The sequence below is a fragment of the Candidatus Deferrimicrobiaceae bacterium genome (assembly GCA_036504035.1).
GTDB lineage: Bacteria > Desulfobacterota > Deferrimicrobia > Deferrimicrobiales > Deferrimicrobiaceae > JANXPS01.
In genome coordinates this window covers 1-57671 of the sequence record DASXVV010000012.1, presented here as the reverse complement: position 1 = coordinate 57671, position 57671 = coordinate 1, and the positions used below count along the sequence as shown (strand labels likewise).

Here is a 57671-nt window from a genome sequence, read left to right as displayed (position 1 = left end):
TCAACGGAAAGGGAGACGAGATCGCAACGGTCGGGCGACCGCCGGGCACTTACGACGAGCGGGAGATGACCGAATCCGACCTGCCGACCGCCAAGGGCATCCAGTACAATCCCGTCGACGGCAAGCTCTACGTCGTCCTCGGGGTCACCGCCCAGATCAAGGTGATCGACCCGAAAAAGGCGGCCGTCGTGGCTACGTTCGGCGGGCTTGGCACGACCAACGCGAAATTCCAGGGAATCGGCGGGCTGGCATTCCGCAAGAACGGCAACATCCTGGTCCTCGATCACCTGATGCAGGCCATCAAGGAGTTCGACCCCGCGTATAAATACGTCGCCACCTACGTCGACGTGATCGAGCGCGACACGATGAAGCTGTCGAGCAACCTGCTGTCCAACTTCGCGTTCGACGAAAACGACCTTCGCTTCTACATCACCAGCGTCATGGGAAACCGGGTCTACAAGTTCGATATTTTGCCCACCAGCCGGCCGGCGGCGATCCAGCCCGGAATGCCCGTCCCGAAGCCGGGGAAGAAGTAGCCCCGCGCCTTTCTACCCCACCTCGACCTTCGCCGAGGGATCGAACGGGCTCGTCCGCAGCGCCAGCGAAAACAGGTACGGGTAGTCCCCCTTCAGGTGCTTCATATAGGCCAGCCAGTCCGAGGCCATCCGCGAATAGGCCCGGTTGATGTCGTTGGCCAGGTGCGCCGCATCGGCCCCCTCCGGGCGATAGCCCGGCGCGCGGTGCGCGAGCTCCTCGACCAGGTGGAAGACGGCCCAGAGCAGGTCCGTGAAGGTGTCGTGCTCGAGCAGGTTGGGATTGGTGAGCAGGCCCAGCAGGAAAGCCCGCTCCTCGAGCAGGAACGCACGCAGGCGGTCCATGTCGGATCGGGAACAATCGATGCGGTAAGGGTGCCTCCCGAGCGCTGCCGCCAGCCGGGCGAAGTCGTCCTCGTCCCATGTGCGCCCATCCGCCAGCGATCCCCGTAGCGATTCCGCGTCGAGGTCGAATTCCGAGAACAGCTCGAGGAGCCGGGTGCCCACCTCGGTGTAAAAAACCCCGATCACCATGTTGAGCTTCTTGAGGAGCGCCGCCTTCTCCCGCTTGCGCATCAGCGTGTCGAGCATGAGCGTGGCGACCAGCACATAAACGGGCAGGAACGCCAGGTTCGAGATCAGCCCTCGCCAGACCCCTTCTAAATCCCCGAACATCTCGTATTGGAGGAAATAGAGCAGCGCGGCAGCGGCGGCCAGCGCCACCCCCAGCACCAGCGTCCAGCGGCGCCCGTCGGTCATATCGCGTCCTTTCCGGCGCCGGGGAGATCCGGCGCGCCGAGCGTGATGCGGTACCAGGCGATCCCGAGGAATTCCTTGCACGCCGCGGCGATGCACCGCATGGCGGAGGCCGACGGAAGACATTCCTGCCAGACATAGGTGCGCCCCGGGTGCGTGCGGAACTGCGCCGGGAAGGGGATCACGGCCACCCCCTTCTTTTCGAACAGGAAGGCGGCGCGCCTCATGTGGTAGGCGGAAGTGACCAGGAGCGCCCGCCGGTACCCTTTCGCCTCCATGAGCTTCCGAACCGAGGCCGCATTCCCGAGGGTGTCGCGGCTGTCGGATTCGACCGTCACTTTCTCGGGCGGGACCCCAAGGTTGACCAGGAAACGTTTCATCACCGGGGCCTCGAGGGCCCGTCCCGGGACCAGGGTCCCTCCCGACACGATGACCTGCAGCTTGAGCTTTCGCTGCAGGCGCACCCCGGTGACGATCCGCGCCATCGTGTCGTCAGTCGGCGCCCCGACCCCGGACAGGTCGGGCACCCCTTCGTCGAGACCGCCGCCGAGCACGACGATGACGTCGCCCCGGGGATTCGCGGGGATGGAAAGGCCGCCCTCGAGCCGCTCGAGCAGACGATCTCCCAGCGGGGCGAGGGAGCAGGCCCAAAGCAGGAGGGCAAAGCCGGCGCACGCCGCGGCGCCCCCCTTTCCCGCACGTTGCAGGCGGCGCGCCGCGAACAGGAGGAGGGCCACCAGGAGTCCGGGCGGCACCAGGAACTGGGTGAGGGCAAACTTGATCACGGGAAGGGCTCTCCGGTCGATCGGGATGTCAACGGTATGACTTGCGCCGGAACAGGTCTGACTTGAGGGAGGAGACGCGATCGAGGAACAGGAGGCCGTCGAGGTGGTCGAGCTCGTGCTGGAGGACGACCGCCTCGAAACCGAGCGCCTCGAGGATGACCTGCTCTCCGTGCCGGTCGAAGGCGTCGACGAGCACCCACTGGGCGCGCACGACGTTGGCGGTGTAGTCGGGGACGCTCATGCATCCCTCGCGGACGACCTGGCTTCCCCCCATCGCTAGAATCTCGGGGTTGACGAGCTCGAGCAGCCCGTGGTTTTCCTGCTTCCCCCCCTTCTTGTGCTGCGAGACGTCGACGATCACGACGCGCTCGGTCCAGCCCACCTGCGGGGCGGCGATGCCGACGCCGCCCGGCATCGCGCGCATCGTCTCGACCAGGTCGTCGACGCGAAGCGACAGCTCGGGCGTGAAGCGCTCGACTTTGCGGGCGACCTCCTTGAGCACCGGGTCCGGGAATATCAGGATGGGGAGGATCGCCATCTCGCGCGCTTTGCCGCCCCTATAGTTCCAGCGTTTCGATCGGACGGATCGAGATGGAGACGTGCAGCTCCCTGCGCAGCGATTCGAGCTCGGCTTCGAGCCCCTTCATGTCGAAGTCGTCGGGGATGTCGGCCTCGATGACCATGACGTAGACCGGGCGATCCTTCGCGCCCACGACCTGCGTCTTGAGGTCGGTCACGTTCACGCGGCGGTCCGCCAGAGCCTGCGTCACCCGGTAGACGATGCCCGGGCGATCGGAACCGTAGACAGAGAGAATGTGCGGCGTGCCCTTGGGCTCCTTGTCCCGGGAGAGATCCTCGGCGCTCACCGGATGAACCGCGACCATGAGCCCGAGGGAGGCGCGGATCCCGTCGAAAGCCCGGTCGAGCGCTTCGGGGGAAGTCATCCCGGGGTGTCCGACGACGAGGAGCATGGCGAACTGCCCCGAAAGGATCGTGTTGCTGGAATCCTCGACGTTGCAGCCCAGCTCGAACAGGACCCGGCTGATGCCGGCCACGATCCCGGGCCGATCGCGGCCCACCACGCTCACCGAAAAGAAGCCCATCGCCCCCTCCTACCGTGTTTTTCCGATGATAGCATGCGGAGATCAGCGCTCGAGCGGCGAGAGGAACCGGACGGCGTCGCGGATCAGGATGCGCTTGCCCTCGACGTCGATCGCGCCGTCGTCCTGCAGTTTCTTGAGCGTGCGGGAAAAAGTCTCCGGGACCGTCCCCAGCCGCGCGGAGAGAAGCGACTTGCTGAAGGAGAGCTCGTAGACTGCGCCGTCGGCCACCGGGATGCCCCGCGATCGCAGCTCTTCTGATACGAACCAGGTGAAGCGCGTCTCGACGTCCTTGAGCGCCAGGTCGTCGACCATGTCGGTCATCCGGCGCAGCCATTTGGAAAGGGACGCCAGCATCCGGATGGCGAGGCGCGGGCTTTTTTCGAGCAGCGAGATGATTCCGAGCCGTGGCAGGAAGACCAGCGTCACGTCGGTGACCGCCGATGCGTGCGCGGGATAGGCGCCCCCCTCGAAGATGACCCCCTCGGCGAACGATTGGCCCGTCTCGAGCAGGTGGAGCACCTGTTCCTTCCCCTCGGCGGACATCTTGAAGACCTTCGCCTTGCCCGCCGCCACCACGTAAAACCCGTCGGCGCGGTCTCCTTCCCGGAAGATCGTCTCGTTGCGATCGAAGCGGCGCAGCGAGGCGACGGCGGCCACCTGGGCGAGGTCGTCTGGCGGGAGGCCCGAAAAGAGCGGCGCGGCGCGAAGCGCCCGGGGAAGATCGGTCATCGAATGCGTCATGCTGGTATTTTGTCACCGACTGGAGGCGCGTCAATGACAAACGTGGGATTCATCGGGCTCGGGATCATGGGCGAGGCGATGTGCAGGAACTTGATTCGCAAGGGGCATGCCGCGGTCGTCTTCAACCGGACCCCGGGAAAAACCGCTGCGCTGGAAGCGGAAGGGGCCCGTTCCGCGACCTCCCCGGCCGACGTCGCCCTCCGGTCGGACGTCGTGATCACCATGCTGGCGGACCCCGACGCCGTCCGCCGGATCTACGACGGGCCCGGCGGAATCGCCTCGGTCTCGCTGGCAGAGAAAGTGTGCATCGACATGAGCACGGTCTCGCCCGAATGCTCCCGCCAGACGGCGGCCTCAGTCGCGGGTGCGGGGGGCGACTTCCTCGAGGCGCCGGTGCTCGGCAGCAAGAAGCCCGCGACCGACGGCACGCTCACCATCCTGACCGGGGGGGACGAGGCGCTCGCGGAAATGCTTCGGCCGCTCCTGCTCGCCATGGGGTCGAAGGTCGTGCACATGGGCGGGATCGGGGCCGCGGCGCACATGAAGCTGATCGTCAACCAGATGATGGGGACGATCCTGTGCGTCTTCGGGGAAGCGGCGCTGACCGGGCTCGCGGCCGGGCTGCAGGCGGAGAAGATCATCGAGGTCGTGATGGCGTCCGGGGCGGCCTCGCCGGTCGTCGGCCTTAAAGGGCCCGACATGCTGGGCGCCCGGAGGTTCGAGACGCACTTCCCTCTGCGGCACGCACTGAAGGATATGAAGCTCGCGGTGCTTGCAGGGGATGCGATGGGGGTGCCGACCCCGGTGACGGCCGCGGTGCAACAGCTTTTCGCCGTCGCCCGCGAGCGGGGATTCGGGGATCAGGACTTCTCGGCGGTGGTGCGGGGATTGACGGGGAACTAGCGGAAAGGACAGGATGCGGGGAGGGAGGCGGCGCCCCCTCCCCCGGCGTTACTTCACCTTATACGAAAATTTCACGGTCGCGGTCTGCTTTCCCGAGACAAAGTCGATCTGGAATGCGTAGCTTCCCGCCTTGGACATCGCGATGTCGGCGCTGTAAGGCCCGCCGATCTGCTTGAGGTCGGTCTTGACCTTCTTCTTGTCGGGCCCGACCATCGTCACGGTCCCTTTCCCGGAGGAAAGGCTCTTCCCGGTCGCGGGGTCCATGATCGAGAGCGAAAGGAAATGGGAGGTCGGAGTCCCTTCGGACTTTCCCGACGACTTCATCTTGGCCACCTGCTCGCGCCGGTCGAGAATCTTGATCTGGCAGCGCCAGGGGCCGAATTCTCCGCCGTGGACTCGCTCGCCCAATGCGTCCATGGTCTGGTGCCCCCTGTCGGGAGCGACATTGTCGGACTGGATCGCCTTGAGGTCGATGAGCGTCTTGTCCTTCTTTTGCGCCGCTGTCGCGACGCCTGCCGACAGCAGGCACGCCAGTGCCAGCGTGATGGCCGTTCCCTTCTTCATGCGTCGGTCTCCCTTCGGGAATATCTTTGAGAAGGATACACGCCCCCGCCCCGGTTTGCCAACTACTTCACCCCGGGCTTCGGGGAGACTACGTTTTCGCGACCGAAGGGCGGGCGTCGAGCGTCTCTCGAACTTTCCGGGCAAGCGCATCCTGGGTGAAGGGCTTCTGGAGAAATGCCACGCCCGGGTCGATTACGCCGTGGTGAACGATCGCGTTGTCGGTATAGCCGGAGATATACATGACGCGAAGGGCGGGAAAACGGGAAAGCAGCCGCTCCGAAAGCTGCCGGCCGCTCATCCCCGGCATGACGACGTCGGTGACGAGCAGGTGAACCGGCTCGGTGCCGACAGCCATCAGTTCAAGCGCCTCGCCGCCGCCGGACGCCTCGATCACCTTGTACCCGTAGCGTCGAAGCATCCGGGCCGCAAGCTCCCGGACCGTCCTTTCGTCCTCGACCAGCAGCAACGTCTCGCCTCCACCCGTCGTCGTCCCGGAGGTCGCGGGCACATCGACTTTCATGCGAAGCACGTCGCCGGACAGGCGCGGAAGGTAGACCTTGAACGAAGTGCCTTTGCCCGGCTCGCTGTAGGCCGTGACGTGCCCTCCGCTCTGGCTGACGATCCCGAACACGGTCGCCAGCCCCAGGCCGGTCCCCTTTCCCTTTTCCTTGGTCGTGAAAAACGGGTCGAAGATGTGGGGAAGGACCTTGGGATCGATGCCGCAGCCCGTGTCGCTGACGGCCAGCATCACGTACGGCCCCGGTTTCGCGCCGAGCCGATGACCGACGTATTCCTCGTCGAGGTCCACGTTCGCGGTCTCGAGCGTGAGATGGCCGCCTTCCGGCATCGCATCCCGGGAGTTGACGACGAGGTTGACGAGCACCTGCTCCACGTGATGGGGATCCGCCATCGTCATCCCTAGCCCCGGGGCGAGCGAACTTTCGAGGACGATGTCCTCCCCGATCAGCCGCCGGAGCATCGGATCCATCTCTCCGACGACCCGGTTGAGGTCGAGCACCCGGGGTGCAAGGATCTGGCGGCGGCTGAAGGAGAGCAGTTGGCTGGTCAGGGCGGCCGCCCGCTCGGCGGCTTTCCGGATCTCTTCCAGCCCGTGCCGGTGCGGGTCGTGCTCGGCCAGGTCGTCGAGCATCATCTCGCTGTAGCCGGTGATCGCGGTGAGCAGGTTGTTGAAGTCGTGCGCCACGCCTCCGGCCAGGCGGCCGATCGCCTCCATCTTTTGGGACTGCCGGAGCTGCGCCTCGGTCTTCCGAAGCGCCTCTTCGGCGTGGCGACGATCGGCGATCATCCGGTTGAATGCGGCGGCCAGGTCGAGGACTTCCCGCCCTCCCCCGTTCGGATGGACCTCCCCCTCGTGCGCCCCCTCCTCGCCGAATGCGCGCATCGATTCCGAAAGCTCCGCGAGGGGCGCCACGATCCGGCGGCCGATCAGGACCGCCACGAAGAGACTGAGCGCCATGACGGCCAGGACGATGCCCACCACGCGGTCGCGGACGGCGCGAAGCCGCGCCTGGATCGGCTTCTCGCTGAGACCGACGTGGACCGCTCCTCGGAGCCCGGGCACGAGCGGCTGACGGGATAAGAGGATGGGGCCGAGACCGGTGGAAAGGCGGATGAAGGCGCGCCCGCCCCCGGTCACGGGCGCAGACGGCAGCAGCCCCCGCGGGAAGCCGCCCTCGAACGTGTGGGCGACGATTTCCCCGTCGAACCCGGTGACGTAGGCAAACAGGACGTCGGGCGACCGCGTGGTCGTATCGACCAGCGCCTCGTGGACAGGAACCACATCCCCCTCGATGACCTGCACCGCAACGCGGTCGGCGATCGCCTGCGCGGTGACCATCCCCCGCGCCTCGATCTCCCGGTTGAGCGATTCGACCATGACGGCGCGGGTCGCAAGGAGCGAAAGGAGGCCGATGGCAGAAGCCACGAAGAACACCAGAGCGAGCAGCCGCGTGGTCAGCCTCATCGTTTCGCCCCGCCCGGCGTCGGGTCGAGCAGGCCGAATGCACGCGCCCATTTCCTGAGCCCGGCGTAGTCGGATTCCGAGGCACGGACGAACCCGCCGGCCATTTCGGTCCGGTCCCAATGATAGAGGCCTGCCGCATCCCGGCCGTTCGGCTGGAAGTCGAGGAGGGCGGCAGTCACGCGCTCCCGGACATCCTCGGGGACTTCCCGGGCCGAGACGATCCCGGAGGACGGAAAGTCGGGAGAGACTTCCAGGATTCGGAGCATGCCGTCTTTTTCGAAACGCCGGGCAAGGAGATCTTGCAGCCCCCCCGCGTCGAATCGGCCGGCCGCGACGGCGGCCGCGCAGTTGCGATGCGAGCCCGTGTACTCGTAGCGGGACAGGTCGCGCAGGACGACTCCCTCCCCGCCCAGCAGGATCCGGGGGATCAGGTGTCCCTGGGTCGAGTTGAAGGCGCCGAAGGCGAAGGACTTGCCGCGAAGGTCCCCGATCTTCCGGACGGAACTTCGGAGGGGTGTCACGATCGCCGACCGGTAATCCGTCTTGCCGGCGGCATCGCGCCCGCGAACCAGCGGAATCGCGCCGTATCGCGCCTGCATCCGCAGGAATGTGCCGGCCCCGACCGCGGCGAATTGAACCCGTCCGCCGCCGATCCCGTCGACGATGTTCCCGTTCCTGGGGAGAAAGCGCAGCTCGAATCGACGACCGGTCGCCTTGGAGAGCCATGCAAGGAAAGATGCATACTGGCGAGCATCTTCCTGGACGTTGTTGCGCGGCTCGAATCCGAACCGGAGGACGCCCGGTTCGGGTGAAACCGTCGTTTCCCGCAACGCCCGCTCGTCGACCCGGTCGGACAGGTCGACCGCGGTCCGCTCCCCGCCCCCGCACGCGGTCAGGGTGCCGGCAAGGCAAAGGGCCAGCACCAGAATGATCCGGGACGATGTCTTAACGGCGGCTCGCATCAGTGTCCCAATCATAAGCCCGCAGGAGGGATGCTGCCACCCCCGGAATCCATCCCGGCAAATTGCTTCATAGTATAAATTCCTGCAAAAACAAGCCGGTTCGGTCATGGGGTCCGCGGACGCCCTACAACGAGGACGGCGATGTCAAGCCGGTGGCGCAGCTCGTCGATGGTGGCGCCGTGCACCACGTCGGCGAGCCCGTGATGACCGTGGGCGCCTACGACCAGCAGGTCGATCTCCTGCGCCCGGACGATCTCGGGCAGCGCCCGCACCGGGCTGCCGTAACCGAGCACGGTCTCGGCATCGACGTCGAACTTCCCGAGCGCAACGGCATGGCGCTGCAGCCGGGCGAGGTCCTCGACGCTTTCCCGGTCGGCCGCATCGAGACCCAACGCGCGTGACGCGGCGCTCTCGACGACGTGGATCAGCACGAGCCGACATCCCGCCGCCGACGCCATCGCAGCCGCCCGCGCCAACACCTCGGGATCGGCCGTCCCGAAATCGAGCGCGGCGCCGATCTTCCGGAACTGCGGCGCCGGCTCCAGCGGTTCCCCGCCCGCTTCCCCGTGGACGCCGCCCGCGGCCGGTTTTCCCTTGCGTCGCCGCTTCTCGATCAGCGGCTCCCCGAGAAGGAAGAGGAGCAAGGCGCCGAGCGCGATGACGACCGGCAATGCCGCGTAACGCGCTGCGGCCGCGCCGGGGCCGCTTCCCGCCAACCAGCCCGACATCGTGTCGGAAAGCAGCTTGGCGTTGAGCACGGCGATCAGCCCCGCAACCGCCCAGGCAAGCGCCTTCTCCCAGGGAGGGATGACGAACGCCCCCATCAGCTTCCGGTCGCTCACCATCCGGATGAGCGGGACCACGGCGAAGGGAAGCTGGAGGCTCAGGATCACCTGGCTGAGCACCATCAGCCGCCCGGTCGCCTGCTCGCCCATGAGTACGATGACCGCGACGGCGGGAATGATCGCGATCGCGCGCGTCACCAGGCGGCGAAGCCAGGGACGCATGCGGACGTCGAGAAACCCTTCCATGACGATCTGGCCGGCCAGCGTCCCGGTGATGGTGGAGCTCTGCCCCGCGCAGATCAGCGCAAGGGCGAACAGGATCGGCGCGACGCCGTTGCCGACGAGCGGCGCCAGCAGCCGATATGCGTCCTGGATTTCGGCCACGGCAAAGTGCCCGTTCCGGTAGAACACGGCCGCCGCCATCACGAGGATCGCCGCGTTGATGAAGAACGCGATATTGAGCGCCACGACGGAATCGATCACGTTGAAGCCGAGCGCCTGGCGCAGCCCCCGCGCGGTCTTGACCACCTTGCGCGACTGCACCAGCGCGGAATGGAGGTAGAGGTTGTGCGGCATCACGGTGGCGCCGATGATGCCGACGGCGAAGTAGAGCGCATCGGCATCGGGAAGGCCGGGCAGGAACCCCCGCGCGATGCCCGGCAGGTCGGGCTTCGCGATCACGATCTCGAACAGGAAGCAGCCGCCGATCGTCGCGATCATCACGAGGATGAACGCCTCCATCCGTCGCATTCCCTTCTGGTGCAGGAAGAGCAGCAGGAAGGTGTCGAATGCGGTGAGCAGCACCCCGACGACGAGCGGCAACCCGAACAGCAATTGGAGCCCAACCGCGGAACCGACCACCTCGGCAAGATCGCACGCCGCGATGGCCGCCTCGCACAAAAGCCAGAGGACGATGTTGACCGGGCGGGCGTAGCGGCGGCGGCACGCCTGCGCCAAGTCCTGCCCCGCGACCATCCCGAGCCGCGCGGAGAGCCCCTGGAGCAGCACCGCCATGGCGTTGGACATGAGCAGCACCCAAAGCAGCGCGTAGCCGTAGCGGGAACCGGCAGCGATGTCGGTGGCCCAGTTGCCCGGGTCCATGTACCCGACGGAGACGAGATAGGCGGGACCGGCGAAGGCGAGCAGCCGCCGAAGGCCCCCCTGCCGTTGGGGGATGACGACCGACTCGTGCACCTCGGAGAGCGACTTGTCAGTCACCGTCGTCGGCCTGGGTCGCCGGAAGCTGCAGCGTGAAAGCCACGCCGCCGGCGGGGAGGTTGGCGACGGAAAGCTCGCCGTCGTGCTGGTCGGCGATACGCGAGCAGATCGAGAGGCCGAGCCCCGTTCCTTCGTCGCGCGTCGTGTAGAACGGGTCGAAGATGCGCTCGAGCGCGTCTTCGGGGATCGGGGGGCCCGTGTTGGCCACCCGGACGAAGACGTGGTCGGCCTCCCCGTGTCTCAGGCGGCCGATCGCCAGCGAGAGCGTCCCGCTTCCGGCGGGCGTCATCGCCTGGATCCCGTTGAGCGCGACGTTGAGCAGCAACTGGAGGAGCTGGTCGGGATCGCCCGAGACGATCGGAGCGGGATCGGCGAGGCACGGCGACTGCGAGACCGTGACGCCGTGGCGGCGCGCCTGCGGCTCGACCAGCGCGACGACCCGCGAGACGACTTCGCGCAGGTCGGTCGGGCGCCGGTCGGGCGTCATCGGCCGGGCGAACCGCAGGAACCGCTCGGCCACCTGCGACAGCCGGTCGATCTCGGCCATGTGAAGATCGAGCATCCGGCGCTCGGGCGTTTCCTCGGGGACCACGTCGCGCAGGATCTCGGCGGTCCCCTTCATCGCGTGCAGCGGGTTCTTGATCTCGTGGGCGATGCCGGCGGTCATCTCGCCGAGCGCCCCCAGCTTTCCGGCCCGGATGAGCTGCTGTTCGACCCGGCGCTGCTCCTCGAGCGCCTGCGACAGCTCTGCGGCCAGCCGCTGCGCTTTATCGCGCTCCCGCCGTTCCCGGTCGACCAGGAGGCCGGCGACCAACGCGATGGCGTTGTACAGGAAGATCTCGAGCCCCTTCTCGAGCGCGCCGCCGGGGTCCCGGGCGACGAGGCTGCCGAAGGCGTGCGGCAGATAGACGAGCGAGGCGAAGACCGACAGCGCGATGGCGCCCCGGGATCCGGCGATGAAGGCGGCGAACAGGATCGGCAGGTAGTAGAGGCGCCGGAGGACGTCGTGGACCCAGGGATACTCGGGCCCGGTCGCATAGTGGCAGACGGTGATGGCGAGACAGGGCAGCCAGGCGGCCAGCAGAATGCGGGGCGAGAACAGCGGCCGGAGGTCGTCGGCCAACCCGGGATGCGGGCCGCCGGACCGCTGAGGGTCAGACATCCCCGTTCCGCCGGATGCCGTGCTTTTCGATGCGGTAGACGAGAACGTGACGCGGAACCCGCAGGAACGCCGCCGTCCGGGTGATGTTGCCGCCGTTGAACCGGAGCGCCCGTTCGATGACCCGCGTCTCGAGGTCGACGAGCGACAGGCCGCCCGGCGGCAACGGCGGCCATTCGTCGCCGACGGCTTCCGCTTCGGCCGCGCCCGCGGCCAAGGCGCCCGATGGAAGGGGCGGAAGGTCGTCGAGCGACAGCTCGTCGCCTCGGCACAGGATGGCCATTCGCTCGCACGCGTTCTTGAGCTCGCGCACGTTGCCCGGCCAAGACCGCCGCGCGAGTTCGGCCAGCACGGCCGGCGGCGCCGAAAAGTCACGCTCGGCCTTGAACGCGGCCAGAAAATGCTCGACCAACGGCGGGATGTCTTCGGGCCGTTCCCGCAACGGCGGCACCCGCAGTGCGACGACGTTGAGCCGGTAATAGAGGTCTTCGCGGAAAGCCCCTTCGCGGATCTGCTGCTCGAGATCGCGATTGGTGGCGGCCACGATGCGGACATCGACGGCGACCGGCACGTCGGAACCGACGACGTCGACCATCTTTTCCTGGAGCGCCCGCAGCAGCTTCCCCTGGAGCGGCAGCGGGATCTCGCTCACCTCGTCGAGGAACAGCGTGCCCTTCTCGGCCTGCCGAAAGCGCCCGGGCCGGCTGCGCACGGCGCCCGTGAACGCCCCGCGCGCATGCCCGAACAGCTCGGACTCGAGCAGCTCGCCCGGAACCGCCGCGCAGTTGACCGCCACGAACGGCCCCTGGGCCCGCGGCGACCGGACATGGATGCGGCGCGCCACCGCCTCCTTGCCCGTGCCGCTTTCGCCCGTGACGAGCACCGTCGCCTCGGAACGCGCCACGCGATCGACCATCTCGATGAGCCGGGCCATCGCGGGCGATGCGGAGACGATCTCGCGCTCGACCCCGGAGGCGCGGATCCGGAGCGCGCGCACCTCGTCGGTCAGCCGCCGGCGCTCGAGCGCCTTGCCGACCGAGAGCAGCAGCTGGTCGCGGTGGAACGGCTTGCCGATGAAGTCGTACGCCCCCTCGCGCATCGCCTCGACGGCCGTCTCGACGTTGCCGAAGGCCGTGATCACGAGCACCGGCACCTCGGGCGCCCGCCCGCGGACGGCCCGCAGCACCTCGAGCCCCGTGACGCCCGGCATCTTCAGGTCGGTGACGACCAGGTCGAACGACTCGGGCGAGAACGCCGCAAGCCCCTCGCTCCCGTCGGCAGCGGCGCGCACCTCGTAGCCCGCCTTGCGCAGGTTGAAGAGCGCGACCTCCCGCCCTGCGAGGTCGTCGTCGATGAAGAGGATCCGCCCTGCCACCTCAGCCCGCCTTTCCGGCTATTCGACCGGAATGACCTCGCTGACGAGCCCCCGGAAGTCGCCTTCCTTGTAGCCGATCGCCTTGTCTTCCGGGTACTTTTCGTCGAGCACATGGCGAACGTCCTGCGGAATCGCCTTCGCATCGCCATGGCACCGGAGACAGGAGGATCCGACCATGATCGGCTTGACGTAGCGGAAGACCGGCTTTCCGCCAATCGCCTCGCGCCGGAGCTCGTCGGTAGGCATGCTGCCCTCCTTCGCGAAGCGCTCGAACCGTGCCAGCGCCTCCTGCTCGAAGGCATCGGGCGTGTTCCGCTGATTGCGGAGCCGGGAGGAAATCCGTTTCACCTTGACGCCGGTCGTGGTCTCGATCTCCTTGCCGACCGTCAGCGCCTGGTAGTAGCACTGGGGCAGCGCCTCGGCCACGCCTTTCTCCTGGATGTTCGACGCCAGCTGATCGCGAAGCGTATCGCTCAACACGTTGGCGACGCGGCGCCCCTTGGCCAGCGCCTCTTCCTCGGTGGTCGCCGCCCCCACGGCCCCGCCGAACACGAACGACATCGCTGCGACGACCGTGACAACCCTCTGTACGGACATGCGCCCTCCCCCGCCGGCTCGTGCCGGCATTCATTTGTGGACTGTATACGCGCATTCTAGCGCATTTTCGGCCATTTCCCGAGACCACGCACGCATTGCTGTGCTATTTTCCAATGGATATCCCGAATCGGAGGATCCACCTTGAAAAAACGGTTGCCCACGTGGAAAGGCATCCTCCTCTTCCTTTCCATCCTGGGCCCGGGGATCATCACGGCATCGGTCGACAACGACGCCGGCGGAATCACCACCTATTCGATCGCCGGCGCCCACTTCGGATACGATCTCCTCTGGACGCTGATCCCCATCACCATCGCCCTGGTCGTCGTCCAGGAGATGGTGGCCCGCATGGGCGTCGTCACCGGCAAGACGCTTTCCGACCTGATCCGCGAGAAGTTCGGCGTCAAGCCGACCTTCCTGCTGTTGCTCGCACTCATCGTCGCCAATTTCGGGAACGTCGTCGCCGAGTTCGCCGGGTGGGCCTCCGCCTGGGAGATCGCCGGCGTCCCACCTGCCCTCTCCGTTCCTGTCGGTGCGGCCGCCGTCTGGTTCCTCGTCGTCAAGGGCTCCTACCGGATCGTCGAAAAGATCTTCCTGATCGCCTGCCTCATCTTCCTCACCTACCCGATCGCGGCGGTGATGGGCAAGCCCGACTGGATGAAGGTCGGCGTCAACCTGATTCGCCCCGTAGCCCGCTTCGACGGCGCCTACCTGACCATGCTGATCGGCATGGTCGGGACCACCATCGCCCCGTGGATGCAGTTCTACCTGCAGTCCGCGGTCGTCGAGAAGCGCGTCCAGGTCGAGAACTATCCCCTCACGCGGATCGACGTGATCTTCGGCTGCTTCGTCACCGACGCGGTGGCGCTCGCGATTATCGTGGCGTGCGGCGCGACGCTCTATGTCCAGGGCATCACGATCGAGACGGCCGGCGATGCCGCCCGGGCGCTCGCCCCGCTCGCCGGGGATTACGCCTCGCACCTCTTCGCCATCGGCCTGGCCAACGCGTCGCTGTTCGCGGCGTCGATCCTGCCGCTGGCGACGGCCTACTCCGTGTGCGAAGGGATGGGCTGGGAATCGGGGATCGACAAGAACTTCCGGACGGCGCCGCAGTTCTTCTGGCTCTACACCGGACTGATCGTGCTCGGGGCGCTCTGCGTCATGGTTCCCGGCGCCCCTCTCGTCGTCATCATGTACGCCTCGCAGGTCGTCAACGGCATGCTGCTGCCGGCGGTCCTCATCTTCATGCTCAAGCTGATCAACGACCCGGAACTGATGGGAATCTACGTCAACTCGAGGGGATTCAACCTCATCGCCTGGGCAACCACCTGGATCATGATTGTCCTGACCGTCCTGCTCGTCGTCGTCACGATCTTCCCGGGGCTGCCCGGGCTTGTGGGGTTATAACGCCGCCATGCCGCACAACTTGAAAAGCTTCTGTCTCGTCACCGTGTTCTCGCTGATCCCGGAGGAAGCGGAGGCGATCGCCGAATCGGTCCGCGCCTTCGGGGCCGATTGCCGCGTCGCCTGCACGGCGGCCCAACTGCGGGAAGTCCTGATCGAGAACGGATGCAACGGTCTCCTCTACAGCATCCCGTCCACGATCCGCATCGACGCCGCCGGCAAGGCACTGCTCCGGACGCTGGAGCAGGTCTACCCGGTCGCCCGAGCCAAGTGGAAGGACTCCGACCGATCGCTCTCCGTCATGGGCACCCACGGGCCGGTGGTGCGGACGCTGCCGGATTTCCTGGCCGCCTGCGCCGCCTTCCCCGCCCGCCGGATCCGCCGGTACGAGCGGAGTGACAAGACGCTGAACGTGCTGCTTTTCTCCGACACCGGGATGGAAGACGCCGAGCAGACGTTCTCGCTCAACCTCTCCATCGGCGGCGCCCGCCTGCATTCGTCCCTGGAATGGCACGTCGGCGACACGCTCTACCTGTCGTTTCTGGAGCTGCCCTGGCAGGATCCCGTCCGGGCCGAGGTCCGGCATGTCATCCCGTGGGGCGTCCCGTATCACGCCCGCAGCATCGGCGTGCAGTTCGACGGAATGACGCCGGAGCACGCCGACAACCTGAGCTTCCTCCTGTTCGGGAAAAAGGCCTGACGCCGCTAGCCGCGACTACATCTTCCTTCGACGTTTCCGGGAGGCGGGGGGCAGCAGCAGGTCGACGACGTCGTCGACCGTGATGACGCCGAGCAGGCAGTTCTCGTCGTCGACGACCGGCAGCGCCAGCAGGTTGTATTTCGAGATCAGCTCGGCCACCGACTGGTGGTCGGATTCAGCGCGCACCGTGATCAGCTTCCGGTGCATCACCTCGTCGAGCCGCTTCGACGGATCGGCCAGGATCGCGTCCTTGAGGCTCACCACCCCCAGCAGCTTCTCGTCCTGGATGACGTACATGTAATAGACCGCCTCGATCTCGTGCGCGTATTCCCGGAAGCGGTCCATCGCGCCGCCCACGGTGGTCTCGGGCGGGAATTCGAGATACTCGTTGGTCATCAGGCCGCCCGCGGTGTCGTCCTCGTGGTGCAGGAGCTCGTGGACGTCCTGCGCCTCGTCCTTCTCCATCAGCCCCAGGATCTCCTGCGCCTTTTCGGCGGAGAGGTCGGCGATGACGTCGGCCGCCTCGTCGGGAGGCATCCGCTCGATGACGTCGGCCGCCTGCTCGCGGTCCATGTCGGCGATGATGTCGGCCTGCACCTCGGGCTCGAGCTCGTGCAGCGCCTCGGCCGCCGTCTCGAGGTCGAGCTTCTCGAAGAACTCGGTGCGCTCGTCGGGCGCCAGGTCGGAGATGATCTGGGCGATATCGGATGGGTGCAGGTCGGACATCGCGTCGCGCGTGACCGACAGCGTCAGCCGGTCGAGCTTCGACTCGAGCGGCTGGATCACCGACCAGGGAATGAGCTGGTGGCGCAGCGGATGGCGGATCGCCCGGAAGAAGCCGTCGCCCCGCCGCTCGATGCCCAGCCGCCGGAGGATGCCCCGCATGCCGACATCGACGTCGGTCAGAAGAGCGTTCCCGCCTTCCTCGGTCAGCTTGACGTCGTTGACCCGGACGACCTTGGCGCCGTTGATGTCGACGATCTGCTTGTCGAGGATGTCCTTGGCGATCAGCAGCCGGTCGGGCGAGGGAACATATTCGGGAAGATCGACCTCGGTCTTGCGCGACGAGATGATGCGCCGGTTGAAGATGGCCAGCTCCTCCCATGGAAGGAAGCGCTGCGTCTTGTTTCGCTCGAGGACGAGACCGACCGCGCGCGGAAACGGCCCCCCGCCCTCGACAGCGATGTCGCGAACTTTGCCCACCTCGTCGCCCGCCGGATCGAGCACCGACTTTCCGAGCACGTCCCCGACGAACACCTCACCGATCAGCGACATGCCGCCCCCCCTGTGCTGCCTGTTTCCTGCATCAGGTCTACTCTACGGAGCCGCTTGAGCGAGGTCAAGGAACGGCGCATCCGGTCGAGGGATGATGCTAGATTGAACAGAGAGAATTCATCCAAGGAGCAGCACCGAACATGAGCCAGCCGAACGCCGGGCCGCAGCCCGGCATCGCGTCGCCGCATCGCGCCAACCCCTATCGCCGCCTGCCGCTGGTCCGCTGGGTCGTCCAGGTCGCCTTCCTGCTTTTCTGCCTGCTGATCGGAATCGGGTTCGCGCGCTTCCAGGCGCAGCTCGTCGCGGGCGGCCCGGTCACTGCGCACCGATCGGGCGCGATCGAGGCGTTCCTGCCCATCAGCGCGCTGATGGGGCTCAAGCGTTTGCTGCTTACCGGGCAATACGACGCCATCCACCCGGCGGGGCTGACGATCTTCATCGCCGCGCTTCTCTCGGCCTTCTTCGCCCGGAAGGTGTTCTGCTCGTGGGTCTGCCCGGTCGGCACGCTTTCGCGCGCAGTCGAGTGGCTGGGGAAGAAGATATTGTGGCGGAAGCGGAAGGCCGAGACGCTCATCCCGACGGGGCTCGACCGGGCGCTCCTGTCGCTCAAATACCTGCTGCTGGCGTTCTTCGGATATATCGTGCTCTGGCAGATGGACGTTCCCGCGATCGAGGCGTTCATGTTCGGGCAGTACAACGTGGCGGTCGACGCCAAGATGCTGCTCTTCTTCACGGAGATGTCGCGCACCGTGGCGGTGACGCTTCTCGCGCTGGCCGCCCTGTCGTTCGTCGTCAAGCACTTCTGGTGCCGATACCTGTGCCCGTACGGCGCGCTGCTCGGCCTGTTCTCGTGGGGGTCGCCGCAGAAGGTCGTCCGCGACGCCTCGACATGCATCGACTGCCGCGCCTGCACGCGCGCCTGCCCGGTCGAGATCCGGGTGCACGAGAAGGACGCGGCGCTGACGCCCGATTGCACCGGCTGTCTCTCGTGCGTCGCAGCCTGTCCGGTGAACGATTGCCTGACGGTAGGTCGAAAGGGTCAGGCCGGCTGGTCGCCCTGGTGGCTGCCCGCCGCGGGGCTCGGCATCATCCTGCTGCTTTGGGCGGTCGCCCGGCTGACCGGCCACTGGAACACTTCCATCCCGCTGCCCGACCTGGCCGACGCCTACCGGCAGGCGAAAACGCTCGCGCATCCCTAGCAGCGCCGGACCACCGGGCTTCAGATCACCTCGTTGTCGGCCGCGGCAGGCACAGCGCCGTCGGGGGCGACGGCCGGCGCTTCCTCCGGCGGGGCAGGCCCCGACGGCGCCACAATCGCGTTGTCGGCCGACAGGCCGGGCGGCAGCGGCTCGACCGGCGGCGGAGCGGCGAGCGTCTGCTCGACCTTGCGCGCCAGGCCCGACAGGTTGGGCCGCTCGGCCATCGCGGCGGCGTACTGCCCGCCCGAGATCATCCGCGCCGCGTACATCCGCCGCACGATCCGGGTCGAGCGCGCCATGACCTTGTCCATCTTCTTGTAGGGGTTGAGCGCCTTCGGGCCCGGCAACATCGCGGCGAAGAAGGCGCACTCGCGCACCGTCAGCGCGGACGCCGGCTTGCCGAAGTAATAACGGGCGCCGTGCCCGATGCCGTAGACCATCGGCCCCAGCTCGACCACGTTCAGGTACAGCTCGAGGACGCGCCCCTTGCTCAGCTCGCTGTCGAGCCGCCGGGCGAGGTAGAGCTCCTTCAGCTTGCGCGTGATCGTCTTCTCCCGCGACAGGAACAGGTTCTTCGCCACCTGCTGCGTGATGGTGCTGCCGCCGCGGGCGAACTTCCCCTTCTTGATGTCGTCCTGGATCGCCTTCTTCATCGCGTCGAAGTCGACCCCCTCGTGCTTGTAGAAGTTGCCGTCCTCGGAGGCGACGACCGCCCGCTTCATCGCAGCCGGAATCGCGCGGGCCGGCGTCCAGTTGCGGTTCTTCGGCCCGACGACGAACGGGTGCTCGTCGCCGTTCCAGTCCTTGACCGTGATCACCATCGAGACGCGCGGGTCCTTGAGGATCGAGACGGACGGCATCAGTGCAAGCGACACGGCGATGTAGCCGAAGTACGCGGCGACGAGGAGAAAACCCCAGAGGAAGAAACGGCGAAGGGAGCGCATCACAGAACCAGGTTACGACCGATTGAAATCATCTTCAAATCCCCTGATGGCCATTAAGACCTCCGCGAAGGAAGGAGGCTCTTCGAAAAACATCTCGGAACGCATCGCTTCGTAATCCTTCCGCCAGCCTCCCAACCGTTCCTCCCTCGGGGAAACCTGCAATGTCCCTTTTCGAAGCGTGCCGTAATCCACACCGGTTCGCTTGAAGAAAATCTCCCGGTGGCGTGCGGCGCGGTCGAACAGATCGAGGTCCCCCATGGCCTCTCTCGCAATCCCGTGGCCAATTAGACACCAGAGGTCGTAATAGTGCCGGGACAATCTCGGCGGAAGCTTTTTGTCGGGGGGAAGAAAATTGGCCTCGTGAAGCAGCATCGCCTTTTCCCAAAAAGTCCGGCGAGCCACCACGGTTTGTATTGAACAGAGGCTGTCGGGCATCACGTCGGGGAAAGCCTTCGCCAGATAGGGTTGGATCGACGGCGACTCGACCGGTTCCGGTTCCGATCGAGCGCCCATTTCTATTTTGACCACCGGCCGTATGTAAGCGATGCTCCCTTCAAACACCGAGGGATAACGGAATAGCAAGGTTTGATCATCGGGATCCTCCGCATCCGGAACCAGTTCCCACTTCAAGTCGGTGGAGAGGACTTCCCTACAACGCCGTTCAAGGTCAGGCAATAATGTTGCGCGAATTCGTCGACTGCATTCGGCGATGAGTTGCTTCCGTTTATTGCGACTGAGTTCCCCGCCGAAGCCGAGAAATTCCCGGTCTATGACCACATCGATATCTTCCGAAAAGCGGGAGATCAACTGCCACCCCTTGGAAAGGGAAGTCCCACCCTTGAAAGTCAGATGCGGGCCCCATTCGGGCAGGCCGAACAGCTCCCTCAAGGTCCAGCAGACCCAGAAATCCTTTTCGATGCTGGCGGGCACCAGACCCAGCCGCTGGAATCCTTCTTCGCAGAGGAGGCGACGCCGCTCCGCCGAAAGGCGGATGAATGAATTCATGCCCTCAGCCCTCATTCCCTTCCGCGACTCGCCGCATCCACGAGGCAACCCACGCAGGCGCATACCGGACATCCCGGACCAGCTGCTTTTTATCCTCGACGGAAAGACGGTTGCGCAATCGCTTGACGATCGAATCATCTACCTGCCGCATGCCAATGTGCCGGAGCGCCTGGATAACCAGACCGCTCACCCGTCCGGCGGTTGCCATCGCTCGGGGGGTCGTCCGCTTTAGCTGGATGATCTGTCTGCCGAGTTGGACCTTCCGGGTCGGCCCGTCCGTAAGGAACACGACTTTCATCGGCACCTGCTCGGATAACCCCAGAAGATTGGCAGCATATCCACCGGATGGCTGCAGTCGAATATTGTCGTGCCCCTTCAACGCCTTGACGAGCGCATCGATCGTGGGCGAAAGTGGGCCAAGTTCCGGATCGATTTTGGGATAATCGTAAAGCCCTCGAGCCACCCGGCGCAATGTTCCTTTTTTCACAAGACGGTGCAACGCCACATCCACCGCCTGACGGCTTCCCAAATCGAGAAAGTCGTTCGGGGTCACCACGCAACCCCTACCGCCCCCATAAATACGATTTAATATTTTGGAATCAATTGATTGCATTAATTACCGACCAGATTATTTGTAAGAAAAAGTAGCATGTTTATCTTACAATTTCCAGCGGGCGGGTTCGGCGGTGGGGACGCATTAAGCCGCAGTCATTTCCGACAAAACGGCATTCAACACCTGAAAACTTCTGGACGAGTTGCCTGTCGGGATCATGTGCGGAGCAATCGTCCGGGCGGCCTCGATCTTGGCAAGGCCTCCCTTGAAATATCCCGCCCGCTGCAGAACCCGCTCGAAGGCTTCCCAAGTTCCGCCTGCGATAGCGTCCGGATCGCGGTATTTCGCCTGCATCGGAATCGTCGCGGGAACTCGTGGATACGCTTTACGGACCGCCTGCCAATCGCCGAAATACCAGGATTCCAGCTCTTCAATGGCAAGACGGTTGACAACGGTCCAAGGCTTTCCCTCCACGCCGATGCGTGTTTTTAAGCCTGAGGCACGGGCCATATCTTCAAGCGTCCGCTTCAACTGCGCGCAATCGTCGTCATCCCGATCAACGACCACGAGAATTCTCCATGAATCCTTGATCCACCTCGAATAGCCAGATAGCCGCGTGGGAAGCCGTGCGAGCAACTCATTTTTGCACTGGTAAGGGTAGATATCGAACGATACCGCCCCGAGAACCTTCGGAAGCAGGGCACGAAGCGCCGCCTCCATCGACGGCTCTTCGACCAGCACCTCGACATGTTCAACGCTCATCGGGAACGCCTCTTGCCCCGAGGCGCACCGGCATTGACCAGGGGATCGCCCACCCCGAAGCGCCCTTCCATCCACAGATGCCCCATCGATGCCCCGGCGGCCATGAATTCGCGAACGCCCTGGATGTCCATTGCGCGAACGGCCTGGGTATACCCCTGCTCATCGCGATAAAGCACCCGAACTTCCTCCGGACGCAACGCATTCAGGAAGAACGGCGAGTGCGTCGTCACGAACAGTTGGGATCGCTCTGATGCTTTGCGACATTCCTCCGCCAACTCGGGCAGCACACGCGGGTGCAGGAAATTTTCTGGCTCCTCGATGCCGATAAACCGGGGCGGCTCGGGAGCGTACAGCACCGTCAGATACGCCAGCATCTTGAGCGTTCCATCCGAAGCGAAGCGGGACAGGATCGGCCGGTCGAACGGAGCATCCTTGATCTGCATCAACAGACGGCCATCCGGCATGGGTTCCGCAATCACCTGCTCAAGGCGCGGGATCCTCTGGCGCAGCACTTCGAAGATGTGAAGCAGACGCGGCTCGTCCTGTTCCTTTAGGAACTGGATGACGTTGGGCAGATTGTCGCCCGACTTGTTCAGGCGTTCCTGCGGTCCGGCTTCGGGCTGCCCCCGGGTTTCGTCGATCGAGAGATAGGAAACGTACCAGTCGGTGATGAACTCCCGCAATGCGGCGACGCGGGGATGATCGGCGAACTGCCCCAGCGTGTTCGCTGCGATCAGATCCGGTGCGCGCAACGGCGTGTCGACCCGTTTACCGCTCTCATCCGGCTCTTCTCCGCTGACTGCCGCGCCCTGCCCGCGTTTGTAGTCGAGAAAATGAAACGGCTGCCCTTTCGGCCCCCGTCGCCACGACAGCCACTCTTCCGTGACGAGAACCTTCCCTTTTTCCTCATCCACCGCCAGGTGATAGGTGATGATCGGGGACCCGGGACGCTCCCGGTATTTGATCTCGATGACGATGGGCCCGTCCTGGCCACGCGTTTTCAGCTCCTTAGCACGCCCCCGCCGATCCCAGGCATGACGTAGCCCGAATTGGAAACACTCGGAGAGGAAGTTGAATACGTCAAAGACCGTCGACTTCCCGCTCCCGTTCGGCCCCAATAACACGGTCATCGGCGTGATGTTCTTGAATTCGACCGCCTTGATCGCGCGGTAATTCTGGACGCGCAGATACTCGATGCGCGCCGTCCCCCGCCCAGCCGGAACTTTGTTCAATGATTTTTTTCTCGTCACCATAAAGGCCACCTTTCCTTGAACAATACCCCTAAAGATGCCAATACTTGGTCGGAATGCGCCTTACATCGAATCGCCTATCAACACATCTTTTGTTTGAGAAATAATACTAATTCACAATAAACATATTCATTATATTGCCTTCCCGTCTGTTTTTACTCCACGAGAAGGGATTGCATCAACAATCTTATTAATAAGCTTTATTCCTGGATTTTTGCTCCCGGTTAAATGTTTGGCTGCTGCCATTTTTATTAGATACTCGATATCGCTCAAAGTCTTAGATGATGCATAGCTATAACTATACTGATGGCGGAGTGTCCGAGAAACATCCCACAGGTAAAAAGAGTTTTTTGCTATCGAAGCAATGTAGTGCTGTACCTGTATTTTCCACCCGCGCGGCCTTTGATTTGTGAGCATTAATATTAATTCATGCTTTGTGATATCATTTGAATCATGCACGTATTGGTCTATAAGTAAAGGCCCCATTTTTTGCGAGAAAAGATCATCCTGGAACCAATTCACCACATTATTTGGCAACTCACCCAATATACGCAAAATCCTTTCTTCTGTAGTATCCCCAAAATCTCCAATCAACAAATATCCTTGGCCATCGAATGAAGCGCGACCCCTTTCTGCCAATAACGGTGTCAATATCATCAGAACCTTTGAAACCTGTTCCCAGCAACGCATAATTCCACTCAACAATTGACGCTTAGTCTCCGGCTCAACATAATCGCTATTTCGAAGCGCTCTCGCTCCGGCCCTCATTGCCTGCACCATGTAAACGTAAGAATATTCGGCTAAGAAATCTCGGATATCCTGGTCATAGGGTCGCTTTCGGTCATACTTGCTGTCGGCATAATGATCTTTAACTGATGCGGGCAGATTCGAACCACTTACGCCGTTGCTTATTTCGTCTTGCATTTGCTCAAGTAACGCGTCAGAAGGTGTCCACTGAGCAAAACGATAAGGATTAAGTCCATCTGGAAGGCCGCATTTATCCTGTATTTTATCGCAAGTGGCCCCTATATCCCTTATCAACACATTGAGAGCGTCTTCGCGCTGCCGATCAATTCCAGTATAGAACTCCATTATTTCTGGATACTTGGTATACCGCATATCTTCGTAAATAAAATTGGCGAATTCCTTGCTATGAAGCATCCTTTGGGCAGCGAAATAGTATATCCAGAAGGCGAATCTAAAACTGAAAAGATCGCCACGCTTGATCAGAATGTTGTTACTATATAACACATCAAATACAACCTGCACCTCAAGGTCAATGAATCTTTCTTTGCAGCATCTTTCTAGAACACTTAAGAAATAATCTCTAGTAAACGAATATGTGCCATCCCTAAGCATTTGCTCACAAAAGTATCCCAGTACGTATTCACTATCTTTAAGATCTGGGCGCACTTTATAGGTAGGGATATCATCAACATTAAAAAGAAGAAATAGCACTCTTTTTATCATTTCTGATCGATTAACTGGACTTTCGTCAAAATCAATCTCAGAAACCTTTAACAATGTTAGACAATTAAATGGTGTTCTGTGGACATTTAGTACTTCGAGATCAGATACTACTTTTTTTGTTATCTTATCCTCATCCCCGATATGTCTAATTTCATTATAATCCGAAACAACTTTTCGGACATGTCCAAGAGGAAGCGCCCATAGAAATAACACCTCGAACTCCCGGTCAAGTTCAACTTTGTCAGAATAATTCAAAAACTTATTACTATCCATCGTTTGCATTACTATTATTGGTACATTTGCGAATCTGGAACATATATTTCTGAGTAGCTTATACGCGTCTTTCTCACTGCTTGTCCAGGAGTCCAATACAATGCATTTTATGTCCTGCTCTACACATCCTATGAGCGCAAGTTCCCCCTCCATTCCTTTTTCTATAGCCCCCTTGTGAGGGCCAGTACTCTTTGAATCCAAATAAATCCACAATGGAGCATCTTGGCTCCGCCATGCCTCTCTCACTAAATAATGAGCTAAACAGGTCAGTCCAAACTGTGGAGGAGCTTTAATTATTGTTGATTTAGGAGCAGATAGCATATCTGATAAATTAATCTTGGTCGCAGCTTCCGCATCATTCGCAACCTCTGGACTCTTGCAAAGGATTGGCTCAACCCACACTTTCGGCTGAGAAGAAAACGACACAAGTGCTTCATCCAACCGTTTAGTGAAAATACGATCCGCGGAATTCAAATTATCCTTTTTTCTTTTTTCCGTTGTTACCGGCGAATCTAAGAGGATGGGTCCCTCTGCGGGCATTGGCAAGGGCATTGAGGGGGAGGCAACAGTCGAACCGCCGCCCGAGGTATTAATTTCCGCAAAGATAGAATGACAGTCGATTCCCCCGTATCCGCGGAAGCGACCCCTAACAATGGCTGGCGCAACACTGTCGAGAAAACGCTTATATTTACTTCTTACAATTTCCGAATCAGTTTCTCGAAAACACCAGAGAACATCAATTTCTGCTTGATCATCATGAAGCAATTCAGAAAGCGCAGTTGTAAAAACATCGTCCCAACCACCATATGCAACTACGACCAAAAGATGTTTGCGCAACAAATGTTGTAGGGCCGCCTTCAATTTTGGTCGTGGGCTGTGCAGTTGAGTGGGAGTGTGCAGGGTGTCCGATCCACGCCAGTACCCATGCAGATGCACCACACTTCTTACATCAGGCTCTTCTTCAATTTCCCGCGGCAAAGATCCATCAGTATCAAGCACTCTCCGACTGGGCCGCTTTCCATATTCTCGGATTGCTAGGGACAATAATGGGTCGAAATTTGGCGTAAGGATCGGTCCTTGGTATCGAGGATTTGAGTTGCAAACGAGAGCCGCTAGGTTTTTAGTCCCCTGCGGAATAAACCAATTCGCTGGATCGCCATCAGTCGTCGGTTCATTTGGCCCGCCGATAGATGCAATATCAAGGCAAGATCGTAGTACCGCCCTGCGAACAACCGCGTTAACAGCATCTTGATGGACATTGGCTTGCAACCAACTCATTGCAGCCTGATAAGCAATAGGCCCTATCTTCCCTTCTATCTCTTTGTCATATCGCGCTATTTCCGAAGGAATCGTTTCCAGAATAACCTCACGAACAATATCTAGCATTCGTATAACATCAGGGACCCCTTTGCCGTTATTATCCGCAGAAAATGGAGCCCCCACTAAGAACGCAACGGGCTTGCGAGTTACATCAATGGCAGAAATCAGAGCTTCTTTTGGATGAAGCACCATGACTTATAACTCCTCCTCTTTTATTTCGTTCTCATAGCATTTAGCCCACCTAGAATTACTTCGTTGGCGATATTTTCTGTCGATTGCGCTTACACGGGTTATTCTTTGGATCAACCGCATCAGGCAAGAACTTCGGCAAGGGCTGCGTCCAAGAGTTGGTAACGGGTGGTCGAGGATGACGTGATTCGCACCTCCAATTCATCGCACAACGCCATCAGTTCATCAACCTTCACCACGATCCGGTGTTGCTCGGCGAGAGGAGGCAGGGGAAAAGGAGAATTGATGATCTTTATTTTTGAAATATTCGGTTGTGCCCCGCCTTCGCTCTGCGCGTGAAAATTTGATCTCCGTGAGAGCAGATATAAAAACAGGTAGCGGTTATAAACTCCATCAAAAGGGGTGCAACCGCACACGGCCTGATTTGTAACGGCAGATTCGCCAAGAATTGCCAGTTTTCCGATCGTGGCGCCATACATCGCGATCAAAACATCGCCGGGCTTATTCTTTCGGAACGAACATTTGCTGATGGCGATTTCGGATACCGTCTCTTCTGAGCCTTTCAGGTCGGTCCTGTCCTCCAATTCCCCACTTTTCAGCCATGGAATACCGCCATCATAGTATTCGCTATTACCGCGCGGCGGGGTGCTCCCTGAACCCCAATCCCCAATGCTCCCCAAACGAACCCATTCCCAAGAGGACGGCGGCCTAAGCGAAATATCGGCATCCCCTATTTGTGGGAGATCGCCTCCCTTTCTGATTTCTCCCGCCTTAATTAGATTTTTCTTCTCCACTTCGATTCTCTTCAGCAGCACCGAGGCCGGTTCGTCGTTCGGGTCTTGCGGGACGAGTTTGCCGCGAACGGCGAGGTTGAGGATGGTTTGGCGGAGTTGCTTGATCTGTTCTGGGCGGGTGATGAGATTCGGGAGGTGGTTGAAGAGGAAGCGGGCGTTATTCTCAAAATTCGAGCAAACGTCGGACGCCGGAATCTCGCCACCACCGGCAACGTTTCCCGCCTCGTCAACGACCGATATCGCAGCGCCGTCGTTAAGCCCGTGGAGCGTCGCTGCCACCAGTCGGTCGCGCCGCCGCTCGCGTTTCGTCTGCGCCGCCTCGAGTTGGTCACACAGCGCCATCAGTTCATCCACCTTCGCCACAATCCGATGCTGCTCCTCATTCGGAGGAAGTGGGAGAGGTAAATACTCAAACCCCTCGAATTTAAGGCTCTGAACCGTGGTCCCCGTTTTCACATGATTGCCCAAGATAAAATCCGTCATCCCCTTCAGCGCAATCTGGAGATATCTCTCCATGCCTTTGATAAATGGGGCCAGAACCTTCAAATCCTGATTGACCGTTGCCGCAACACGATTAATTGAAACCGGAAATGTGCGTTTGAGGATGCCGCTTCGGGCGACCATGAACAGGCATCCAGGGCGATAGAGTTGCAGACCGGTCTCAGACACGCCAGCAGGGGTAATCTTCATTCCTGAGACAATCAATTCTTCCGACTTGATGTCTTTCGGAGAAAACCAATTCACTTCGCCATCCCAATAATCAAGCCGGTTCTTCGATGGCGTCATACCGCCCGAAAGCGTGCCAATTGCATTTAGCGGCAAACAAGCCCAATGTTTGGGGACGTCAAATGACAACATTGCTCTGTCATCAGAAGGTGAGATCTGCCGTGTCTTGGCCTTACCGGCATTGGCCAGCCGCACCTTCTCCGCCTTGATCCGCTTCAACAACTCCGACGCCGGTTCGTCGTTCGGATCCTGCGGGACGAGTTTTCCGCGCACCGCCAGGTCGAGGATGAAGCGGCGCAGGCGCGGCACAGCGTCGGGCGCTTCGGCGATCCGGTCGAAGTGGTTCAATAACGATGTTGACGAACCGTTTGTCATGGGTCACGCTTTCCATATATCGGCAGGTAAAAGTCGGCTCCATGCCGTGTGGCTCTCGACCTCGGGTCTTGAGTCCTATACCTGCCGATTTTTTTCACCTCCGCAGCGCCTCTTCCAGGATCGCTTTCAGCTAGTCGCGCAGGTTGGCGGTTTCGGCTTCGCTTTGTTCCAGCTTCGCGAGCAGTTCGGCGGGGTCGCCATACTCCTCATCGACCGTGTGCGGGTTCTTGATGTCGAGGTTGAAGTTGCGTGACTTGATCTCATCGATGCCGACCTTCCAGGCGACCTCGGTTACCTCTCGCCTGTCCCACCAGTCGATGCACGATTGCAGATGCTCGAAGCGGATCGGCCGCGTCATCGAATACGCCTTCTGGCCTTCGGGCACGCGATGTTCGTAGAACCAGATTTCTTGGGTCGGCGTTCCCTTTTCGAAGAAGAGCAGGTTGGTGCCGATGTTGGCGTACGGCTTGAAGACGCTGTTCGGCAGTCGGACGATCGTGTGGAGGTTGCACTCCTCGAGCAGATGTTCCTTGAGGCGCGTCTTGACGCCTTCGCCGAACAGCGTGCCGTCGGGCAGCACCACGGCGGCGCGGCCGCCGTTTCTGAGCAGGCGGACGATCAGCGCGAGGAAAAGGTCGGCCGTCTCGCGCGTCTGGAAATGTTTGGGGAAGTTGCTCTCGATGCCGTCTTCCTCGCGTCCGCCGAAGGGCGGATTCGTGAGGACGATGTCGACCCGATCGGAACTGGTGTAGCTGATGTAAGGGCGCGCCAGCGTGTTGTCGTGCCGGATGAACGAAGGGTCGTCGATTCCATGGAGCAACAGGTTGGTAACGCAGAGCATGTGCGGGAGCTGCTTTTTCTCGGTGGCGCGCAGACCTTGCTGCATCCGCTTTTCGTCGGCCGGCGTCTTCACGTAGCGGTCGCGCATGTGGCGGATCGCGCATGTGAGGAATCCGCCGGTGCCGCAGGCAGGGTCGAAGAGAATCTGGCCGGGTTGGGGATCGATGCGGTCGGCCATGAAGGCGGTGACGGCGCGGGGGGTGTAGTACTCGCCTGCGTTACCGGCGCTTTGCAGATCGTTCAGGATCTGCTCGTAGATGTCGCCGAAATGGCGCCGCTCAGCCAGGTTGTTGAAGTCGATGGCGGTGATCTTGTTGACCACCTGACGCATGAGCTGGCCCGACTTCATGTAGTTGTAGGCATCTTCGAACACGTCGCGCACGACGCGGTGGCGGCCATCCTGCGCGGCACTGGACAATTCTTTTAACGCCGGGAACAACGCGTCGTTGACGAACGCCTGCAGCGCCTCGCCGGTGATTCCTTCGGGGTCTGCCGCCCAGGCGCGCCACTGGAACTTTTCGGGAATGGGCGATCGGTAGCCGTCGTCCATCAGTTCAAGCTCGCGATCCTGGTCGTCGATGATCTTGAGGAAGAACATCCAACAGAGCTGGGATATGCGCTGGGCATCGCCGTCGACGCCGCTGTCCTGCCGCATGATGTCCTGGATCGATTTCACGGTCGTGCGCACGTTCATGAGGATCAGGCAACCTTTCCGTAGAGGGCGGACTGGAGTTCATGGACGGCTTTCTCGAAGCCGTCCCGTCCACCGAAAGTGTTGATGAGTTCGATCGGGGTGCCCATGGCATCGAAGGGCGCAACCTTGAGAATGTGCAGGTCGTCGAGCCCGGTGACGCCCTCGTCCTGGTATTTCAGCAGCAACGCTTCGAGCACGGCGCGCGCCTGCTCTCCGTACTTTGTAAAGACGTCGCGCTTGCGAACCTGGTCGGCGCGTTCGCGCCGGGTGAGCGTCGGCTGGTCGAAGGCGACGTGGCAGATCAGGTCGAAGGGATCGAGGTTCTTTCCCACCTCCTCGGCCAGCGGAGCAAGCAGCACCCCTTCGTTTTCAAGTTCCTCGATGATGACCTGCTTGCGGTCGGCGTCGCTCCAGCGCCGCAGGAACTCGTCGAGACTGGCGAACCGTTTTTTCAGCACCATCTTCGAATAGTCGCGCAACGTCTCGGTAACCAGCTTGCCCTCTTCGTCGAGATATTCGACGCGCTCGGCCACAATCATGACCTCGCGTCCCTCGATGTAATATTTCCGGGGCCTGTCGGAGCCCGCCTCGATGTCGATATCCGGCCGGTCGGGATCGACAATCACTACTTCATCGTCGCCCGGTTCCGGCGGGAGAGCTGCCTCCCCATCGTCCGCGGGCGGAACATCATCAGGCGGTGCGACCGGGTCATCCTCGCCCGGCACGTAGATCTGCACCGGTTCGCCGTCGAAATCGGGGTCGGCGAAATGATTCGTCGCCTTCCGGAAATCGATCAGGGTGAAGTAGAACTTTTTCGTGTCCTCGTGGACGCGCGTGCCGCGGCCGACGATCTGCTTGAACTCCGTCATGGAACCCACTTCCCGGTCGAGGACGATGAGGCGACACGTCTGGGCATCGACGCCGGTCGAGAGCAGCCGAGAGGTGGTGACGATCACCGGGTATTTCGCTTCCGGGTCGATGAAGTTGCCGATCTGGTCGCACCCTTCCGTATCGTCGCCGGTGATGCGCATGACATAGCGCGGGTTCTTCAGGACGAGATCCGCGTTTTCGTTGATCAACGCCTGCCGCATCCGCGCCGCGTGCTCGGTATCGACGCAGAAAACGATGGTCTTCTGGAGGCGGTCGCCGATTTCCTTGAGAAATTCGCTGATCTTGTGTGCGACGCGCCGGGTGCGCTCGTCGATCACCAGGTTGCGGTCGAAATCCTTCGGATTGTAGATCCGGTCTTCAATCTCGTAGCCGTATCGGTCGATCTCACCCCGCGCGGGCCGATAGCCCTCGACATCGACATCGAGATGGACCTTGACCACCTTGTACGGGGCGAGGAAGCCGTCACGGATACCGGCCTTGAGCGAGTAGGAATAAACCGGCTCGCCGAAATAGTCGATGTTGGAGACGTATTCGGTCTCCTTCGGCGTCGCGGTCATGCCGATTTGGGTGGCCGAGGAGAAGTGGTCGAGAATCTCCCGCCAGGCGGAATCGGCCGCCGCACTTCCGCGGTGGCATTCGTCGATCACGATGAGGTCGAAAAAATCGGGCGACAGTTCGCGGTAGAGCTTCTGGCTATCGTCGGGGCCGGTTATGGCCTGATAAAGGGCGAGATAGATTTCGTAAGAAGTGTCGATGCGGCGATGCTTCCGGTCGATCGCGGTCGGCAGTTGCACTTCGGTGCCGTCTTCGCGCTCGATCGTCTTCGAGTGGGTGCTGAGCTTCGCCATGGTTTTTCCGAAGGGTCGGAAATCGTTCACCATCGTCTGGTCGATGAGCACGTTACGGTCGGCGAGGTAAAGAATCCGCTTCTTCCGGCCGGACTTCCACAGGCGCCAGAGGATCTGGAATGCGGTATAGGTCTTGCCGGTGCCCGTCGCCATGACGAGGAGGATACGATTCTTCCCCTTGGCTATGGCCTCAATGGCGTTGTTGATGGCGATGCGCTGGTAGTATCGCGGTTCCTTTTCGCCGCCATCTTCGTAATAGGGCTGAAGCGCGAGCGCTTCCTGCGCGGGATCCATCCCCTTCCATGTGCGGTATTTGATCCAAAGCGCCTCGGGCGTCGGGAAGGCGTGGAGTGGAAGCTCGGTTTCCATTTCTCCGCCATTGCCGGTGCGATCGTGGAACATGAAGGCAGAACCGTTGGACGAGAACACGAAGGGAATGTCTAGAGTGGCGGCATATTCCAGCGCCTGCTGCATGCCGTCGCCGACGGCGTGGCTGCCGTCCTTGGCTTCGATGAGTGCGATCGGGATGTTCGGCTTGTAGTAGAGAACGTAATCGGCGCGTTTGGCCTTGCCGCGGGTGACGAGCTTGCCGCGGACGATGATCCGTCCCTTGGTGAACGAGACTTCCTCTCGGACTTGTGTATCGATGTCCCATCCCGATCGATTGATGGCGGGAGAAATGAATTTCGTGCAGATGTCGCGTTCGCTGAGCCCGACCATCCGCCGATTATACACGCGCGGACGGGGGCGGATCACGACGCTGGGGCGGTCCGGGAAAAACCCGCTTGACGTGCACGCGGCATCTTGCTATAAGTGAACAGTCATTTCATAATACAAAACCCCGCAGGAGACCGGTTGCCTCAATCGAAGACAGGGAAAGCGCAGGACAGCCCGGTCCCGTTCGTGGATCCTGCCAGCGTGCGCTCGGCGAAGGCCGCCATGCCGGGCGACCGGATGGTCCGGGCGCTGGCCGAGACGTTCGCCGCCTTGAGCGACCCCACCCGGGTTCGCATCATTTCCGCCTTGTCCGGGCAGGAACTCTGCGTCATCGACCTGTCGCGGCTGCTTGGCCTGACCGGTTCCGCGATCTCGCACCAGCTCCGGCTGCTGCGGGGGCAGCGGCTGGTCAAGTATCGAAAGGAAGGCAAGATCGCCTTCTATTCCCTCGACGACGAGCACATCAGCAACCTCATCGAGGAGTGCGTCCACCACGTTTCGGTGGGGTAGGTTTTTTTTGAACCATTGATGAAACGAGTGCTCATATATAACATGGCGCGACCGAAAGGAATCCAGGTGGCCAAGGCGATCGATAATTTTGCTTACGGAATGAAACGACTGTTCAGGCTTATGTTTGTAGTTACGGTCGCCCTGTTTCTGGCGCCAGGCGCAGCGTTCGCGGCGGACGGAAGCGGCACACCGGGATTAGCCGGAAGCCGGTTCGGCCTCGACGCCATGATGCGGGGGGAAGCCGCCCGCCACTTCGACCTGGGAACCGCCGCCGTCGCGGAGGGCGAAGACGACACCCGGGGGCTGGTCCGACTGCGCCCTTCCTTCGAGACAGGGCAGGACAACAGCTGGCGGGGGCGGATCGAAGGGCAATGGTACGGCCTCGCGGGCCGGCAGGATCTCTCGGCCGTCATGGTCTACCAGGCGTATCTCGAAGGGTCGCTTCCCGGCACGCCCGGATTGACCGCCAAGGTCGGGCGACAGGAGCTGGTTTACGGCAGCACCTTCCTGCTCGGAGCCGACACCTTCTATGACGGCCAGTCGTGGGACGCGGCCAGGCTGACCCTCCGCCCCGCCGATCGCCTGTCGGTCGACCTGTTCGGCGGGCGTTACGTGAAGCGGAATTCGGGCGGGATCGAAGGCACGCTTTACGGAATATACGGGACGATCCTGCCGCAGAAGGATTTCACGCTCGACCTCTACGGCCTGCGCGACACCGGCGGCGTCGGGGCGACCCACGCCGGCGGGGCGCACGAGGTCACCTGGTCTGTCGGCGCCCGGGCTGCGGCCCGCTTCGGGGAACGGCTCGACCTCGAAGCCGAGCCCGTCTGGCAGTTCGGGCGGAAAGCCGACGGTGCCGGCGGGTACGACCCGATCGCCGCCTTCGGAGGGCACGTCGACCTGACCTTTCGCCCGGCGCCCGCCCGCTTCCCCGGAAAGCTGTTCGGCGGATTCGCCTGGGGCAGCGGCGACGGGAATCCGGGGGACCACCACTTCCGGGAATTCCACAACCCGAACAACGACACGCCGCAGGTCGGCGACATGAACGTGATCGGCGACCTGAGCGGACTGACCGTGGCCGGTCATGCCGCCAGCGGCCTGCGGATCCTCACGCTCGGTGGCGCGGCCGACCTGTCGCCGGCAGTCAATCTTTCGCTGACCGGCCATGCCGTGCGGGCCGATCAGGTTCCAGCCGGCTTCTCGAAAGCACTCGGCGTCGAGGCCGATCTCGCCCTCGCCTGGACGGTGCGTGACGGGCTTTGCGTAACGCTCGGCGCCGACCGCTTCTTCACCGGCGGCTTCTTTCGGGACGCCACCGGCCGCGAGAAGGACATCGACTACGGCTACCTGCAGCTCCAGGCGGCCATCTGAACCGTCAAGACAAACCTATGGACACGAGATCACGGAGGAGAATCGATATGAGTCGTTCAAGCACGAATGCCGCCTGCTGCCGCCAGCTTCCCGAAGCGCCGGCGGAGGGACTGCCGAAACTGGTGCTGGTCGGCTGCCCCAACGTGGGGAAAAGCGCCCTGTTCAACCGGCTGACCGGAGCCTACGTCGCCGTTTCCAATTATCCCGGGACCACCGTCGAAGTCAGCCGCGGAAAAGCGCGCTGGGGCGAACGCGAGTTCGAGGTGATCGACACGCCGGGCATGTATTCGCTCCGGTCGCTGACCGATGAAGAGCGCGTCGCCCGTTCCATCCTCCTGCGGGAAACGGCGGATACCGTCCTTCATGTCATCGATGCGAAAAACCTGCCTCGCATGCTCCCGATGACGTTGCAGCTGATCGAGGCGGCGCTCCCCCTCGTGCTGGTGCTCAACATGGCCGACGAGATGTCGCGGACGGGCGTCTCGATCGACGTCCCCGCCCTGTCGGAATCGCTGGGCGTCCCGGTCGTGGTCACCTCGACGGTGACGGGGGAAGGGCTGGACGCGCTTCGGGAAACGATCCTGCTGAACCGGCAAGGTGAAGGCGCTGCAACGATCGCCTATCCGTCCGACATCGAGCGGGCCGCGGCGGCGATCGGCCTGATGGTCGGCGATTCGCTCGCGATGGGGCGGAGGGCTGCGGCGCTTCTGCTGCTGCAGGGGGACCTCGAGTTGAACGGGATGCTGGCGGACGATCCGGACACGGACGGGGAAGCGATCGAACGGATCGCGCGCCCTGTCCGGGAGAAGGCGCAACTTGGGCTCGATTACGTCCTGGCGGTCGCCCGGCAGGAGAAGACGGATCAGCTCTGCGGACGGGTGTACCGCTCGAAGAAGGAAAACGGGCTTCGTTTCGGCGAACGGCTGAGCCATTGGATGATGCACCCGCTGTACGGCATCCCGATCCTGCTGGCGTCGCTCTACGCGCTCTACGAATTCGTGGGGGTGTTCGGCGCGCAGACGTCGGTCGATTTCCTCGAGCATACGATCTTCGAGCAGCGGATCAACCCGTACGTCATCAAGGCCGCGGCCGCCATCATCCCATGGGCCGTGCTCCGGGACCTTTTCGTCGGGGAGTACGGCGTCGTGACGCTCGGGGTCCGCTACGCAGTGGCGCTCATCCTGCCGATCGTCGCGACCTTTTTCATCGCCTTTTCGGTGATCGAGGACACGGGGTACCTGCCCCGCCTCGCGATGCTGATCGACCGGCTCTTCAAGACGATCGGCCTCTCGGGACGCGCCGTGATCCCGATGGTGCTCGGCTTCGGATGCGACACGATGGCGACGATGGTGACGCGGACGCTGGAGACGAAGCGGGAGCGGCTGCTGGCGACGCTGCTTCTGTCGCTGGCCATCCCCTGCTCGGCGCAGCTCGGCGTGATCTTCGCGCTGCTGGCCGGCAGCCCGAAGTCGCTCCTCGTCTGGGGCGTCGTGATGGCGCTCAATTTCCTGCTGGTCGGATATCTCGCGGCGAAAGTGCTGCCCGGGGCCGCGCCGCTGTTCTACATGGAGGTGCCGCCCCTTCGCCTGCCCCGCTGGCGCAACGTCCTCACCAAGACCTACACGCGCGTCGAGTGGTACTTCCGGGAAATCCTGCCGATGTTCCTCTGGGCGAGCGTCGTCATCTGGCTCGGGCGGCTCACGGGGCTGTTCGACCGGGCGGTCGCGGCGCTCAAGCCCGCCGTGTCCTTCGTCGGCCTACCCGTCGAGACGGCCGTCTCCTTCCTGTTCGGCTTCTTCCGGCGCGACTACGGGGCGGCCGGCCTCTACGACCTCAAGCAGAGCGGCGTGCTGCACGGCATTCCGCTGGTCGTCGCGGTCGTCGCGATGACGCTGTTTCTCCCCTGCATCGCGCAGTTCACCATCACGGTCAAGGAACGCGGATGGAAGACCGCGGTCGGCATGGCCGCCTTCATCTTCCCCTATGCCTTCCTGGTGTCCTTCCTCGTTGGCAAGGCGCTGCCGGCACTGGGGGTGACGCTGTGAAATGCGAACTGTGCGGACTGGCGTTCGAGGAAAGCGATGCGAAGCGGTCTTGCCGCGGGTGCCCGATGGCGGGGGGTTGCGGGAAGCTGCGCTGCCCCAACTGCGGGTACGAAACGCCGGGTGAATCCGGGCTGACGAAAATCATCAAGGGCTGGAGGAGGAAGAGAGATGCTGCGTGAATCGATCGTCGGGGAACCCAGGCCGCTGACCGAGCTTTTGCCCGGAGAGCGGGGAACAGTCGCGGATCTTCACGCGGAGAAAGGGGACGGAACGCTTCCCAAGCTGCTGGCGCTCGGCATCCTGCCCGGATGCCGGGTCGAAATGGTCCAGCGCTTCCCGTCGTACCTGTTCCGGATCGGCCACACGCAGGTGGCGGTCGATGGCCGGATCGCGCGCGCCATCCGGGTCCGGCAAAGTTCATGAGTCACCCCGCTTCCGGTGATAAGATGGTGCCACTTTCTGCAGGAGAGTGAAGCCCAATGACGGAAATCGGCGACGCTCGCCGGACGCAGGACCCCATCGAGACGTGCCGCGCCGCCGTGGCGCTCCGACCCGACGCGCCCGAGGCGCACTACAACCTCGGCCTGGCGTACGGTCGGGCGAAGCGGTACGCCGATGCGGCCGCCGCGTTCCGCAAGGCGGTCGCGCTCAACCCGCGCTACGCCGAGGCATGGAACAACCTCGGCGCGGTTTGCGGTCGCCTGTCGGCCCACGACGAGGCGGTCGACGCCTACCGCCGGGCCGTCGCCCTCAAGCCCGATTTCGCGCTGGCCCACAACAACTTGGGCGTCGCCTTCGAAAAGGTCGGCCGCTTCGCCGAGTCGATCGAATCGTTCCGCAGCGCCCTCGCCCTCAAGCCCGACCTGCTCGAAGCCCATTTCAACCTGGGCGAGGCGTGCGCGAAGCAGGGGCGTTACGCCGAGGCGGTCGATGCGTTCCTCAAGGTGGTCCAGCTCCACCCCGAGGATGCCGAGGCGCTGTTCCACCTGGGCGAAAACTTCTACCGGATGACCCGTTTCGCCGAGGCCGTCGAGTCGTTCCGCAAGGCGATCCGGCTACGACCGGATATCCAGGACATCCACTTCCTGCTCGGCATGGCCCTTGGCCGGATCGGACGGCACCAGGAGGCGATCCACGCCTTCAGCGAGGCGATCCGCCGCGCGCCCGGCAACGCCGAGGCGCACAACTCGCTGGGCGCCGCCTACGCCAAGGTCGGGCGGCACGAGGAAGCCGCCGAGGCCTACCGCCAGGCCATCGTCCACCACCCCGATTACCCCGAGGCCTGGTTCAACCTGGGCGTCGCCGACGCCGAGCTGTCGAACCCGCAGGGGTCGATGGAGGCGTTCCGGCGCGCGGTCGAGCTCTCCCCCGTCGATCCCGAAGCGCACTACAACCTGGGGACCGCCTGCGCCGAGCTTGCGCGCTACCCCGAGGCGTCGAAGGCATTCCAGCAGTCGATCGCGTTGCGGCCCGCCTATGCCGAGGCGCACTACAACCTGGGCGTGACCTGGTCGCGGCTGGGGCACCACCAGGGGGCGGTCGACGCCTACCGGGAGGCGATCCGCCTGCAGCCGGGCTATGCCCGCGCCCATTACAATCTGGGCGTCGCGCTATCGGCGCTGGGACGCCACGACGAAGCCGTGCAGGCCTATCGCCAGGCGGTGCTGGCGCGGCCCGACTACACCGAGGCGAACTACAACCTCGGCGTCGCCCTCGCCGCGGGCGAACATTACGGCGAGGCGGCGATGGCGTTCGAGACGGCGGCCGCAGGCGCTCCCGGCGATGCGAAGAACCACTACAACCTGGGGCTGTGCCTCTACCGGCTGGGCCGCTTCCGGGAGGCGTTAGACGCCTTCCAGCGCGCGGTCGCGCTGCGGCCCGACTATGCCGAGGCGTGGAACAACCTCGGCGCGGCCTGCACCGAGCTCGATCGCCGGCAGGAGGCATACGAGGCGTACCGGAAGGCGGCTGCGCTCGATCCGGAAGATGTCGAGACGCATTTCAACTTCGGCCTCTACCACGTCATCGCAGGCGACCGCGGCTCCGCCCTTTTCGAACGCGACTTCCTCGAAAAGCGCGCCCCCGGCCTGTCGCGCCGGCTGGCACGGCTGATCGTCCACTTCAAGCCGGGGCACCCGCCGGGCGCGGCGGTGCACGACGGCTCCGTCGCCTACGACGAATCCGGCGCCCAGCGCTAGCCGGCGCCCCACTTTTCGCCGCATGCCCGATCGCGCCCTGCTGCTCATCCTCCTGTCCGCCGTCATGCACGCGGGCTGGAACCTGATCCTCAAGACCAGCAAGCACAAGCTCGCCTTCAACGTGTTCATGCACGGGTCGGCCATCGCCCTCTTCACGGTCTTCCTGGCCATCCGGCACGGCGGGATCCCGCTGCCGACCGGACCGGTGCTTCCGCTGACGCTGGCCGGCGGCTTCTTCTTCTCGGCCTACCACATGTGCCTGACCGCTTCCTACGACCGGATCGACGTCTCGGTCGCCTACCCGTTGACCACCACGGGCCCGCTCTACATCCCGCTCTGGGCCTACCTCGTGCTGGGGGAGCGGCTTTCCCCCACCGGGATGACGGGCATCGCGATCACCTTCCTCGGCGCTTACATCCTGCAGATGCGGGAGATGTCCTGGACGGGGCTGTCGCTGCCGCTGCGCAACCTGCGCAATCCGGGGGTGCTGCTGGCGCTCTCGGCGGGCGTCTTCTATTCGGTCGGCGCGATTGCCGACAAGCGGGGCGTCACGGTGAGCGACGTCTTCGTCTACACCTACTACCTCGACGTCATCCTGTTCCTCTTCCTGCTCGCCAACGTGATGCTGACGCCCAAGCGGCTCAACTTCGCGGCCGAGATCAAGGCGCGCTGGCCGCGGGCGATGGCGGGGGGGATGGTCCTGTTCGCCTCGTTCATCCTCTACCGGATGGGGCTCAAGATGGCGCCGGTCTCCTACGCCGTCTCGGTGCGGCAGGTCAGCTCGGTGTTCGGCGTGCTGGGGGGGATTCTTTTCTTCCGGGAGCCGTTCGGAAAGATCCGGCTGATCGGCGCCGGGATGATCGCCGTGGGGATCGTGTTCATCCGGCTGGGGTGAGCTTCTTTATCGGGATACCATGGCGCAGGAGGAATCACGAGCATGAACCCGTCCCGCCTTCGCAAGCGCCTGCCGAATGTCGCCATCCTCCTGCTGCTGCTCCTTTGCGCGGGCTGCGGCTCGCCTTTCTTCCATCCCGACAAGACCGTCGTCGTTCCGCCGTTTCTCGACCGGGTCGTCCGCGAGGAGGTCGCCTTCACGGCCGGGGACGGCGTGAAGTTGCACGGATGGCTGCTTTCGCCGAAGGGCGGCACCCCTCCGCGTGGCACGGTCCTCTTCCTCCACGGGAACGCGGGCAACATCGGGACGCACGTCGGCGCAGTCGCGTGGATCGCGGAATCCGGCTATCGGGTATTCACATTCGATTACCGCGGGTATGGAAAGTCCGAAGGGACGCCGACCGCCAAAGGGGTGCACGAGGACGCGCGCGCCGCGCTGGCGCTGCTGCCGACGCTGCGGGGCGTCGACCGGGACCGGATCGCGGTGCTCGGCCAGTCGCTCGGCGGGTCGATCGCGGTCTACACGGTAGCCCACGCGCCCGACAAGTCGCTGGTAAAGGCACTCGTCATCGAAGGGGCGTTCGCCGGGTGGCGACGGATCGTGCGCGACAAGCTCACGTCCACGGTCATCGGATGGCCGCTGGCGTACCCGGCGAGCTGGTGCTTCGACGACCGGTACAGCGCCGAGCGATGGATCGGCGGCATCGCCCCGATCCCGGTCGCCATCATCCACGGGACGGCCGACGCCGTCGTCCCGTACCGGCACGGGGAGATCCTTTACGGAAAGGCCATGAACCCGAAGGGATTCTGGACGGTCCGCGACGGGGGGCACGTACGCGCCTTCGCGGAAGAAGGCGTCCGGAGGCAGTTCATCGAATTCCTCGATGCCTGGGTCGCGCAAGAAAAACCGCTGGCAGCGGGACAGTGATATTCCGTACGGAATTCGATAGAATGAACTAACCAAATCCCAGCAGGACGAAGGAGGATCCGATGAGAAAGATGCTTCTGATCATGGCTCTGGCGCTGGCAATTGCTCCGATCACCGCCTACGCGGGCAGCAGCAACACGGGCTGCGGGCTCGGGTCGCTGGCGTGGCAGGGCAAGGCCGACACCACCTTGTTCCAGGCTTTCGAATCGACGACCAACGGGACTTTCGCGTCCCAGACGTTCGGGATCACCTTCGGCACCTCCAACTGCTCCCAGCCCGGCCGCTTCGCCAAGAGCGAACGGCTGAACGAGTTCGTCCGCGCCAACATGGACGGACTGGCCAAAGACATCGCAGCCGGTCGCGGCGAATCGCTCTCCACGCTCGCCGAACTGATGGCGGTCCCGCAGGCCGAGCGGACGGCGTTCAACAAGACGCTTCAGTCGAACTTCGGCAAGATCTTCCCGTCGGCCGACGTAGAGATGGCGCACGTCGTCGACACGATCGTTTCCGTCACGGCCGGCTGATCCGACGGCTGATCCGGTCCGGTCCGTGGTTCGGGAAGGCATGCGACGCACGGTCGCATGCCTTCTTTTTTTGCTCCTGCCCTTTGCGGCCGCCCTCGGGGCGTCCGATCCCGGTTTGAAGGCGGACCGCCTGACGGAAGCCGCCCGCGCCGCCCGCCTCCACGAATCGCGCTACTGGAACGTGCTGCTCCACTACAAGCCTGCCGGAAACGGGGTGAAGAGCATCGTCGACGACCCGCGCTTCTTTCTGGCCCGGGACGGCAAGACGAATCCGGAAAGCGAGTTGGCCGCAACGATCGCCACGCTGTTCGGCGATCAAGCTCCCCCCTCCGACAACGTCCTTCCCGCCCGCTGCCGCTTCCCCGCCCGCTTCGAATGGCTGTCTGATCAGCTCGGGCTGCCGCTGCCCCCTTCCGGGGACGGGACATGCGGCGAGCTCGACAACGCGCTGCGGATCATCGACCCGCGGTCGGCGACGCTCGTCTTCGCGTCGGCCCATATCAATTCCCCGTCGTCGATGGCCGGCCACACCTTCCTCCGGATCGACGGAGCCCACGAAAGCCCGCTCCTGTCGTGGGCCGTCAACTACGCGGCGAAACCCGATCCGTCCGACACGAGCCTCGTTTACGCCCTGAAAGGGTTGACCGGCTATTATCCCGGCTATTACTCGATCCTGCCGTACTACGAGAAGGTGAAGGAGTACGGGGATCTGGAGCGTCGCGACCTCTGGGAGTACCGGCTGAACCTGTCCCGGGCGGAAGTCCGGAGGATGACGCTGCACGTGCTCGAGATGCGCGACTTCGCCTCCGACTACTATTTCTTCGACGAGAACTGCTCCTACAACCTCCTCTTCCTGCTCGAGGCGGCGCGCCCCGCCGTTCGCCTGACCGACCGGAAAGGGCCGTGGGTCCTCCCCGTCGAGACTATCGAATGGGTCCGCGAGGCGGGTCTGGTCGACAACGCCGCCATCCGCCTTTCCCCCGTCCGGACCATTCGCTCGGCGCTTTCCGGCCTTCCCGCAGGACTCCGGAAGCAGGCGCCCCGCCTTGTCGACGGTACGCTGTCCCCGGCCGTCCTGGCCGCTGGCCAGCTCCCCGCGCACGAGAAGGCGGTGCTGCTCGAGAGCGCCGCCTCCCGGCTCCAGCTGCAGTACGCGGCGGGCGACATTCCCAAGGATCAGTACCAGAAGCGGTTTCTCGCGATCCTCTCGGCGCGGAGCGCGTTCGGCGAAGACACCGCAGCGGCGCGTCCGCCGGCGCCCGGACCGGAACTCCCGGAATCGGGCCACCCTGCGGGCCGCCTGTCCTTCGCGGCGGGCGTCGACCGTCACGGCTTCGCGGAGCTGGGCTATCGCCCCGCGTACCATGCCCTCGATGATCCGGGGAGGGGCTTCGCGCCGGGCGCCCAGATCCTCTTCCTCGACACCCGGATCCGGATCCTCCCGGCGGAAGAGACGGTCCGCCTCTCCCGGCTCGACGTCCTCGACATCCTTTCCGCCGCGCCCCGCGACGCACTGTTCAAGCCTTGGTCGTGGAAACTTCGCGCCGGCCTGTTCGACCGGCGCTTCGAGGACGGTTCGGAGCACCTGAGGACGCTCCTGAATCCCGGGATCGGCCTCGCATGGGAAACGGGGCCGGGCGTCGCCTACGCGATGGCCGAGGCGGAAGGGGTGCTCTCGCCGGGCTACGACAAGGGGTGGACCGTCGGCGCCGGTGCCACGCTCGGCTTCGCCGGCTCGTGGGGCGAGCGCTGGCCGGTCCATATGCGGGGACGATGGATCGAGGGCGTTGCGGGAGATCTTCGCGGGGGGCGGGAACGGGAGATCGCGCTGAGCCAGGGTTTCGGGCTGACCCGGACCCAATCGCTCACGCTTGACGTTCAGAAGACGTTCGAGCCGGGCCGACGTGAGACGTCGGCCCGGCTCTCCTGGAACCGGTATTTCTAACGGCGTTACCGCGCCGCCAGGTCAATCAGCGGCGCCGGGCCCAGCCGCACCCCGGAGAACTTGCCCGAGCCGTTGACCCGGTTGATGATCTCCTGGGCGATGTAATCCCCTATGGTGACGGACGACCGGTCGACCGTCGGCTGAGTCACGCCGTCGTCGTACGACGTGAAGACGATCCCGCTGACCAGGGCGATGACGCCGACTTCGAACCAGCTGATCTCGGTCCAGGTCCGGTTCATCGCGGCATGCCGGACATCCAGCTTGAACGGAATCTTGAAATTGCCGATCGGGGTCTTGTCCGACGCCTTCAAGAGGTCCACGTTGACGTCGAACGTCACGTCATAGATATAGCCGTGCCAAGCGGGCGTGAAGATCAGGAAACCGGGAAAGTTGATCAGGAAATTCCAGCCGGAGCCCTCGTAGTGCGGCGTCACGGCAATCGAGGCAATGATATCCACGGGCTTCGAATTGTATTCGTAGGGCAGCAGGACTTCCGCGCCATACTTCGACAGTTCCGCGCCGACCGCCTTCACCAGCTTCGTGGTTTCGAGATCCGGCGCCTTCGGGACGACCCCAACCGACAGTCGCTTCCCGAAGGAATTCGCGCAGGTGGCCTGATACGATGCAAGATTCTTGATTTCAAGCGTATGGGAACATCCCGTTGCAAAAAGCAGAAGCTGGATGCAGAGGAGCACAAGAAAACAACGGACCTTCTTTCCACGCAATAGCCGCATTGAACTGCCCATGACAAGGTCTCCCGGTTCGATGGAATGCGTTTCGGTGCAGATGCTATCATTTGCATTAATCCTTGAATACCAGCCAATTTGGACGATCGGCAAGATCATCCGGGAGATCCCATGCGAAACACCCTGATCCTTTCCATGCTCCTCCTGGTCTTGGCGGTCGACGCGTCCTTCGGCGGGTCGATCACCAGCCCGTTCCGCTTCCGGACGCTCGAGACGGAACACTTTTCGGTGCACTTCCACGACGGGCTCGACAACGTCGCCGCGCAGGCTGCCCGCTACGCGGAGGAGGCGCACCGCCGGATGGCCGTGCCGCTCGGCTGGGAACCGGCCGAAAAGACGCAGCTCGTTCTGGTCGACGCGTTCGACTTCCCCAACGGCTTTGCGAGCGCCCTGCCCTACAACACGATCTATATCTTCCCCGTCCCGCCCACCCTCGATTCGACGCTCGGCGAATACGCGTCGTGGCTCGAAGGGGTGATCGTCCACGAGTACGCCCACATCCTGACCAGCGACCCGGCGCGCGGCTATTCCACGGTCACCCGGAAGATCTTCGGCAAGCCGGTCCCCGTCGCCGACCCGCTGTCGCTTGTGGCCTTCCTCGCCACCGCGCCACCCAACACCTTCCTCCCCCGCTGGTGGCACGAGGGGATGGCGACGTGGGCCGAATCGACATTCACCAATCGCGGCCGTGACAACAGCGTCTATTTCGACATGGTCTTCCGGATGGACGTCCTCGAAGGCCGCGTGCCGACGATCGACCGGATCAACGAGTCGCTGCCCTCCTGGCCCGACGGCCACATGCCGTACCTTTACGGTTCGAAGCTCGTCTCCTACATCGCCCGGACCCGGGGTACGGATGCGCCGGGGAAGCTCAGCCTGCGCCATGCGGGCCGCGTTCCTTACGCCCTCAACGGCGCCCCGGAGCAGCTGTTCGACCGCGTAAGCTACGAGGCGCTGTATCGAGGGATGGTGTTCGACCTGAATGCCGACCAGAAACGAAAAATTGCGGCGCTTTCGAAGGAACCGCCGACGGCCGAACACGCGCTATCCTCCGACGGGGAGGAATTGACCCACCCGCGCTTCTCCCCGGACGGGAAGCGGATCGCGTGGACCCGCCGGGATCCCCACGGGCACGGATCGATCGTGATCGCGGAGGCGGACGGGACGCACGCGAGAGAGATGGCGCGGCGCGTGGTTTCCGACGAGGCGCTCGCCTGGTCCCCCGACGGCGGCGCCATCTATTTCTGCCAGGCCGAAGTCGAGGACGCATTCAAGCTCTACCAGGACCTGTACGTCCTCGATGCGTCGCGCGGGCGCGTGAAGCGGCTGACCCGCGGCCTCCGGCTGTCCGAGGTCGACGCCGCGCCCGAGGGGCAGATGCTCGCCGCCGTCGTCGCCGGCGCCGGCGACCGGAATCTGGCGATCCTGACGCCGGAGGAGCATGGCTATCGCGTCGACAACGTGACTGCGCTCTCCCGGACGCGCCTCTCGGGGCCGCGCTGGTCGCCCGGCGGGCAGGAGATCACCTACGTCGCGACGGGCGAGGACGGCGTCGCCGGGCTGTTCGTCTACGACCTCGCCACCCGCGAAAGCCGCCGACTGCTGGCGACCGATGCGCCGATCGCCGCGCCCGCCTGGTCGCCGGACGGGCGGTTCATCGTCTACGTCTCGGGCGAGACCGGCGTCTTCAACCTGTTCGCATGCCCCGCCGCGGGCGGCGCCCCCCGACAGGTGACGCATCTGGTCGGCGGCGCCTTCCAGCCCGACGTGGCGCCCGACGGACGTTCGGTCGCCTTCTCGAGCTACCACGCCTCCGGCTTCCGGATCGCCACCGTACCCTTCCTCCCCGACCGGTGGCGCGGCGCGCCGGGGCCTTCGCTTCGTGCGGCAATTCCCGCGCCGGGCAGCCCGATCGCGCCCGGGGCCAATAACAGAGCGACGCTCGCCTCCGGGGAGGCACCGGCACTCGCCTCCGGGGACGCCTTTGCGTCCCCCGCCCCGTCGCACCCGTACGATCCGCTGCCGACGCTGACCCCCCGCTTCTGGCTCCCGGCGCTGCTTGCCGACCGGGACGGCCTCGCGCCCGCCGCCCTCACCGCCGGGCAGGACGCCCTCGCCCGCCACACCTGGTTCGTCGAGGGCGGCGTCGGCCTCTCGAGCGGGCAGGGCTATTTCGCCGCGGAATATGCCAACGATTCGTTCCGCCCGACGCTGGTCGTCAAGGGCTACTCGCTGCCGGCGCTCTATTCCGACCTCCTGCGCCGGGGCGACTACTGGGAGCGGGACAGCGGCCTCGTCCTCTCGGCCATCCTTCCCGTCGTCGCCCACGTCGAGTCGGACCTGCGGCTCGAGGTCGGCTACCGGCTTCGGAAGGAGGAGGCGCAGAGCCCGCTTTCCGGCGGCCTGTTCCGCGGAATCCCGGTGTTCGAGGGAAGGCGCGACAGCCTGTTCGCGACGTTCCGCTACACGGATGCGCTGAGGTACCCGTATTCGATCAGCGAGGAGGAGGGACGCCGCATCGCCTTCACCTTCCGGGACTACGACCGGCGGTGGGGCAGCGACCTTTCGGGGAAGGAATACGTCGGAGCGTGGGAGGAATTCGTGGCGCTGCCGTTCGGGCAGACGCAGCACCACGTCGTCGTCCTCGCCGCCCGGGGCGGGCTGGCGACGGGCGACCGGACGCCCCAGGGCGCGTTCCAGCTGGGTGGCCCACCGTCCGACCTCGTCGATTTCCCGCTGCGGGGATACCCGTCGCGCTTCCAGACCGGCAGCCGGATCGCCGCCGGCTCCGTCGAATATCGCGCGCCGATCCGCGACCTCTACCGCGGTCCGGGCACCAGCCCCTTCTTCTTCGATCGGGTCCACGGCGCGCTGTTCGTCGACGCCGGCCGTTCGTGGGGCGACGGCCCCGGCGGGCCGACCCGGATCGGCGCGGGGATCGAGGCGCGACTCGACATGACGCTCGGCTACTGGCTCAAGATCGAGCCGGCGCTCGGCTTCGCCTACGGCTTCGACGAGGACGGCCAGGCGACGGTCTATCTCGCCCTGCGCGCCCTGTCGCTCTAGCCGCCGAACACTTTCCCGTAATCGGTCAGCGACCGGAGCGCCTCCTCCTCGAACCGGATGCGCTGGCGCAGCGCGAACAGGTTGGCGACCGAGAACACGACCATCGTGACGGGGGCGCGCATCAGGAGCGGCAGGAAGAGGAATTCGAGGACAACCACCAGATAGTTCGGGTGCCTCAGGAAGCGGTAGGGCCCTGAAGATTTCACATGGGCGCCGGGCACCACGACGATCCGGACGTTCCAGTACGGGTGGAGCGACGCCATGCACCAGAGGCGCAACCCCGCGAGCAGCGCCACGGCTACCAGGCAGGAGATCGTCCGGACATCGAGCGGCAGCCGCCAAGGGTACGACTCGACGGCAAGGGAAACGAAGTATAGGGCGTGCATCGCCGCGATGTTCCGGAACGACTCCGGATGGAATTCCTTCGCCCCCAGCGGTTCGAGCGCCTTCCGGTTCCGTATCGAAACGAACACTTCGAAAGCCCGCTGCAACAGCAGGACCCCGAACACCCACGCGAAGGATCGGGTCACGACCGCACCAGCACCATTTCCGCCGCGAAGCCCGGCCCGAACGAGACGATCAGCCCATAGCCCGGGTTCCGGTATCCCCCCTCGGCCAGCCACCGCTCCAGCACGAGCAGGACGGAGGCGGACGAGACGTTGCCGAAATCCCTCAACACCGATTCCCCGATCCGCAACCGGTCCGCGGATAGCCCCAGCGCCTCGGTCACGGCGTCCATGATCTTCGCGCCGCCCGGATGGGCCAGCACGTGGACGACATCGTTTCGCGACAGGCCATGCGCTTCGAGGAACGCGTCGACCACCCCGCCAAGCTCCGACCGGAGGATTTCGGGAAGCTCCGGCGTGAGCACCAGCCGGAATCCGGCGTCGGTCACATCCCAGCCCATGAGGCCCGTCGTCCCCGGGAAGAAGTGCGACCGGGTATCCAGAATCCGCACGCCCGGGCCGTTGGGGACCGCCGCTGCATCGCCGGCTACGAGAACCGCCGCGCTGCAGTCGGCGAAGAGCGACATCGCCACCAGGTTCAGGCGCGACAGGTCGTCCGGGATGAAGTTGAGACTGCACGTCTCAAGGGAAGCCACAAGCACGATCGCGGCGGGATGGGCCAGACAGTAATCGAACGCCCGGGCGATGCCGGCAGAGCCCGCTGCGCATCCCAGCCCCCAGACCGGCAGGCGGGAAACCGAGGGCGACAGGCCGAGCGCGTTGACCAGGTAGCTGTCGAGGGAAGGCGCAGACATGCCGGTGGTTGTGACGAAGACGACCTGCCCGACCTGATCGGGGCGGATACCGGACAGCGACAGGACATTGCGGGAGGATTCGACCAGGAGCGCGAATCCCTGTTCCAGGAATGCCCGGTTGCGATCTTCGATGGTGTGGGGGGCAAGATACCAGTCGAGCGGCATCAGGAAGGCGCGCTCGTCGATCCGGGAATGGGCGAACACGTCCCGGATGCGATCGGGTTCCAGGCCGGGCATTTTTCCGGCGAACCGTTCCGCGACCACCGCCCCGAGAAAATCCTGCCGGAAACGGTGGGGCGGAGATGCGTGCGCCGCTTGGAGGATCACGGGCATCGAACGCCTCCCCGGGCGCTCGCCTGCGCGGCGAGACACCCCTTCCTATCCCTGCTCTTGGTGAGATGGTCCCTGGGAGGCGATCGATGCCCGTTACTGCCGAACCCGGCCTACTTGACCGCCGAAAGCGTCTCGGTCACGCCCGCAGGCACCTTGACGTTGAGGATCTTTGCGGCCTCGACGCAAATGCCGAGCGTGTCCTTCGTCGAGGAGATGTCCACCGGCAGCTTCGTGCCCATGGCGGTCAGCAGTTCGGTCGCCACCTGCAACTTCGGCATGTCGGCCATCCCCGCTCCCTTCATCGCGCCTCCCACCGAGGAGGCCGTTTCCTTGGCCTGACCCGACACCGCGGCGTCGGCCTTGAGCCCCGCCGCCATTTCCTTGATGCCGGCCGAAAGCTGCTTCTTGCCGTCTTTCCCCAGCTTCTTCCGGTCGGAGATCGCCTTCTTGATCGCCTCGTCCGCACTGCCCATCGTCGTCGACGCCGCAGTAACCTCCTCGGCCGTCACCTGCCCCGAGGAAACCTTGCCCGCCTGGGCGCGGACCTTGGCGGCCTCGTCTTTGAGGCTGAACGCGGAGAGCACCTTCTCGCGTCCGGAAAGCATGTTCTTCGTCGCGCCCTGATAGCTGCCAGACAGCGTCTGAACCTGCGTGAGCAGGCTGTCGACGCTCGCGGAGGACGTACCGGAGGCGGCGGGCGCGCCGATCTTTCCGATCCCCGGAAGTTCGAAGGCGGCGGCGGGAAGCGCGAAAGCGGCGATGAGGCAAAGCGCGGAAACGGTTCTTTTCATGGTGGATCTCCCTTGCGGATAGAGTTCGCGGATCAACCCGGGGTCGAGGCGGATGCGGTCCGACCCCCACCGGCCTTGCCCGCGCCGTGGGCTTTCTTGCCGTGCTTCCCGGATACCCCCTTGGAGCGCTTGCCGGGGCCGGCCTTGCCGCGCTTGCCCGGGACGAGCTTGGCGTGCTTGCCCCTCTTCTTCCGGGAAACGGTGATCAACTTCCCGGCCCGCTTTGCCTTGGCCACCGAATAGATCGGCGGCATCGACGACGGGTAGCCGAAGTAGGCCGAGAACGCCTCCTTGCCGACATAGTTGCCCTTGATCCGCCAATGGTCGTCGTTGACCACGAGGGCGACAAGCGCCAGTTTGGGATCGGACACCGGTGCGACGCCGGCGAACCACTCGAAATTCATCCGGGGAGTCCAGCCCGACAGCGTGCCGGTTTTGCCGGCCACTTCCATGTCGCGCAGCATCGGGGTGCTGGCGGGCGAGCCGAAAGCATGGCGCGACGTGCCGCTCTCGATGGTCTTCACCATCATTTTCATCAATGTCTGGGCCGTCTCGGGCCGGATCGAGTCGCGAAGCTTTTCGGAGCGGCCCTCGAACATTACGGTCCCCTGCCGGTCCTCGATCCGGTCGATCAGCCGGGGCCGCGGCATGGCTCCGTTATCGCCGATCGACGCCATGATCATCGCCATATGGAGCGGCGAGACATAGACTTCGCCGAAACCGGCGCCGGTCCGCGCGAGCTCGAGCTCGTCGGACGGAACCTCGCTGCGGCTCGGCTCGACCGGCAGGTCGAACGGCACGGCCTGCCCGAAGCCGTATTTACCGAGATACTGTTCAAGCCCTTCACGGCCGACATGATTGACGGTCACCTTGCCGAAGACGACGTTGGCCGATTTGGAGATCGCGTCGCTCAGGGTCATGGTCGGACCGCCGCCCGGGGGCAGGTGATTGGCCCTGCGGGAAACCGAATAGATGCTGCCGCAGTAACTGATGTCGGCTTCGGGGTCGACCCCGCCCTTCTCGATGGCGGCGGAAGCGGTGATCATCTTGACCAGCGACGCCGCCGGATAGATCGCGCGAAGCGCGAGCCCGGGGTCGGACTCGCCGCCGCGCCGGTAGCCGACCAACGCGACGACACGGCCGGTCTTCGGCTCCACCGCGGCAAACACGCCGTAGGGCGGGTCGAATCGGCGGAACAGGTCGAACACCTCCTGCTGCAACTGGGGATTGATGGACAGCGACACCTTGTTCCCGTCGGGAGTCACCCCCTCGGAGCGGGCGGCAGCCAAAAGCGTCAGCAAATTGCGGGCATCGATGCCTTGCGCCGCGATGGTCGCGGCCTGGTCCCTGGGCGATTTGGCGACGCGGGACGGCGCGGGGACCTTGAACCGGTTTGTCGCCAGGGCGACTCCGTGCGTCACCCCCCAGCCCGTTGCGATCACGACGGCGGCCACGGCCGCGAATCGGCGGATCTTGTGCTTTTCTATTTTTTTCTTGCCAGGCATACGAGCCCCTCCGAGTCATTCGAAAAAGCCGACAGGGCGAAATCGGAATGGAACACCGGATCCCTGAACCCTGCCGTGGCGAGCATCTCCCGCAACTCGCCCGGACGGATCGGGTAGAGCGGGATATCGTTGTCGACCGGCCCCTGCGGATCGCCGGCCAACGTCAGTTGCGTCTGGAACCGAAGCGTCCGGTCGCCCTCCCACCGATAGCGCCGCGTCATCGAGGCTGAGCCGTCGGCCGACCGGAGCGGCGGGAGCTCGGACGCCCCCCCGGGGGCGAACCGGTCGTAGTTCAGGATCTGGAGCAGCAACAACCCGCCGTCCGCAAGCGCCACGAACGCCTCGGCCAGGAACCGCGCCGCCGCGTCCTGCGGAACATGGACCAGCGAATTGCCGAGACAGAGCAGGAGATCGGCGCTCCCTGGAGGAACCAGCCGGAGAAGATCACCGAATCCGCCCACTTCGATGCGAGCGTTCGAAAACGGGGAAAGCTTCCTGCGGGCAAGTTCGGCCATCGCCGGATCGGGGTCGAACCCGGTGCAGAGGGCGCCCAGCTCGACGAGCGGCAACAACTGCCCCCCTGATCCGCAGCCGGCGTCGACGACCCGCAACCCCGGGCGCTCCTCGGCAAAGGAACGCAGCAACGTCCTTTGGGCCGCGGAAACGGGGAACAGGGCGTCGTAGGACCGGCTCAACTGTTCATAAAAGGCCAACGGCACTCCCTTCCCTTGGAACCATCCCATTGTAGAGGAAGCCGCAACCCCCCACAACCCGGCTTTGTTGCGGATGAACCTCACGTTCATGGGATGCCCCGGCCGGAGGGGCCGTTGCATTACGACGGTGGGGGAAATATAGTGGAATTCCCATGATCAAGCGTTGCCTCCGCCTTTTCGCCCTCGCCCTGACGGCCGTTTTTCTTGCGCCGGCCGCGGTCGGCGTCGCCGCGCCTCCGCTCCGGGTGCTGACCTCGTTCCTGCCGATGTACCTGTTTACCAAAAACGTCGTGGGCGACGCGCCGGGCGTGACCGTCGAGATGATGCTGCCCCCCTCGCTCGGCTGCCCGCACGATTACGCCCTGACCCCGTCAGACATGAAGAAGATCGCCGCTGCCGACCTGTTCGTCGTCAACGGGCTCGGCATGGAGGAGTTCCTCGGTGCCCCGGTCCGGAAGGCCAACCCCCGCATCCGGGTCGTCGAAAGCGGCGCGGGCGTCTCCCCGATCCGGGAGGATTCGCGCGAAGGTCACGGCCATGGCGGCATCAACCCCCATAGCTGGGTGAGCCCGAAAAACGCCGTGCTGCAGGTCCGTGCCATCGAGAAGGCGCTGTCGGCGGCGTCGCCGGGCAATGCCGCCCGCTTCCATGCCAACGCCGAAGGATACGTCCGGCGCCTCGAGGCGCTCTCCCGCGAGTGCGACGCGGCGGCCCGGCGCTTCCGGTCCCGCAACATCGTCACCTTCCACAACGTGTTCGACTACCTGGCGCGCGACCTCGGGCTCGCCATCGTCGGCGAGATCGAGACGGTGCCAGGGCAGGAACCTTCGGCAGGCGAGGTCCGGAAGCTGATCCGCATCATCCACGACCGGCGGGCGGCGGCGGTCTTCGGCGAACCGCAATACCCGGCGCGGCTGGCCGAGATGGTCGCCCGCGAGGCGCGCGTGCCGGTCCGCGCACTCGACCCGGTGGCGACGGGATCGGCCGCCCTCACGGCCTACGAAGACGCGATGCGCGCCAACCTGCGCGTGTTGGGCGAGACGCTGGGAAAATGAGCGCCGATCCCGTCCCGGGCCACCTCCACACGCTCGAGATCCGCGGGCTCACCGTCCGGCTGGGCGGCGTCGAGATCCTCTCCGGCATCGACGCCGATATCCGCTGCGGCGAGGTCACCGCACTCATCGGCCCGAACGGCGCCGGCAAGACGACGCTGCTCAAGGCAATCCTGGGGATGGTCCCGTACGACGGCTCGATCCGCTTCTGCCATTCCGAGGAGCACGGGCGCGGCAAGCCGCGCATCGGCTACGTCCCCCAACGGCTCGACATCGACCGGGACGTTCCGATGACCGTGCTCGACTTCTTCTGCCTGCCGGCCCAGCGTTTCCCGGTCGTCTTCGGCCATTCCCGCGCCGCGCGCGCCGGCGCCGAGGAGGCGCTTGCGCGCGCCGGCGCCTCCCACCTCATCAAGAAGCCGCTGGGGCGGCTTTCGGGCGGCGAGCTCCAGCGGGTGCTGCTCGCCCTCGCCCTGCGCGGGCAGCCCGACATCCTGCTGCTCGACGAGCCGGTCTCGGGCGTCGACGTGGCGGGAGAGGAGCTCTTCTGCGATTTCCTGGGGGAGGTCCACAGCGAGAGCCGCTTCAGCCTGCTGCTGGTCAGCCACGACCTCTCGGTTGTCACGCGCCACGCCGACCGCGTCATCTGTCTCGACCGCCGGATCGTCTGCCAGGGCGCCACGACCGAGGTGCTGACGTCCGGCACGCTGGCGGAGATGTACGGAAGCGAAGCGCACCTGTTCCGGCACCAACACGCCCACGGCCACGGGCACCTGCACGAAGGGGAGTGCGACTGCCCATGACCGAAGCCACGCTGCTCGCCCCCGTCCTGGGATTCCTCGGGCACCTGCTCCCAGCCGACATGGCCGGCCTCGATTTCATGAAGCGGGCACTGCTGGCCGTCCTGCTCGTCGGGCCGACCGCCGCCATGATCGGCGTGCCGCTCGTCCACTTCCGGATGGCGTTCTTCTCCGACGCCATCGGCCACTCGGCCTTTACGGGGGTCGCGCTCGGCGTGCTGCTCGGCATCCACCCGCTGGTCACGATGGTGGCGTTCGGCCTTTTCGTCGCATGGGCCATCGCGACCGTCAAGGGGCGTACCGACCTTTCGACCGATACCGTGATCGGCGTCTTCTTTTCGACGGTGGTCGCGCTCGGCATCGCCATCATCAGCGTCCGGAAGGGGCTGACGCGGAATCTCCAGGGCTTCCTCTACGGCGACCTGCTCGCCGTTTCCGACACCGAGCTCCTCTGGATGGCGGCGCTCGCGGCGCTCGTCGCCGGCTACCTGTTCCTGACGCTCAACCGCCTGCTGCTTCTCGGCGCGCACGAGGGGATCGCCCGGGCCATGCGCATCCGCACCAGGGCGCTCGAGATCTCGTTCGCGCTCGTGACCGCCCTTGTGGTCACCACCGCGATCCGGGCAGTCGGCATCCTGCTCGTCACGGCGCTGCTCGTCGTGCCGGCCGCTGCCGCCCGCAACATCGCGGGAAGCGTCGCCTCGGCCTTTGCGATCGCCGTCGGCGTCGCCCTGTTTTCCGGGATCGGCGGGCTCGTCGCCTCCTTCTATCTCGACAGCGCCACCGGCGCCACGGTCGTCCTCTTCTCCTCGGCCTGCTTCACCCTCACCCTGGCGGTCCGGGCGTTCGTTCCCCGTTGACCGGCTTCGCGACGAAGGAGTCCACGCCCATGGAAAAGACGCTGTTCGTCATCGGCCACCGGAATCCCGACACCGATTCGGTCGCGGCGGCCATCGGCTATGCCGATCTCAAGCGGCGGACCGGCGCCTCATCCCGGGTTGTCGCCGCCATGGCGGGTGCCCCGAACCCCCAGACACGCTTCATCCTCGACCGCCTCGGCCTCCCCGATCCCGTCACCCTCGCCGATGTCCACCCCAAGGTGCGCGACACGATCAAGCCCGATCCGGTGGCCGTGACACTCGACACCAGCGCCTACCAGGCGCTCGAGGCGTTCCACGTCAGCGGCGTCCGGACCCTGCCGGTGCTCGACGCGGAGCGGAAGCCTTGGGGCATCCTTTCCCTGCTGCGCCTGTCCGAGAAATACCTGCTGCCCAGCGCCGAGCACCAGCGGGAGATTCTCACCACTCCCCGCGCTCTGGCGCGGACGCTCGGGGCGTCGCTCGACGGCGGGGACGCCCTCGACGCACCGGTCACGCTCAAGCTCTTCATCGGCGCGATGGGAGCCGCCTCTTTCTCCGGCCGGATCTCCGGGTATGCCCCGCGCGAGCTGCTCGTCATGACCGGCGACCGGGTCCCGATCCAGCAGGCCGCCGTCGAGCATGGCGTCCGGATCCTGGTGCTGACCGGAGGCCACGCGCCCGATGCGTCGTTGCGTTCGCTGGCGGCCGATCGGGGGACCATCATCCTCGTCACGCCGCACGACACGGCCACCGCGGCCTGGCTCGCGCGCCTGTCCACCCCCGTCTCCCTTTTCGCGGAACGGAAGTTCGAGACCATCGGCGTCGGGGAACCGCTGACCCGCCTCCGGCAAAAGCTGCTCGCCTCGCGGGAGCCCTCGGTCTTCGCCCTCGAGGACGACGGCACGCTGGCGGGTGTTGCCACCAAGTCATCGCTGCTCGCCCCCCTTCCCTACGCCCTGGCGCTCGTCGACCACAACGAGATCGGGCAGGCCGTCCCGGGCGCCGAAGCGGTCGAGATCGAAGAGGTGATCGACCACCACAAGCTCGGGAACGGGCCGACCGTTTCCCCGATCGCCTTCATCACGTCGCCCGTCGGCAGCACATGCACCCTCGTCGCCGACCGCTACCGGGAGCAGGGCCTCGCGCCCGAGGAAAAGATCGCCGCCCTCCTTTTGGCCGGCATCCTCTCCGACACGGTGTTGCTCAAGTCACCCACGACGACGGAATCCGACCATGCCGCCGCCAGGTGGCTCGAATCGATCGCCCACCTCGATGCATCCGAGTTCGGACGGGAGATTTTCGCCGCCTCCAGCTCCCTCCGGAACTTCGGTTCGGCCGCCAAGGCGCTCGAATCCGACTTCAAGCGGTTCCGCCACGGCAGCCACGAGATCGGCGTGGGGCAGGTCGAGGTCATCGGCTTCGACGAATTTCACGAGATGAAGCAGGCGTTCCTCGATGCCCTTTCTTCGATCCGGAAACGCGACGGCCTTTTCGTGGCCGGGCTCATGGTGACCGATATCGCCGCCGAGGTGACGCTGTTCCTCGTCGAGGGGTACACGCGCATCGCCCACGTGATGGAATATCCCCAGGTCGAGCCGCACCTTTACGAGATGAAGGGGGTCCTCTCCCGCAAGAAACAGCTTGTCCCCCACCTTCTCAAGGCGCTCTCCCGGCTGGAGGGCGAGTGATCGCAAGGCAGGAAATTCCAGGAAACGACCGGAGGAAACGATGACGATGAAGGGATCGAAGACCGAGAAAAACCTGATGGCGGCGTTCGCCGGAGAATCTCAGGCGCGCAACCGCTACACGTTCTACGCCGGCATCGCCTCGAAAGAAGGGTACGAGGCGATCGCGAACGTCTTCCTCGAGACGGCCGACAACGAGCGGAAGCACGCCAATATGTACTTCAAGCTGCTCGAAGGGACCGACGTCGAGTTTACGGCCTCGTACCCGAGCCGGATCGGCGACACGCGGGTCAACCTGGAAGCGGCGGCGGCGGGCGAGAAAGAAGAGTGGAGCAACCTCTACCCGGCCATGGGGAAGATCGCCGAAGAAGAAGGGTTCACCAAGGCGGCCGTGACGTTCCGGAACATCGCGGGCGTCGAGGTCCACCACGAGGCGCGCTATCTGAATCTTCTCGAGCGAATCCGGAACGGCACCTACTTCAAGCGCGAGGCGCCGATCCGCTGGAAATGCATCAAGTGCGGACACATCCACGAAGGGACCGAGGCGCCCAAGGTGTGCAAGGCCTGCACGCACCCGCAGGGCTGGTTCATGCCGGCCGAGTCGAACTGGTAGCATCGGCGCACGATCGCCGACGCGCCTGAAAAAGAAAGCGGGGCGGGGGATCAATTCCCCCGCCCCGCACCGTTTATTCCCGGATGTCGCCTTGGCTATTCAGGCGTGTTCTCCCCGAACTTGGCGCGCTCGCGCGCCATCGCCTCGCGGCCGGCCTCGTAGGCCTCCTTGACCGCGGAGGATTCCCGTTCGAGCAGCCCGCCAACCTTGGCCCGGACATCGCCGGTCCAGCCGGTGGCCTTTTCTTTCAGATCGCCGGCGAGGTCGCTGATCTTCTCGCGCGCCTCGCGGCCCGAGACCGGCGCGGTCAGGAGCGCGATGCCGGCGCCGATCAGACCTCCCGCAAGAAACGCGACCAGAGCCGTGCCGTTGAACCCCTTCTCTTCACACATGATCTTCTTCCTCCTTTCGGGAATGCCGATTGACGAGCGATTCGATGAATGCCTTCGCACCCGCCGTCACGCCCGATACGCCGCCGATGACCGGAAGCACGATGCCGGCGATGCCGGCGGAAGCCATGTCGAGCGACCGGCGAACCTTCTTGCCTCCTTCGCTCACGAGCGCCACGTTGGCGGCAACCCGCTCGACGTGGACCAGGATCTCTCGTACCGTCGCATTGGTCCGGCGCAGATCCTCGGCCGTCATCTCGGCCTGGCGAAGCGTCGATTCGAGGCGCGACTCGAGTTGCCGGATCGTGCGTCGAAGCTGGAGCAGCGTGACCGCGAGAACACCCGAGAGTACGATCACGGCAAACGACAACGCCACGAACAGCAACTGTTGACCGCTCAAGCGGACACCCCCTTGCCTGCGTCTTTCCGGCTGGATTCGACGGTTCCTGTTACCCTTGAGGGTACGATACCCCAGCGGCATTTGACACGCAAGAAACCGGATGCTTTTGCCGATACAAACAAATGACAACAGATCCGATAAAGCGTCCGCAAAGCCACGATTCGAAAGGATCAAGATGAGATCGGCGAACAGCATGGCGGCCCGGCAGACGATGGCCTTTGCCGCCTTCGCACTTGCGGTGACCCTCCTGGTTTCCTTTTTCTCCTACTATCGGGCGAAATCCGCCCTCGACGACAGTCTCTACCGGCATGGCGGGGCGCTGCTGACGGCCATGGAATCCGACGCCACCGAAAATCTCGCCAAGGGCGGCGCCGGCTTCGACCAGGCCTACTTGGCCAAGTACATCGACGACATGGCGTGGCACGACCCCAACATCGCCTTCGCCGCAGTCGTCGACACAAGCCGGACAATCCTGGCGCATTCCGATGCAACGCGGGTCGGGTCAAAGTGGGAGGCTCCGGCCGGCAAGGCCGAGGGGTCCATGAAGATCGTCCGCCGAATCGTCCCCCACAAGAAGACGCACGCGCTCGAGCTGACGATTCCCGTGGCGCCCGGCGGAAAATCGCTCGGCTGGATCCAGCTCGGCATGAACTACGAGGGAGTCGAATCCGGGTTGCGCCGGCTCGCAACCGACATCACGATCGCCGGGGTGCTGATCTTCATCGGCTCCCTGCTGGTCTCGCGAACGCTCGCCCGGGGCTTCACCCGGGGGATCGACCGGCTCGTACTCAAGGCCGAGGAAATCTCCGGAGGCGAACTGCGGACGCAGGTCCCCGAAGAGGGCACGAACGAGCTGCGGGCGCTGGCGCGGGCATTCAACGCCATGGCCGAGAACATCCGCACGATGATCCGTCAGATCCAGGATGCGGGAGGCCAGGTCGGCGAATTCTCCGCGGGCATTACGACGGTGATCCAGGAGCAGGCGACGAGCGCGTCGCAGCAGGCGGCGTCTCTGGCCGAGGTGACGGCGACGATGGAGGAGCTTTCCCGCACGTCGCACCAGATCGCGGGCAACGCCGAATCGGTCAAGTCCAGCGCCGAGCAGACGGTCGAAATGGCGCAGCAGGGGACGACACTGGTCAGGGAAAGCGTCGACGGGATGGCCCGGATCAAGGACCGGGTGACCGACATCGCGCAAAAGACGCTGTTCCTGGGCGAGAAGAGCGGCGAGATCGGGAAGGTGATGGATCTCATCAAGGAGATCGCGGGCGAGATCCACCTGCTGGCGCTGAACGCGGCGATCGAGTCGGCGGCGGCGGGCGAGCACGGGCGGCGCTTCGCGGTGGTGGCG

51 protein-coding genes (1 of these 51 running past the window's edge) are annotated in these 57671 nt (G+C 64.0%); 21 read left to right on the top strand and 30 right to left on the bottom strand.

All coding sequences use genetic code 11. From position 1 onward, the window contains the following. Positions 1–536 carry the 3' end of a hypothetical protein gene (locus VGK27_10610; GenBank protein ID HEY3490555.1) on the top strand. It extends 1144 nt beyond the left edge of the window, so 536 of the gene's 1680 nt are visible here — the last part of the coding sequence; its start codon lies off the left edge, out of view; its stop codon occupies positions 534–536. A gap of 12 nt (positions 537–548) precedes the next feature. Here the strand turns inward: VGK27_10610 and VGK27_10605 are convergent, their stop codons facing one another. The 5 genes from VGK27_10605 to VGK27_10585 are packed head-to-tail and all read right to left on the bottom strand — an operon-like array spanning position 549 to position 3906. Further along, the gene (locus VGK27_10605; GenBank protein HEY3490554.1) at positions 549–1292 is read right to left on the bottom strand and encodes a hypothetical protein; all 744 of its coding nucleotides are present in this window, start codon (positions 1290–1292) and stop codon (positions 549–551) included. Continuing rightward, positions 1289–2074 carry a YdcF family protein gene (locus VGK27_10600; GenBank protein HEY3490553.1) on the bottom strand — a complete coding sequence of 262 codons (786 nt, stop codon included), beginning with the start codon at positions 2072–2074 and terminating at the stop codon, positions 1289–1291. Before VGK27_10600 ends, VGK27_10605 begins: the two co-directional genes overlap by 4 nt. A 28-nt stretch (positions 2075–2102) precedes the next feature. Beyond that, on the bottom strand, positions 2103–2612 hold the full coding sequence (gene def, locus VGK27_10595) for a peptide deformylase (GenBank protein HEY3490552.1): 510 nt from the start codon (positions 2610–2612) through the stop codon (positions 2103–2105). A 19-nt stretch (positions 2613–2631) separates the two neighbouring features. Continuing rightward, positions 2632–3177: an ACT domain-containing protein gene (locus VGK27_10590; protein ID HEY3490551.1), complete on the bottom strand. Its 546-nt coding sequence runs from the start codon at positions 3175–3177 to the stop codon at positions 2632–2634. A 42-nt stretch (positions 3178–3219) separates the two neighbouring features. Continuing rightward, positions 3220–3906, bottom strand: a complete 687-nt coding sequence (locus tag VGK27_10585; protein ID HEY3490550.1) for a Crp/Fnr family transcriptional regulator — start codon at positions 3904–3906, stop codon at positions 3220–3222. Positions 3907–3951: 45 nt separating this feature from the next. Here VGK27_10585 and VGK27_10580 point away from each other — a divergent pair, with 45 nt between their 5' ends. Continuing rightward, positions 3952–4821 carry an NAD(P)-dependent oxidoreductase gene (locus VGK27_10580; protein HEY3490549.1) on the top strand — a complete coding sequence of 290 codons (870 nt, stop codon included), beginning with the start codon at positions 3952–3954 and terminating at the stop codon, positions 4819–4821. Positions 4822–4869: 48 nt separating this feature from the next. On the opposite strand, the gene VGK27_10575 is transcribed toward VGK27_10580, so the two are convergent. From VGK27_10575 to VGK27_10545, 7 genes are all read right to left on the bottom strand, one after another. Beyond that, on the bottom strand, positions 4870–5385 hold the full coding sequence (locus VGK27_10575; GenBank protein HEY3490548.1) for a hypothetical protein: 516 nt from the start codon (positions 5383–5385) through the stop codon (positions 4870–4872). A gap of 88 nt (positions 5386–5473) precedes the next feature. Beyond that, positions 5474–7369, bottom strand: coding sequence for an ATP-binding protein (locus VGK27_10570; GenBank protein HEY3490547.1), 1896 nt, complete (start codon positions 7367–7369; stop codon positions 5474–5476). Next, positions 7366–8331 (bottom strand): phosphate/phosphite/phosphonate ABC transporter substrate-binding protein, encoded by a 966-nt coding sequence (gene phnD / locus VGK27_10565; protein ID HEY3490546.1) that lies wholly within the window; start codon positions 8329–8331, stop codon positions 7366–7368. Before phnD ends, VGK27_10570 begins: the two co-directional genes overlap by 4 nt. Before the next feature lie 104 nt (positions 8332–8435). Then, positions 8436–10334, bottom strand: coding sequence for an Nramp family divalent metal transporter (locus tag VGK27_10560; protein ID HEY3490545.1), 1899 nt, complete (start codon positions 10332–10334; stop codon positions 8436–8438). After that, a complete protein-coding gene (locus VGK27_10555) occupies positions 10327–11496 on the bottom strand; it encodes an ATP-binding protein (protein ID HEY3490544.1) in 1170 nt (389 codons plus the stop codon). The genes VGK27_10560 and VGK27_10555 overlap by 8 nt, the downstream gene beginning before the upstream one ends. Further along, positions 11489–12868, bottom strand: coding sequence for a sigma-54 dependent transcriptional regulator (locus tag VGK27_10550; protein ID HEY3490543.1), 1380 nt, complete (start codon positions 12866–12868; stop codon positions 11489–11491). Before VGK27_10550 ends, VGK27_10555 begins: the two co-directional genes overlap by 8 nt. 18 nt (positions 12869–12886) lie before the next feature. Next, entirely contained in the window at positions 12887–13465 is a 579-nt protein-coding gene (locus VGK27_10545) for a DUF3365 domain-containing protein (GenBank protein HEY3490542.1), read from the bottom strand. Positions 13466–13606: 141 nt separating this feature from the next. On the opposite strand from VGK27_10545, the gene VGK27_10540 reads away from it, so the two are divergent. Next, positions 13607–14869 carry an Nramp family divalent metal transporter gene (locus VGK27_10540; protein HEY3490541.1) on the top strand — a complete coding sequence of 421 codons (1263 nt, stop codon included), beginning with the start codon at positions 13607–13609 and terminating at the stop codon, positions 14867–14869. Further along, complete coding sequence (locus tag VGK27_10535; protein ID HEY3490540.1) at positions 14856–15566, top strand: PilZ domain-containing protein; 711 nt, start codon at positions 14856–14858, stop codon at positions 15564–15566. The genes VGK27_10540 and VGK27_10535 overlap by 14 nt, the downstream gene beginning before the upstream one ends. A 15-nt stretch (positions 15567–15581) precedes the next feature. Here VGK27_10535 and VGK27_10530 read toward each other — a convergent pair whose 3' ends face one another. Continuing rightward, the gene (locus tag VGK27_10530; GenBank protein HEY3490539.1) at positions 15582–16841 is read right to left on the bottom strand and encodes a CBS domain-containing protein; all 1260 of its coding nucleotides are present in this window, start codon (positions 16839–16841) and stop codon (positions 15582–15584) included. A 140-nt stretch (positions 16842–16981) separates the two neighbouring features. On the opposite strand from VGK27_10530, the gene VGK27_10525 reads away from it, so the two are divergent. Next, the gene (locus tag VGK27_10525) at positions 16982–18040 is read left to right on the top strand and encodes a 4Fe-4S binding protein (GenBank protein HEY3490538.1); all 1059 of its coding nucleotides are present in this window, start codon (positions 16982–16984) and stop codon (positions 18038–18040) included. A gap of 20 nt (positions 18041–18060) precedes the next feature. Here VGK27_10525 and mtgA read toward each other — a convergent pair whose 3' ends face one another. The 9 genes from mtgA to VGK27_10480 form a co-directional block, all read right to left on the bottom strand. Further along, positions 18061–18984 (bottom strand): monofunctional biosynthetic peptidoglycan transglycosylase, encoded by a 924-nt coding sequence (mtgA, locus tag VGK27_10520; GenBank protein HEY3490537.1) that lies wholly within the window; start codon positions 18982–18984, stop codon positions 18061–18063. Between the two features lie 12 nt (positions 18985–18996). Further along, on the bottom strand, positions 18997–19989 hold the full coding sequence (locus tag VGK27_10515; GenBank protein HEY3490536.1) for a nucleotidyl transferase AbiEii/AbiGii toxin family protein: 993 nt from the start codon (positions 19987–19989) through the stop codon (positions 18997–18999). A gap of 4 nt (positions 19990–19993) precedes the next feature. After that, entirely contained in the window at positions 19994–20602 is a 609-nt protein-coding gene (locus VGK27_10510; protein ID HEY3490535.1) for a DUF6088 family protein, read from the bottom strand. Positions 20603–20686: 84 nt separating this feature from the next. Further along, entirely contained in the window at positions 20687–21304 is a 618-nt protein-coding gene (locus VGK27_10505) for a DUF4276 family protein (GenBank protein HEY3490534.1), read from the bottom strand. Then, the gene (locus tag VGK27_10500) at positions 21301–22557 is read right to left on the bottom strand and encodes an AAA family ATPase (GenBank protein ID HEY3490533.1); all 1257 of its coding nucleotides are present in this window, start codon (positions 22555–22557) and stop codon (positions 21301–21303) included. Before VGK27_10500 ends, VGK27_10505 begins: the two co-directional genes overlap by 4 nt. Before the next feature lie 129 nt (positions 22558–22686). Continuing rightward, on the bottom strand, positions 22687–25809 hold the full coding sequence (locus VGK27_10495; GenBank protein ID HEY3490532.1) for an SIR2 family protein: 3123 nt from the start codon (positions 25807–25809) through the stop codon (positions 22687–22689). A gap of 119 nt (positions 25810–25928) precedes the next feature. Next, positions 25929–27701 carry a restriction endonuclease subunit S gene (locus tag VGK27_10490; GenBank protein HEY3490531.1) on the bottom strand — a complete coding sequence of 591 codons (1773 nt, stop codon included), beginning with the start codon at positions 27699–27701 and terminating at the stop codon, positions 25929–25931. A 130-nt stretch (positions 27702–27831) separates the two neighbouring features. Then, positions 27832–29235 carry a class I SAM-dependent DNA methyltransferase gene (locus VGK27_10485; protein HEY3490530.1) on the bottom strand — a complete coding sequence of 468 codons (1404 nt, stop codon included), beginning with the start codon at positions 29233–29235 and terminating at the stop codon, positions 27832–27834. A gap of 5 nt (positions 29236–29240) precedes the next feature. After that, a complete protein-coding gene (locus VGK27_10480; protein ID HEY3490529.1) occupies positions 29241–31694 on the bottom strand; it encodes a DEAD/DEAH box helicase family protein in 2454 nt (817 codons plus the stop codon). A gap of 135 nt (positions 31695–31829) precedes the next feature. On the opposite strand from VGK27_10480, the gene VGK27_10475 reads away from it, so the two are divergent. From VGK27_10475 to VGK27_10435, 9 genes are all read left to right on the top strand, one after another. Continuing rightward, positions 31830–32201, top strand: coding sequence for a metalloregulator ArsR/SmtB family transcription factor (locus VGK27_10475; protein HEY3490528.1), 372 nt, complete (start codon positions 31830–31832; stop codon positions 32199–32201). A 42-nt stretch (positions 32202–32243) separates the two neighbouring features. Further along, entirely contained in the window at positions 32244–33572 is a 1329-nt protein-coding gene (locus tag VGK27_10470) for an alginate export family protein (GenBank protein HEY3490527.1), read from the top strand. Between the two features lie 47 nt (positions 33573–33619). Continuing rightward, the gene (gene feoB / locus VGK27_10465) at positions 33620–35617 is read left to right on the top strand and encodes a ferrous iron transport protein B (protein HEY3490526.1); all 1998 of its coding nucleotides are present in this window, start codon (positions 33620–33622) and stop codon (positions 35615–35617) included. 168 nt (positions 35618–35785) lie between these two features. Continuing rightward, on the top strand, positions 35786–36040 hold the full coding sequence (locus VGK27_10460; GenBank protein ID HEY3490525.1) for a FeoA family protein: 255 nt from the start codon (positions 35786–35788) through the stop codon (positions 36038–36040). 56 nt (positions 36041–36096) lie between these two features. Continuing rightward, entirely contained in the window at positions 36097–37815 is a 1719-nt protein-coding gene (locus VGK27_10455; protein ID HEY3490524.1) for a tetratricopeptide repeat protein, read from the top strand. A gap of 22 nt (positions 37816–37837) precedes the next feature. Next, complete coding sequence (locus VGK27_10450) at positions 37838–38710, top strand: EamA family transporter (protein ID HEY3490523.1); 873 nt, start codon at positions 37838–37840, stop codon at positions 38708–38710. 42 nt (positions 38711–38752) lie between these two features. Continuing rightward, complete coding sequence (locus VGK27_10445; protein ID HEY3490522.1) at positions 38753–39637, top strand: alpha/beta hydrolase; 885 nt, start codon at positions 38753–38755, stop codon at positions 39635–39637. A 62-nt stretch (positions 39638–39699) separates the two neighbouring features. Beyond that, complete coding sequence (locus VGK27_10440; GenBank protein HEY3490521.1) at positions 39700–40161, top strand: DUF3015 family protein; 462 nt, start codon at positions 39700–39702, stop codon at positions 40159–40161. Positions 40162–40201: 40 nt separating this feature from the next. After that, positions 40202–42106: a DUF4105 domain-containing protein gene (locus VGK27_10435; GenBank protein ID HEY3490520.1), complete on the top strand. Its 1905-nt coding sequence runs from the start codon at positions 40202–40204 to the stop codon at positions 42104–42106. A gap of 5 nt (positions 42107–42111) precedes the next feature. Here the strand turns inward: VGK27_10435 and VGK27_10430 are convergent, their stop codons facing one another. After that, positions 42112–42852: a hypothetical protein gene (locus VGK27_10430; GenBank protein ID HEY3490519.1), complete on the bottom strand. Its 741-nt coding sequence runs from the start codon at positions 42850–42852 to the stop codon at positions 42112–42114. Between the two features lie 111 nt (positions 42853–42963). Here VGK27_10430 and VGK27_10425 point away from each other — a divergent pair, with 111 nt between their 5' ends. Further along, the gene (locus tag VGK27_10425; protein ID HEY3490518.1) at positions 42964–45918 is read left to right on the top strand and encodes a hypothetical protein; all 2955 of its coding nucleotides are present in this window, start codon (positions 42964–42966) and stop codon (positions 45916–45918) included. On the opposite strand, the gene VGK27_10420 is transcribed toward VGK27_10425, so the two are convergent. The 5 genes from VGK27_10420 to VGK27_10400 all read right to left on the bottom strand — a co-directional run bounded on the left by VGK27_10420 (position 45915) and on the right by VGK27_10400 (position 50521). Next, positions 45915–46448: an isoprenylcysteine carboxylmethyltransferase family protein gene (locus tag VGK27_10420; GenBank protein ID HEY3490517.1), complete on the bottom strand. Its 534-nt coding sequence runs from the start codon at positions 46446–46448 to the stop codon at positions 45915–45917. The genes VGK27_10425 and VGK27_10420 overlap by 4 nt on opposite strands. Continuing rightward, positions 46445–47512: a 3-oxoacyl-[acyl-carrier-protein] synthase III C-terminal domain-containing protein gene (locus VGK27_10415; protein HEY3490516.1), complete on the bottom strand. Its 1068-nt coding sequence runs from the start codon at positions 47510–47512 to the stop codon at positions 46445–46447. Before VGK27_10415 ends, VGK27_10420 begins: the two co-directional genes overlap by 4 nt. A 110-nt stretch (positions 47513–47622) precedes the next feature. Next, positions 47623–48303 (bottom strand): hypothetical protein, encoded by a 681-nt coding sequence (locus tag VGK27_10410; GenBank protein HEY3490515.1) that lies wholly within the window; start codon positions 48301–48303, stop codon positions 47623–47625. Between the two features lie 32 nt (positions 48304–48335). Next, positions 48336–49808, bottom strand: coding sequence for a penicillin-binding transpeptidase domain-containing protein (locus VGK27_10405; GenBank protein HEY3490514.1), 1473 nt, complete (start codon positions 49806–49808; stop codon positions 48336–48338). Further along, on the bottom strand, positions 49787–50521 hold the full coding sequence (locus VGK27_10400) for a class I SAM-dependent methyltransferase (protein HEY3490513.1): 735 nt from the start codon (positions 50519–50521) through the stop codon (positions 49787–49789). Before VGK27_10400 ends, VGK27_10405 begins: the two co-directional genes overlap by 22 nt. Before the next feature lie 152 nt (positions 50522–50673). On the opposite strand from VGK27_10400, the gene VGK27_10395 reads away from it, so the two are divergent. The 5 genes from VGK27_10395 to VGK27_10375 are packed head-to-tail and all read left to right on the top strand — an operon-like array spanning position 50674 to position 55531. After that, positions 50674–51576 (top strand): metal ABC transporter substrate-binding protein, encoded by a 903-nt coding sequence (locus VGK27_10395; protein HEY3490512.1) that lies wholly within the window; start codon positions 50674–50676, stop codon positions 51574–51576. Continuing rightward, a complete protein-coding gene (locus VGK27_10390) occupies positions 51573–52376 on the top strand; it encodes a metal ABC transporter ATP-binding protein (GenBank protein ID HEY3490511.1) in 804 nt (267 codons plus the stop codon). Before VGK27_10395 ends, VGK27_10390 begins: the two co-directional genes overlap by 4 nt. Next, positions 52373–53233 (top strand): metal ABC transporter permease, encoded by an 861-nt coding sequence (locus VGK27_10385; GenBank protein ID HEY3490510.1) that lies wholly within the window; start codon positions 52373–52375, stop codon positions 53231–53233. Before VGK27_10390 ends, VGK27_10385 begins: the two co-directional genes overlap by 4 nt. A 29-nt stretch (positions 53234–53262) precedes the next feature. Then, positions 53263–54921 carry a putative manganese-dependent inorganic diphosphatase gene (locus tag VGK27_10380; protein ID HEY3490509.1) on the top strand — a complete coding sequence of 553 codons (1659 nt, stop codon included), beginning with the start codon at positions 53263–53265 and terminating at the stop codon, positions 54919–54921. A 40-nt stretch (positions 54922–54961) separates the two neighbouring features. Then, positions 54962–55531, top strand: a complete 570-nt coding sequence (locus VGK27_10375) for a ferritin family protein (protein ID HEY3490508.1) — start codon at positions 54962–54964, stop codon at positions 55529–55531. A 95-nt stretch (positions 55532–55626) separates the two neighbouring features. Here VGK27_10375 and VGK27_10370 read toward each other — a convergent pair whose 3' ends face one another. After that, positions 55627–55923 (bottom strand): YtxH domain-containing protein, encoded by a 297-nt coding sequence (locus tag VGK27_10370; protein ID HEY3490507.1) that lies wholly within the window; start codon positions 55921–55923, stop codon positions 55627–55629. After that, entirely contained in the window at positions 55916–56320 is a 405-nt protein-coding gene (locus tag VGK27_10365; protein HEY3490506.1) for a DUF948 domain-containing protein, read from the bottom strand. Before VGK27_10365 ends, VGK27_10370 begins: the two co-directional genes overlap by 8 nt. Positions 56321–56495: 175 nt before the next feature. Between VGK27_10365 and VGK27_10360 the strand changes: the two genes are divergently transcribed. Beyond that, positions 56496–57671: methyl-accepting chemotaxis protein (locus VGK27_10360; GenBank protein HEY3490505.1), on the top strand; the 1176-nt coding region annotated here is incomplete at its 3' end.

Bases quoted from the DNA above. Each gene is read 5' to 3' on its own strand.
- VGK27_10605 (HEY3490554.1), bottom strand. From the start codon at position 1,292: ATGACCGACGGGCGCCGCTGGACGCTGGTGCTGGGGGTGGCGCTGGCC.
- def (HEY3490552.1), bottom strand. From the start codon at position 2,612: ATGGCGATCCTCCCCATCCTGATATTCCCGGACCCGGTGCTCAAGGAG.
- VGK27_10590 (HEY3490551.1), bottom strand. From the start codon at position 3,177: ATGGGCTTCTTTTCGGTGAGCGTGGTGGGCCGCGATCGGCCCGGGATC.
- VGK27_10585 (HEY3490550.1), bottom strand. From the start codon at position 3,906: ATGACCGATCTTCCCCGGGCGCTTCGCGCCGCGCCGCTCTTTTCGGGC.
- VGK27_10580 (HEY3490549.1), top strand. From the start codon at position 3,952: ATGACAAACGTGGGATTCATCGGGCTCGGGATCATGGGCGAGGCGATG.
- VGK27_10575 (HEY3490548.1), bottom strand. From the start codon at position 5,385: ATGAAGAAGGGAACGGCCATCACGCTGGCACTGGCGTGCCTGCTGTCG.
- VGK27_10570 (HEY3490547.1), bottom strand. From the start codon at position 7,369: ATGAGGCTGACCACGCGGCTGCTCGCTCTGGTGTTCTTCGTGGCTTCT.
- phnD (HEY3490546.1), bottom strand. From the start codon at position 8,331: ATGCGAGCCGCCGTTAAGACATCGTCCCGGATCATTCTGGTGCTGGCC.
- VGK27_10555 (HEY3490544.1), bottom strand. From the start codon at position 11,496: ATGTCTGACCCTCAGCGGTCCGGCGGCCCGCATCCCGGGTTGGCCGAC.
- VGK27_10545 (HEY3490542.1), bottom strand. From the start codon at position 13,465: ATGTCCGTACAGAGGGTTGTCACGGTCGTCGCAGCGATGTCGTTCGTG.
- VGK27_10530 (HEY3490539.1), bottom strand. From the start codon at position 16,841: ATGTCGCTGATCGGTGAGGTGTTCGTCGGGGACGTGCTCGGAAAGTCG.
- VGK27_10525 (HEY3490538.1), top strand. From the start codon at position 16,982: ATGAGCCAGCCGAACGCCGGGCCGCAGCCCGGCATCGCGTCGCCGCAT.
- mtgA (HEY3490537.1), bottom strand. From the start codon at position 18,984: ATGCGCTCCCTTCGCCGTTTCTTCCTCTGGGGTTTTCTCCTCGTCGCC.
- VGK27_10515 (HEY3490536.1), bottom strand. From the start codon at position 19,989: ATGAATTCATTCATCCGCCTTTCGGCGGAGCGGCGTCGCCTCCTCTGC.
- VGK27_10510 (HEY3490535.1), bottom strand. From the start codon at position 20,602: ATGCAATCAATTGATTCCAAAATATTAAATCGTATTTATGGGGGCGGT.
- VGK27_10505 (HEY3490534.1), bottom strand. From the start codon at position 21,304: ATGAGCGTTGAACATGTCGAGGTGCTGGTCGAAGAGCCGTCGATGGAG.
- VGK27_10500 (HEY3490533.1), bottom strand. From the start codon at position 22,557: ATGGTGACGAGAAAAAAATCATTGAACAAAGTTCCGGCTGGGCGGGGG.
- VGK27_10495 (HEY3490532.1), bottom strand. From the start codon at position 25,809: ATGGTGCTTCATCCAAAAGAAGCTCTGATTTCTGCCATTGATGTAACT.
- VGK27_10490 (HEY3490531.1), bottom strand. From the start codon at position 27,701: ATGACAAACGGTTCGTCAACATCGTTATTGAACCACTTCGACCGGATC.
- VGK27_10485 (HEY3490530.1), bottom strand. From the start codon at position 29,235: ATGAACGTGCGCACGACCGTGAAATCGATCCAGGACATCATGCGGCAG.
- VGK27_10480 (HEY3490529.1), bottom strand. From the start codon at position 31,694: ATGGTCGGGCTCAGCGAACGCGACATCTGCACGAAATTCATTTCTCCC.
- VGK27_10470 (HEY3490527.1), top strand. From the start codon at position 32,244: ATGGCGCGACCGAAAGGAATCCAGGTGGCCAAGGCGATCGATAATTTT.
- feoB (HEY3490526.1), top strand. From the start codon at position 33,620: ATGAGTCGTTCAAGCACGAATGCCGCCTGCTGCCGCCAGCTTCCCGAA.
- VGK27_10460 (HEY3490525.1), top strand. From the start codon at position 35,786: ATGCTGCGTGAATCGATCGTCGGGGAACCCAGGCCGCTGACCGAGCTT.
- VGK27_10455 (HEY3490524.1), top strand. From the start codon at position 36,097: ATGACGGAAATCGGCGACGCTCGCCGGACGCAGGACCCCATCGAGACG.
- VGK27_10450 (HEY3490523.1), top strand. From the start codon at position 37,838: ATGCCCGATCGCGCCCTGCTGCTCATCCTCCTGTCCGCCGTCATGCAC.
- VGK27_10445 (HEY3490522.1), top strand. From the start codon at position 38,753: ATGAACCCGTCCCGCCTTCGCAAGCGCCTGCCGAATGTCGCCATCCTC.
- VGK27_10440 (HEY3490521.1), top strand. From the start codon at position 39,700: ATGAGAAAGATGCTTCTGATCATGGCTCTGGCGCTGGCAATTGCTCCG.
- VGK27_10435 (HEY3490520.1), top strand. From the start codon at position 40,202: ATGCGACGCACGGTCGCATGCCTTCTTTTTTTGCTCCTGCCCTTTGCG.
- VGK27_10430 (HEY3490519.1), bottom strand. From the start codon at position 42,852: ATGGGCAGTTCAATGCGGCTATTGCGTGGAAAGAAGGTCCGTTGTTTT.
- VGK27_10425 (HEY3490518.1), top strand. From the start codon at position 42,964: ATGCGAAACACCCTGATCCTTTCCATGCTCCTCCTGGTCTTGGCGGTC.
- VGK27_10415 (HEY3490516.1), bottom strand. From the start codon at position 47,512: ATGCCCGTGATCCTCCAAGCGGCGCACGCATCTCCGCCCCACCGTTTC.
- VGK27_10410 (HEY3490515.1), bottom strand. From the start codon at position 48,303: ATGAAAAGAACCGTTTCCGCGCTTTGCCTCATCGCCGCTTTCGCGCTT.
- VGK27_10405 (HEY3490514.1), bottom strand. From the start codon at position 49,808: ATGCCTGGCAAGAAAAAAATAGAAAAGCACAAGATCCGCCGATTCGCG.
- VGK27_10395 (HEY3490512.1), top strand. From the start codon at position 50,674: ATGATCAAGCGTTGCCTCCGCCTTTTCGCCCTCGCCCTGACGGCCGTT.
- VGK27_10390 (HEY3490511.1), top strand. From the start codon at position 51,573: ATGAGCGCCGATCCCGTCCCGGGCCACCTCCACACGCTCGAGATCCGC.
- VGK27_10385 (HEY3490510.1), top strand. From the start codon at position 52,373: ATGACCGAAGCCACGCTGCTCGCCCCCGTCCTGGGATTCCTCGGGCAC.
- VGK27_10380 (HEY3490509.1), top strand. From the start codon at position 53,263: ATGGAAAAGACGCTGTTCGTCATCGGCCACCGGAATCCCGACACCGAT.
- VGK27_10375 (HEY3490508.1), top strand. From the start codon at position 54,962: ATGACGATGAAGGGATCGAAGACCGAGAAAAACCTGATGGCGGCGTTC.
- VGK27_10370 (HEY3490507.1), bottom strand. From the start codon at position 55,923: ATGTGTGAAGAGAAGGGGTTCAACGGCACGGCTCTGGTCGCGTTTCTT.